Consider the following 56,684-nt stretch of genomic DNA (forward strand, 5'->3'; position numbering starts at 1 on the left):
GCGCGGTCGAAACCGCCGTGGCGCACGAGGCGACGTACCCGTCGCGGCGTGATGAGTACGGCCCGGGCCTGTCGGGGTTGATCGACCTGGGCCTGTCGCAGAGCGCCACCGACTACCAGAAGCTGCTGCTGCGCCGCGCCGATTTCACGGGCCGCGTGCGCGCGTTCTTCGAGCCGATCGACCTGCTGCTGATTCCGGCCATTCCCTTCGCGGCGCCGACGCTCGAACGCGCGGGCCAACTCGGCGTGGACCCGGAGCTGCTGGCCGGCATGCTGCGCTACACCTGCCCGTTCGACCTCACGGGCAGCCCCACGCTCACCTTGCCGGGCGGCGCCACCGAGGCGGGCGTGCCGGTGGCCTTCCAGTTCGTGGCGCCGCACTTCGGCGAAGACCTGCTGGTGCGCGCGGGCTGGGCGTTCCAGCGCGCGACCGACTGGCATCGCCGGCACCCGGGCGTGTGAGTCACCGCAGCATCCGCAGCGCGGCTTCGTTCAGAACAGGAAGTACCGCTGCGCCATCGGCAGCACCTTCGCCGGCTCGCAGGTGAGCAGGTGGCCGTCGGCGCGCACCGCGTAGGTCTGCGCGTCGATCTCCATCTTCGGCGTGTAGCCGTTGTGGATCAGGTCCTGCTTGCGCACGTTGCGGATGTTCTTCACCGCGCTCAGGTGCTTGGCTAAACCGTAGCGCTCCTTGACGCCCGCGGCCAGCCCGGCCTGCGAGACGAAGGTCAGCGAGCTCTTCGCGAGCGAGCCGCCGTAGGCGCCGAACATCGGCCGGAAGTGCACCGGCTGCGGCGTGGGAATCGACGCACTGGGGTCGCCCATCGCGGCCATCGCGATGGTGCCGCCCTTGATGATGGTGAAGGGCTTCACGCCGAAGAAGGCCGGCTTCCAGACCACGAGGTCGGCCCATTTGCCGACTTCGATGGAGCCCACCTCGTGCGCGATGCCGTGCGCGAGGGCCGGGTTGATCGTGTACTTGGCCACGTAGCGGCGCGCGCGGAAGTTGTCGTTGCGCTCGCTGTCTTCGGGCAGCGCGCCGCGCTGCTGCTTCATCTTGTGCGCGGTCTGCCAGGTGCGGATGACCACCTCGCCGACACGCCCCATCGCCTGGCTGTCGGAGCTGAACATGCTGATCGCGCCCAGGTCATGCAGCACGTCTTCGGCGGCGATGGTTTCCTTGCGGATGCGCGACTCGGCAAAGGCCAGGTCCTCGGCGATGCCGGCGTCGAGGTGGTGGCACACCATGAGCATGTCGACGTGCTCGTCGAGCGTGTTCACGGTGTAGGGCATCGTCGGGTTGGTCGACGAGGGCAAAAAGTTCGCCTCGCCCACCACGCGCAGGATGTCGGGCGCATGGCCGCCGCCCGCGCCCTCGGTGTGGAAGGCGCAGATGGCGCGCCCGCCCACGGCCGCGATGGTGTTCTCGACGAAGCCCGACTCGTTGAGCGTGTCGCTGTGGATCGCCACCTGCGTGTCGGTGGCGTCGGCCACGTCCAGGCAGTTGCTGATGGCCGCGGGCGTGGTGCCCCAGTCTTCGTGCAGCTTCAGGCCGATGACGCCGGCTTCGATCTGCTCGTGCAGCGCATCCGGCAGGCTCGCGTTGCCCTTGCCGAGGAAGCCCAGGTTCATCGGGAACGCGTCGGCCGCCTGCAGCATGCGTTCGATGTGCCAGGGGCCGGGCGTGGCGGTGGTCGCGAAGGTGCCGGTGGCCGGGCCGGTGCCGCCGCCGAGCATGGTCGTCACGCCCGAGGCCAGCGCCTCTTCGATCTGCTGCGGGCAGATGAAGTGGATGTGGCTGTCGATGCCGCCCGCGGTAACGATGGTGCCTTCGCAGCTGATGATCTCGGTGCCCGGGCCGATGACGATGTCCACGCCCGGCTGCACATCGGGGTTGCCGGCCTTGCCGATGGCGGCGATGCGGCCGTCCTTCAGGCCGATGTCGGCCTTCACGATGCCCCAGTGGTCGAGGATCAGCGCGTTGGTCATCACGGTGTCGACCGCCCCTTGCGTGCGTGTGCGCTGCGACTGGGCCATGCCGTCGCGAATCGTCTTGCCGCCGCCGAACTTCACCTCTTCGCCGTAGCCGCCGGCGCGCAGCGTGTAGTCGGCTTCCACCTCGATCAGCAGGTCGGTGTCCGCCAGGCGAACCCGGTCGCCCACGGTGGGGCCGAAGATTTCCGCATAGGCGCGTCGCCCGATGGTGGCCATGGTCAGAGCTTTCCTTGAACGAGGCCGCGAAAGCCGTAGACGATGCGATCGCCCGAGAAGTCGACCAGCTCGACCGTGCGTTGCTGGCCGGGCTCGAAGCGCACGGCGGCGCCCGAGGCGATGTTCAGGCGCATGCCGCGCGCGGCGGCGCGGTCGAAGTCGAGCGCGCCGTTGGTCTCGGCGAAGTGGTAGTGCGAGCCGACCTGGATCGGCCGGTCGGCCGTGTTGCGCACGACCAGCGTGAGCGCGCGGCGGCCGGGATTGAGCGTGTGCTCGCTGTCGCCAATGAGGAGTTCGCCGGGTGTCATGGGCGCCTCAGACGGCCTGGGCCAGCAGCGTGGCGCCCAGCGCGACCACGGCGGCGCCGGCGACGCGCGATAGCCAAGTGCCCCAGACGTTGGCATGGCGCAGCGCCCAGCCCAGCGCGATGCCCACCGCGTGCAGCAGCAGCGTGGCGCTGACCATGCCGGCCAGCGTGAGGGCCGCGCCGTGTTCGCCCGCCAGTTCGTGGCCGTGCGCCACGCCGTGGAAGACGGCGAACAGGCCCACGACGGCCACGGCGACGCCGGCCGGCAGGTGCACGCGCGTGGCGACCAGCGGGCCCAGAACCAGCAGCGAGGCGGCGATCATCGGTTCGACCGCCGGCAGCTGCACGCCGGCCAGCCCGGCCAGCGCACCCGCGAGCAGCATGCCCGCGAAGGCCAGCGGCGCCCACAGCAGGTCGGGCCAGGCGCGGCGCGCGACGAGGGCGCTCCACAGGCCCACCGCGACCATCGCCGCGAGGTGGTCGGCGCCCGTGAGCGGGTGCATGAAGCCGGTGGTGAAGCCGTGGTGCACGCCGCCGTCGACGCCGGTGTGGGCGCTGGCGGCCAGCGGCAGCAGGAGGGTGACGAGCAGGGCAGAAGTTTTTGCGAAGCGCATGGCGGGTTCTTTCTTCTTGTGGCGGAGGTTCAGACGATCGGCTGGTGGACGGTCACGAGCTTGGTGCCGTCGGGAAAGCTGGCTTCGACCTGGATGTCGGGAATCATCTCGGCGATGCCGTCCATCACGTCGGCGCGGGTGAGCACGCTGCGGCCCTCGCTCATCAGCTCGGCGACGCTCTTGCCGTCGCGGGCGCCTTCCATCACGGCGGCGGTGATCAGCGCGATGGCTTCCGGGTAGTTCAGCTTGAGCCCCCGCGCCTTGCGGCGTTCAGCCAGCAGGGCGGCCGTGAAGATCAGCAGCTTGTCTTTTTCGCGCGGGGTCAGTTCCATGGCGGCGGCTTCGTCGGGTGGCGGTCGGTGATTATGGGCAAGCCGGTCTCTTTGCAACAGTCGTGCCCTGTTCGCCAAATGCCGTACCCGGTGGCACGGAAGCTGCACCGAAAGGGTGTGAATTCCGCCGACCTACCTCTCCTGACCGACGACGCACCCCAGCGCATCGTCAAGGTGCGGCGCGACTACAACAGCTGGGTCGCGAGCGAAACGCTGGAGGACTACGCGCTGCGCTATACGCCGCAGCGCTTTCGCAAATGGTCCGAATGGCGGGTGGCCAACACGGCGTTCGGGGCGGCCTCGTTCCTGGTGCTGGAAGCGGTCGGCGCCACGCTGCTGGTGCAATACGGCTTTGCCAACGCCTTCTGGGCGATCCTCGTCACGGGGCTCATCATCTTCGGGGCGGGGGTGCCGATCAGCGTGTACGCGGCGCGCTACGGCGTCGACATGGACCTGCTCACGCGCGGCGCGGGCTTCGGCTACATCGGCTCCACGCTCACCTCGCTGATCTACGCGAGCTTCACCTTCATCTTCTTCGCGCTCGAGGCGGCCGTGATGGCCTACGCGCTCGAGCTGGCGCTGGGCATTCCGCCGGTGTGGGGCTACCTGGTGTGCGCGCTGGTGGTGATTCCGCTGGTCACGCACGGGGTGTCCGTGATCAGCCGGCTGCAGCTGTGGACACAGCCGCTGTGGCTGCTGATGCTGGTGGTGCCTTTTGTCTTCGTGCTCGTGCGCGATCCTGGTGCGTTCGCGGGCATCACGCACTACAGCGGGGCGAAGTCGGGCGCACAAGGATTCAATTTGCACCTGTTCGGTGCTGCGCTGACGGTCGGCATCGCGCTCATCACGCAGATGGGCGAGCAGGCCGACTACCTGCGCTTCATGCCGGCGCGCACGGCGGGCTCGGCGCGCCGCTGGTGGGCCGGCGTGCTGGCGGGCGGGCCGGGCTGGGTGGTGCTGGGCGTGGTCAAAATGCTGGGCGGGGCGCTGCTGGCCTACCTGGCGATCACGCACATGGTGCCGGTCGAGCGCGCCGTCGATCCGAACCAGATGTACCTGGCGGCCTACGAGTACGTGTTCCCGAACTACGGCTGGGCGGTGGCGGCCACGGCGCTGTTCGTGGTGGTCTCGCAGCTGAAGATCAACGTGACGAATGCGTACGCGGGCTCGCTGGCCTGGAGCAATTTCTTCTCGCGCGTGGCGCACAGCCATCCGGGGCGCGTGGTGTGGGTGGTGTTCAACGCGCTCATCGCCTTCATGCTGATGGAGATGAACGTGTTCGAGGCGCTGGGCGACGTGCTGGGCCTCTTCGCCAACATCGCCATCGCCTGGATGATGGCCGTGGTGGCCGACCTGGTCATCAACAAGCCACTGGGGCTGTCGCCGCCGGGCATCGAGTTCAAGCGCGCGCACCTGTGGGACATCAACCCGGTGGGCGTGGGCGCGATGGCGCTGGCGTCGGTGCTGTCGATCACCGCGCACCTGGGTGTGTTCGGGCCGCTGGCGCAGGCCTTCTCGGCGCTGATCGCGCTGGGCACGGCGTTGGTTGCGTCGCCGCTGCTGGCGTGGGTCACGGGTGGCAAGTACTACCTCGCGCGCACCTCCGATGCCGGCGGCTCCGTGCTGTTCGCGCCGGCGGAGGGCGGGCGCGACGTGCGCTGGGCGCGGGTCGAATCGTCTGGCAGCTACCAGCGCCTGAAGGTGCAGCACTGCGTGATCTGCGAGCGCGAATACGAAGGCCCCGACATGGCGCACTGCCCGGCCTACCAGGGCGCGATCTGCTCGCTGTGCTGCACGCTCGACGCGCGCTGCGGAGACCTGTGCAAGCCGCATGCGAGCCTGTCGGCGCAGTGGTCCGCCGTGCTGCGCTGGCTGCTGCCGCGCCGCAGCTGGCGTTATCTCGACACGGGGCTCGGGCACTTCCTGCTGCTGATGCTGGTCATCGTGCCGCTGCTGGCCGTGGTGTTCGGCGTGCTCTACCAGCAGGAGCTGCGGGCCCTGAGCGAGGGTGCGCTCGCGCTGGCGGCGCAGGCCGACGTGGCCGGGGCGCTGGCCGCCGTGCAGCAGGCTTCATTGCGCTCGGGCTTTCTCAAGGCCTACATGGCGCTGCTGGTCATCGCGGGCATCGTCGCGTGGTGGCTGGTGCTGGCGCACCAGAGCCGCAAGGTGGCGCAGGAAGAGTCGAACCGGCAGACCCACCTGCTGGTGCGCGAGATTGCCCTGCACCGCGAGACCGACCGCGCACTGCAGGACGCCAAGCAGAGCGCCGAAGAAGCCCGCGAGATCGCCGAGCACGCCAAGCGCGCGGCCGACCAGGCGCGGCGCGCGGCGGACCTCGCCAACCAGGCCAAGAGCCGCTACATCAGCGCCATCAGCCACGAGCTGCGCACGCCGCTCAACAGCATCCTGGGCTACGCGCAGCTGATGGGCGAAGACCATTCGGTGCCGCCGCACCGCCAGCAGGCGGTGGCCGTCATCAAGCGCGGCGGCGAGCACCTGCTGTCGCTCATCGAGGGCACGCTGGCCATCGCCCACATCGAGGCCGGCAAGCTCACACTCGATGCGAGGCCCATGCGCTTTGCCGACGCGATGCGCGAGCTGGCCGACATGTTCGAGCTGCAGGCGGCCGAGAAGGGCCTGCGCTTTCGCTTCGAGGCGGCCGGCACGCTGCCGGACGTGGTGCGCGCCGACGAAAAACGCGTGAGCCAGATCCTCATCAACCTGCTGGGCAACGCGATCAAGTTCACGGCAGCGGGGCAGGTGACCTTGCGCATTTCGTACGCGCGGGAGTTCGCCGCCATCGAGATCGAGGACACCGGGCCGGGCATGACGGACGCTGACATCGAGCGCATCTTCGAGCCCTTTGCGCGCGGCCACGCGGCGGTGTCGTCGGCGCCGGGCGCGGGCCTGGGCCTGACCATCGCGAAGATGCTGACCGACCTGATGGGCGGCGAGATGAAGGTGCGCAGCACGCCGGGCGAGGGCTCGCTGTTCTGCGTGCGGCTGTTCCTGCCACGCCTGCACGAGGCGGTGGCGGGCAGTGCGCGCATTGCGCCGGTGCCGCGCGCGCGGCGCGGCTACGAGGGCGCGCGCCGGCGGCTGCTGGTGGTCGACAACGAGGAGGCCGACCGCGAACTGCTGGGCCATGTGCTCGCGCCGCTGGGCTTCGAGCTGCGCAGCGCGGCCAGCGGGCACGACGCGCTGGATCTCATCGCCGCGGGCTACCGGCCTGACGCCATGTTCGTCGACCTCGCAATGCCCGGCATCGACGGCTGGGAGACCATCCGCCGCGCGCGCAAGCTGGGGCTGGCCGACGCGTCGGTGGCCATCGTGTCGGCCAATGCCTTCGACAAGGGCCTGGACAACGACGTGGGCATTGCGCCCGAGGACTTCTTCGTCAAGCCCGTGCGCCACAGCGAACTGCTCGACTGGCTGGAGCGCCGGCTCGCCTTGACATGGACCGACTCCGCCGCGCGGCCCGCGCCCGCCGTGGCCGCGACGCGCGCGATGCAGCCGCCATCGCTGGCGCGCCTGCGTGCGCTCGACGAGGCCGTGGGCCTGGGCTACTTTCGCGGCATCATGAACCAGCTCGACGACATCGACGCCGCGCAGCCCGAGTGCGCCGCGTGGACCGAGGCCCAGCGCGCGCTGGCCCGCCAGTTCCAGTTCGAAGCCATGGGCCGCGCGCTGGCTGAAGCCGCCGAGGGCGCCGCATGACCCTTCTGTCACCACCGACCCTGCTGACTTCGCCGCTCGCCCGCACGCTGCGTGAGCAGCAGGGCGTCCACGGCGACCTCGTGCTGATCGTCGACGACGTGCCCGACAACCTCGCCGTGCTGCACGACGCGCTCGACGAATCGGGCTACACCGTGCTCATCGCCACGAACGGCGAGCAGGCGCTGCAGCGCGCCGCGCAGGCGCGCCCCGACATCGTGCTGCTCGACGCGATGATGCCGGGCATCGACGGCTTCGAGGTCGCGCGCCGGCTCAAGGCCGATGCGGCCACCGCGCATATTCCCATCGTGTTCATGACCGGCCTCACCGAGACCGAGCACCTCGTGGCCGCACTAGAGGCGGGCGGGGTCGACTACGTCACCAAGCCGATCAAGCCGAAGGAGGTGCTGGCGCGCATGAACGTGCATCTGCAGGGCGCCCGCCGCGCGCGGCAGGAGGCGCACCAGGCCGGGCAGGCGCGCAACGCGCTCGACGCTTTCGGCTACGCGAGCATCACGGTGCGGCTGCCCGAGGGGCGGCTGATCTGGCAGACGGCGCTGGCGCGCGACCTGCTGGCGCGCTACTGCGAAACGCAGGCGCCCGAGACGCCGCCGGCCGTGCTCGACTGGTTGCGCCAGCACGCGCCCGAGGCCCGCGCACGCGGCATCGAGCCGCCCGCGCTGACCATCGCGCAGGGTGCGCGCAGCCTGAGCCTGCGGCTGCACCGCCAGACCGGCGAGGACGACGACGGCGACGAATGGATGATCGTCATGCGCGAGGTGTCGGACACCGCCGTGATCGAGGCCATGAGCCTGAGCCTGAAGCTCACGGCGCGCGAGGCCGAGGTGCTGTACTGGGTCGTCAAGGGCAAGACGAACAAGGACATCGGCGAGATCCTCGGCAGCAGCCCGGCCACGGCCAAGAAACACCTGGAGCGCGTGTACGTGAAGCTGGGCGTCGAGACGCGCACGGCAGCGGCCGGCGTGGCGATCAAGCGCATCCGCGAACTGCAGCCGCAGTTCGAGTTCTGAGTGACGTGCGGGCGGCGTCGCGTCATGGCGCGGACTTTCCGGCTTCCTAGAATGAGCCAGGGCTCTTCGAGAGACGCACGAGATGAAGAACAACAATCGCGCCGCACGCCTGCTCTTCGCCGCATGTGCGGCGCTGCCGGGCCTCGGCGCGCAAGCCGCCGGCCACTTCGATGTCGACGATGCCGGCACGCTCGATCCGGGCCAGTGCCAGTACGAAACCTGGTGGGGCCGCAGCGGCGCCGAGCCGGTCGCGACGGGCTTTCATGTCGGGCCGGCCTGCCGGGTCGGACCGGTCGAGCTGGGGCTGAACGCCGACCGGCTCTCGGCGCAGGGCGTTCATGCGGTCACGGGCGGCCCGCAACTCAAATGGGCCTTTGCCGGCACGGCCGCCGATGCGCCTTTCAGCGCCGCCGTGTCGATGGGCGCGGTGGCCGATGTGCGGCGCGGCGGTCGCTGGGGCGGCCAACTGGTCGTGCCGCTCACCTGGCGGCCCACGGAGAGCCTGCAATTTCACGCCAACGTCGGTGCCGACTGGGCGCTGGGCACCGGCGCGCGCACGCCGCGCGGCGGCCTGGCGGTGGCGTGGGCACTGAACGACGCGGTGTCGCTGATCGCGGAGCGCCATCGCGCCGGGGGCGTGTGGACGTCGCGCGTGGGCGGCCGCGTCAGCCTGACGCCGCTGATCAGCCTCGACATCGGCACCTCGCGCACCGGCCCGCAGGGAGCGCGCGGCGTGGTGATCGGGCTGAACCACGAATTCACATGGAGATAAGCGAAGAGAAACTCAAATCCGCTGCAAGGGGATGAATTCCCGTATCGGTGTTTTGATTGATTTTGAATAAGATTCCGTCACATTTATTAACGAGTCAACGATCCGTGACCCCATCGCCCGTTCTGGACTTCAAGTTCACCGCACCGCCGGAGAGCCCCGCGCAGACCTTCCTGCCCGGCCGGCCGGCCGGGGTGCTCGGCCGCTCGTTCACACCGGAGCGCAATCCGCGCTTGCAGGGTTTGCAGTGCCTGCGCTGTGACACGCTGTACCCGGTCACCCTCGCCAACGACGGCTGCCCGGCCTGCCGGCAGGCCGGCTTTCATGTCGGACTGCGCGCGAGCTACCGGCCTGGCGGTTCGGACGTGGTGCCGATGCCGTATGTGCAGGGCTTTTCGCTCGGCGAGGGGAACACGCCGCAGCACGACATGCCCGCGCTGGCGCAGCAGTTCGGCGTGGCGCGCCTGAGCATCAAGGACGAATCGCGCAACCCGACCGGCTCGCCGAAGGACCGCCTGACCGCGATGGGCGTGGCGCAGGCGCTGGACGCCGGCGCCCACACGCTGGTGCTCGCATCGTCGGGCAATACGGCGGTGTCGGCGGCACATTACGCGTGGGCTGCGGGGCTTGGCTGCGAGGTGGCCACCTACGAGACGATGCCCGCGACCTATGCGCGCCAGCTCGATGCGCTGGGCGCACGCCGTTATGTGTTCGCAGACAACACCGGCCGCTGGGGCTTCGTGCGCGAGCGCTCGCAGTACCCGGGGTATTTCGCGCTGACCAACTACCGCCTGCCGGCGCTCGGCAACGCGCCGCTGGGCGTGGAGGGCTACAAGGCCATCGCCGAAGAATGCCTGCAGGACGGCGGCCTGCCCGACCACGTCGTGGTGCCGACAGGGCGGGGCGACATGGCCTGGGGCATCTACGCCGGCTTTTGCGAGTTGCTGGCGGCGGGGCGCATCGCGCGCCTGCCGCGGATGTGGCTGGTCGAGCCCTTCCCGCGGCTGTCGCGCGTGCTCGAGGGCGGCGCGCTCAACGGCAGCTATCCCGGTCGCACGGCGCAGTTGTCGAGCGCGGGCGCGACGGTCACTTACCTCCAATGGCAGGCCGCCACGGCCAGCGGCGGTGGCGCGGTGGTGGTGGGCGACGACGAAGCCCGCGCGGCGCGGCGGCTGCTCACCGCGGCCGGCGTGAGCGCCGAACTGGCGGCGGCGGCGGGACTGGGGGCGGTGCGGCAACTGCGCGAGGCCGAGACCATCGCGGCCGATGCGCACGTCATGCTGGTGCTGACCTCGGACGCATCGAGCGATCCGAGCTGGCCCGATCGCGCCGTGGTCGCTTGAAGCGGTGTGCGGTCCCGGGGCTCAGCGCCCCGTGTACACCTTGATGCGGATCGTCGCGACGTCCCAGCCCCGGTTCTTCAGGCGCGTGACCAGCATCGGCGACAGCTGGCGCAGCTTGGCCGCCGCGGCGCTGCCCTTGACCAGCAGGCACCACACATCGCCCTCGGCCGGCCCTGGCTGGATGGCCGCGCGCATGGCCGGCGGAATCAACCCTTCGATGGCTTTGAGCCGCTCTGCGGTGTCCCGCGCGCGCGCCATCAGGCTCCCCAGGGTCGGGGCGCCTGCCGCAGCTTCGTGCAGTGAAATGGCGGGGGGGAGACGGCGATACATGGGTAATCCAGGGGTTAGAAACAAGACAGCTAAAATGCCCGGTTTGCCGACGCTTGCGTCGGCGTTTGTTCCGGAACGGGGCCATCCGACTTCGAGACTTGCCAAGCTTGCATTCGAAGAAGGTGCGCCCAACTGCTTTCACCATATCTTAGGGAATCCGGTCGCAGTGCCTGTCGTGTCAGGTGCCCGCCCCTCTCCACGCCCATGGCAACCAACTTCCTGACCCAGATCTTCGGCAGTCGCAACGACCGGCTCCTCAAGCAGTATCGCAAGACGGTGACGCGCATCAATGCGCTCGAACCCGAGTTCGAAAAGCTCAGCGACGACGCGCTGCGCGCCAAGACGCAGGAATTCAAGGACCGCATCGCCAAGGGCGAGACGCTCGACGACCTGCTGCCCGAAGCCTTCGCCACCGTGCGCGAAGGCTCCAAGCGCGTCATGAAGATGCGCCACTTCGACGTCCAGTTGCTCGGCGGCATGGCGCTGCACAACGGCAAGATCTCCGAAATGCGCACGGGCGAAGGCAAGACGCTGACCGCCACGCTGCCCGTGTACCTGAACGCGCTGTCCGGCAAGGGCGTGCACGTGGTCACGGTGAACGACTACCTGGCCAACCGCGACGCGACCTGGATGGGCCGCCTGTACAACTTCCTGGGCCTGTCGGTCGGCATCAACCTGCCGCAGATGCCGCGCGAGGAAAAGCAGGCCGCCTACGGCAGCGACATCACGTACGGCACGAACAACGAGTACGGCTTCGACTACCTGCGCGACAACATGGTCTACGAGCCCGGCGACCGGGTGCAGCGCGGCCTGAACTACGCGATCGTCGACGAGGTGGACTCCATCCTGATCGACGAGGCCCGCACGCCGCTGATCATCAGCGGCCAGGCCGAAGACCACACCGACCTGTACCTGGCGATCAACAAGGTGGTTCCGCTGCTCAAGAAGCAGGAAGGCGAAGCCGATCCGCGCACGGGCGAGGGCGTCACGGTGCCCGGCGACTTCACGGTCGACGAAAAAACCCACCAGGTGTTCCTGACCGAAGACGGCCACGAGAACGCCGAGCGCATCCTGGGCGAACTGAAGCTGATTCCCGAAGGCGCGTCGCTGTACGACCCAGCCAACATCACGCTGATGCATCACCTGAATGCTGCGCTGCGTGCCCGCCACCTGTACCACCGCGACCAGCACTACGTGGTGCAGCAGGGCGAAGTGGTCATCGTCGACGAATTCACCGGCCGCCTCATGAGCGGTCGTCGCTGGAGCGACGGCCTGCACCAGGCCGTCGAAGCCAAGGAGGGCGTCGAGATCCAGGCCGAGAACCAGACGCTGGCCTCGATCACCTTCCAGAACTACTTCCGCCTGTACGGCAAGCTGGCCGGCATGACCGGCACGGCCGACACCGAGGCCTACGAGTTCCAGGAAATCTACGGTCTGGAGACCACGATCATTCCGCCGAACCGCATCAGCAAGCGCGACGACCAGCTCGACCGCGTCTACAAGACCACGCGCGAGAAGTACGAGGCGGCCATCCAGGACATCCGCGAGTGCTACGAGCGCGGCCAGCCGGTGCTGGTGGGCACCTCGTCGATCGAGAACTCCGAAATCATCGATGCCCTGCTGGAGAAGGCGGGTCTGCCGCACCAGGTGCTGAACGCCAAGCAGCACGCCCGCGAAGCCGACATCGTCGCGCAGGCCGGCCGCACGAAGATGATCACCATCGCGACCAACATGGCTGGCCGCGGTACCGACATCGTGCTGGGTGGCAACATCGAGAAGATGATCGAGGCGATCGAGGCCGACGAAGGCCGCGACGAGGCCACCAAGCAGGCCGACATCGCGCACGTGCGTGCCGAGTGGACCAAGGACCACGAGTTCGTGAAGTCGCTGGGCGGCCTGCGCATCATCGCCACCGAACGCCATGAATCGCGCCGCATCGACAACCAGCTGCGCGGCCGTTCGGGCCGCCAGGGCGACCCGGGTTCGTCGCGCTTCTACCTGAGCCTGGACGATCCGCTGATGCGCATCTTCGCGGGCGACCGCGTGAAGGCGATCATGGACCGCCTTAAGATGCCCGACGGCGAAGCCATCGAGGCCGGCATCGTCACGCGCAGCATCGAGAGCGCGCAGCGCAAGGTCGAGGCGCGCAACTTCGACATCCGCAAGCAGCTGCTCGAGTACGACGACGTGTCGAACGACCAGCGCAAGGTGATCTACCAGCAGCGCAACGACATCCTCGATGCGGCCGACCTCACGGCGCAGATCGCTGCGCTGCGCGAAGGCTGCTTCACCGACCTCGCGCGCCAGTACGTGCCGCGCGAATCGGTCGAAGAGCAGTGGGACCTCGACGGCCTCGAGAAGAGCCTCTTCAACGAGTGGGGCATCGACATGCCGCTCAAGAAGATGGTCGAGGCCTCGGAAGCCATCTCCGACGAGGAAGTGGTCGAGAAGATCGTGGCCTACGCCAACGAGAGCTTCGAGGCCAAGGTCGCGCTGATCGGCCAGGAGAACTTCACCCAGTTCGAGCGCATGGTGCTGCTGCAGAGCATCGACACCCACTGGCGCGAACACCTGGCTTCGCTTGACTACCTGCGCCAGGGCATCCACCTGCGCGGCTATGCGCAAAAGCAACCCAAGCAGGAATACAAGCGCGAGGCCTTCGAGCTTTTCGGCCAGCTGCTCGACTCGGTGAAGAACGAAGTCACGCGCCAGCTCATGACGGTGCGCGTGCAGTCGGGCGAACAGCTCGAGCAGGCGGCCGAGGAAATGGAAAGCCGCGGCGAGAACGTCTCGAACATCACCTACACCGCGCCCACCGAGAGCGGGGAGGTCGAGGTGCGCGTCGACGACGAAAACCAGCGTCGCCTCGCGGCCGTCGGCACCGGTGCCTTGAGTGCCGAAGCCGCCGCCTTTGCGCGCGTCGGCCGCAACGACCCCTGCCCCTGCGGCAGCGGCAAGAAGTACAAGCAGTGCCACGGCAAGCTCAGCTGAAGCCCCGCACTTTTCATTGAGAGAAATCCCATGCCCGTGAACCTGTCCGCTCCCGATCCCGCCGCCTTGTTCGCGGTGCCCGGCGTCCGCATCGGCGTGGCCGAAGCCGGCGTGCGCAAGGCCAACCGCAAGGACCTGACCGTCGTGCTGATCGACGAAGGTTCGGCGGTCGGCGGCGTGTTCACGCAGAACCGTTTCTGCGCCGCGCCGGTGCAGGTCTGCCGCGACCACCTGGCGGTCAACTACGGCATCCGCGCGATGGTCATCAATACCGGCAATGCCAACGCCGGCACCGGCGAAGACGGCCTGATGCGCACGCGCTCCACCTGCATTGCGCTGGCACGCCACCTGGAGCTGGCTCCCGAGCAGATCCTGCCGTTCTCGACCGGCGTGATCATGGAGCCGCTGCCCGTGGACCGCATCGAAGCCGGCCTGCCGGCCGCGCTGGCCGATGCGTCGGAAAGCAACTGGGGTCGTGCCGCCGAAGGCATCATGACCACCGACACGATCCCCAAGGCGTTCAGCCGGCAGGTGAAGATCGGAGGCGCCACGGTGACCATCACCGGCATCAGCAAGGGTGCCGGCATGATCCGCCCGAACATGGCGACCATGCTGGGCTTCATGGCGACCGACGCGAAGATCGACCCGTCGCTGATCCAGCCGCTGGCCAAACAGCTGGCCGATGCTTCGTTCAATCGCGTGACCATCGACGGCGACACCTCGACCAACGACTCGTTCGTGGTCATCGCCACGCAGAAGGCCGCGCACGCGACCATCACCTCGCTCGACTCGGCCGACGGCCAGGCGCTCGTGGCGGCGATGCGCGACGTGGCCCGCCTGCTGGCGCAGGCCATCGTGCGCGACGGCGAAGGCGCGACCAAGTTCATCACCATCCAGGTCGATGGCGGCAAGGACACGGCCGAGTGCCGCCAGGTGGCCTATGCCGTGGCGCATTCGCCCCTGGTCAAGACCGCGTTCTTTGCCAGCGACCCGAACCTGGGCCGCATCCTGGCGGCTGTCGGCTACGCCGGCATTGCCGACCTCGACCAGACCGGCATCGACCTGTTCCTGGACGACGTGCATGTGGCGGTGAAGGGCGGGCGCAATCCGTCGTACCGCGAGGTAGACGGCCAGCGCGTGATGAAGCAGAGCGAAATCACCGTGCGCATCGGCCTGGGCCGCGGCACCGCCACCGAAACCGTGTGGACCTGCGACTTCAGCCACGAGTACGTGACCATCAACGCCGACTACCGGTCATGAACGAGCAGTTCCAGAAGCTCATCGAACGCGCCGAGCAGCTCATCGGCCGCATCGAATCGATCCTGCCTCAGCCGCTGGCCGCGCCGACCGATTGGAGCGCTTCCATCGCCTGGCGCTACCGCCGCCGCAGCTCGGGCCATGGCGTGCTGGAGCCCGTGAAGCACGTGGCCACAATGGCGCTCGATTCGTTGAAGGAAATCGACGTCCAGAAGGAAAAGATCGAGCGCAACACACGCCAGTTCGTCGAAGGCAAGCCGGCCAACAACGTGCTGCTGACCGGCGCGCGCGGCACGGGCAAGTCGTCGCTGATCCGCGCCTGCCTGCAGGCCTATGCGCCACAGGGCCTGCGCCTGATCGAGGTCGACAAGGCCGAGCTGACCGACCTGCCCGACATCGTCGAGGTGGTGTCGCAGCGCCCCGAGAAGTTCATCGTCTTCAGCGACGACCTGAGCTTCGACGAGGGTGAGCCGGGCTACAAGGCGCTCAAGTCGATCCTCGACGGATCGATTGCCGCATCGACGCCCAACGTGCTGATCTACGCGACCAGCAACCGGCGCCACCTGCTGCCCGAGTACATGAAGGACAACCTCTCGTACACCCACACCGAGGACGGCGAAGTCCATCCGGGCGAGGTGATCGAAGAGAAGATCTCGCTGTCGGAGCGCTTTGGCCTCTGGGTGAGCTTCTACCCTTTCACCCAGAGCGAATACCTGACGATCGTGGGCCAGTGGCTCTCGTCGTTCGGTGTCGATGAGGCCGCCATCGCGGCGGCACGGCCCGAGGCGCTCGTGTGGGCGCTGGAGCGCGGCTCGCGCAGCGGCCGCGTGGCCTACCAGTTCGCGCGCGACTACGCAGGGCGGGCCGGCGCGTGAGCGAGGCTGCGCAATCGGCGCGCAAGCACACCGAAGTGGCCGTCGGCGTGCTGATCCGTCTGGCTGACGATGCGCTGCTGCTCACCACCCGGCCCGAAGGCAAGGCCTACGCGGGCTACTGGGAGTTTCCGGGCGGCAAGATCGAGGCCGGCGAAACGGTCGAGGAAGCCCTGCGTCGCGAGCTGCAGGAAGAACTGGGCATCACCATCGGTGGCGCCGAGGTCTGGAAGGTCACGGAGCACGACTATCCGCACGCGCTGGTGCGCCTGCACTGGTGCAAGGTGACCGACTGGACCGGCGAATTCGAAATGCGTGAAAGCCAGGCCATGGCCTGGCAGCAATTGCCGCTCGACGTGGCGCCGGTGTTGCCGGGCGCGCTGCCGGTGCTGGCGTGGCTGGTCGAGGAACGCGGGCTGCCCGCGTCGGCTGCCGAGGCGGTGTCGACCGTCGCCTGACGACGCACGGCACGACCGTGGTCGAGAACTGAGAGATATGCATCCCAAGTACCGCGCCGACATCGACGGCCTGCGCGCCGTGGCCGTGGCCTCGGTGGTCATCTTCCACGCGTTTCCGAAACTGCTGCCCGGCGGGTTCATCGGCGTCGACATCTTCTTCGTGATCTCGGGCTTCCTGATCACGACGATCATCATGCAGAGCCACGCGGCCGGCGACTTCAGCTACCGCGATTTCTATGCGCGTCGCATCCGCCGGATCTTTCCCGCGCTGATGCTGGTGCTGGCGGGCGTGCTCGCCTTCGGCTGGTACGTGCTGCTGAACAAGGAGTTCGTCGAGCTGGGCAAGCAGGCGCTGGGCGGTGTGGGCTTCGTGGCCAACTTCGTCTTCTGGAGCGAGGCCGGTTACTTCGACACGGCCGCCGAGACCAAGCCGCTGCTGCACCTGTGGTCGCTGGGCATCGAGGAGCAGTTCTACATTTTCTGGCCGCTGCTGCTCGGGCTGGCCTGGCGCCGGCGCTGGCCGATCGTGCGGGTGCTGTGGGTGCTCGCGGTGGTGTCGTTCCTCATCAACGTGACGACGATCCATCCGTTCCGCACGGCGGCGTTCTATTCGCCGGCTTCGCGTTTCTGGGAGCTGATGGTGGGCGGCATCCTCGCCTGCATGCGGCTGAAGCCTGCGGTGCCGAACGTCTGGCGCAGCCATGTGCAGTCGGTGCTGGGCGTGGGCCTGATCGTGCTGGGCCTCGTGATGATCCGCAGCGACAAGGCCTTCCCCGGCTGGTGGGCGCTGCTGCCGACGCTGGGCGCCGTGAGCTGCATCGCGGCCGGCCCGACGGGTGTGCTGAACAAGTACTTCCTGTCGAACCGCGCGATGGTGTGGATCGGCCTGATCAGCTATCCGCTGTACCTGTGGCACTGGCCGCTGCTGGTGTATGCGCGCATCGTCAAGGGCGTCGGCATCGAGCCATCGGTGGGCACGCGCGTGACGATGGTGGTGTCGAGCGTGCTGCTGGCCTGGCTGACCTACCGCTTCATCGAGCGCTTCACGCGCGCCCGCGTCGGCGTGGGCATGCTGCGCACGCTGGTGGGAACGGGCGCGTTCGTGGCCGTGGCCGGCGTGGCCGTGATGAATGGTTTGCCGGCGCGCCACAACAGCGAGCTGCTGCAGAAGGTGACCGACGCGACGGTGGACGGCGACTACTACAGTGGCTTCTCCTCGGAAAACTTCGGTCCCTACGCGGTGAACCGCGTCGGCAACGGCGCCCGAAAGGTGCTGCTGATCGGCGACAGCCACGTCATCGAATACGGCCCGCGCGCCGCAGAGATGGCGCGCATCGCACCCGAGCGCATGGCGACCACGTACTTCTTCACTTATGGCGCGTGCCCGGCCATTCCGAACGTCTTTGCCGAGCAGAACCCCGGCTGCGGCCCGGCCCGCGACCAGTGGATGGCAATGGCGCGCGATCCGCAGATCGACACGGTGCTGATCGGCAGCTGCTGGAACTGCTACTTCACGGGCGAGTTCCCGCTGGACTACGTCTATCGCGAGAACGGCGCTTCGTTGTCCCTGACCCGCGGCGACCGCGCAGGCATCGAGCCCTCGCTGCAGGCGCTTCAGGCGTGGGTGACCGAGCTGGTCAAGCAGAAGAAAAAGGTCTATCTGCTGCTGGACAACGCGCTGGGCGACGACTTTGAACCCCGCCGCATGATCGAGGGCAGCCGCCTGCGCACGCTGTCGGTGGTGGGCAACTCACCGACCGCGCCGGTGCTCGCCGACCAGGTGAAGCTCAACCAGCGGTTGTTGCAGATCGCCGCCGCCAGCGGCGCGGAGGCGATCGACGTGCTGGGCGCCCTGTGCAAGGACGGCCAGTGCCCGCGCACGATGCCCGACGGTGCGCCGGCCTACAAGGACCACGGCCACCTGCGGCCCGCGTTCACGCGGCAGTTCGCGACCTACCTGGACAAGGTGTTCCTGGAAGAGGGCGGGCAACCCGCGACGGCCAACTGACCGCGACCTGCAGCCTCGCGCTGCGGTGCCGGGAACCGGAGCTACTGGGTCAGTTTCGGATCGCCGAAAGGCTCTTCGTCGGGCGGTGCTTCTGCTGGCATCCTGAATTCTTCGCTGGCCCAGGCGCCGAAGTCGATGCCCTTGCAGCGTGCGCTGCAGAACGGCCGGAACGGGTTGCGCTCGGCGTAGATGCTGTCGCCGCCGCAGCTCGGGCAGCGGACGACGCGCTCGTCTTCTTTCTTCTTGCTCACACCGGACCTCATGCGCAAAGCGTCAGTTCGAAGGGGGTGTCTTGCGTGCTCGCGTGCAGGCGGTCGTCGGCTTCATGTCGCATGAGCCGCACGGAGACCATCAGGCGGTTGCCACTGATTTCCGGGACCAGGCCCAGCTTGGGATCGATGCGCAGGCGCAGCAGCTGGAAGCTGCGTCCCTGCGGCAGGTTCTGCTGGAACTGCCCGTGGGTGGCGATCACCTTGTAGGGCACGTCGGCGTCGCGCAGCAGCTTGAGCAGCAGGTAGATCGACGAGGCCAGCGGCGACAGCGTGTTCGACCAGCGCTCCAGGTCGGCGCGGCGGCTGGCCGGCGCGCGGTGCTGCCACGCGTAGTAGGCGGGCAGGTCGAACTCGCAGGTGCCACCCGGAATGCCGGCGCGGCTGCGGATGCTCATGAGCCACTCGTTCTCGGTGAGTGCCTGTCCCGCCTTGCCGGCCACGCCGTTGAGCGCGCTGAAGTTGCGTTCGAGCTGGTCGACCACCTGGTTCAGCACCGTCTCGGCGATGGCCGGATTGCCCCGGTAGCTGTTGAAGACGTTCTTGTGCTTGTCGAGGTCGCGCAGCACGTCGGCCTTGAGGTCGGCGCGCGCCGCCACATCCATGATCTCGAAAATGGTGACCAGGGCGTAGTGGTGCGAAAGCGGCGATTCGGAGGGCACCAGTTCCCCGAGGCGGCGGAACAGATGCTCCAGCCTCAGGTACGTGCGGATGCGCTCGTTGAAGGGGTACTCGTAGAGGATCACGCGTATTTGTCGGTTTCCTGTCGCGGAATCATAACTTCAGGGCGATTTGGAAGGGGGTGTGGGCATCACTTCGCGCACGGCGGCCAGCATGCGCTCGCCGAGTGCGAGCTGTCCGTGCATGGACATGTGCGTGTCGTTCGAGAAGTAGAAGTCGCGGATCTGCGTGTGCTTTTCGCGGGTGAAGGCGTAAAGGTCGGGGCCGAGCTTCGCGTCGCGCATGCCGTTCTCGAAGTCCTTCGAGAAGTCGGGCTTGATGTAGACCGTGGTCTTGTTGGGCACCACCATCCACATGATCGGGATGGTGCTGTGCGCACCGGTGAAGTTCTTCATTCGCGCCAGCGTGTCGAGGGTCAACGGGCCATTGTCCTCGTCTTCTTGGAAGAAGGGCATCCGGTCGCACTGGCGATGCGAGAAGAATTTGCAACCGTCGGGGACTTTCCTTACCCAGGTGTCACGATCGAAATAGGTGTCTACCGGCGAGCTCTTGGCCTTCCACGTGTGGTAGTAGGTCACGACACCGGTCATGTACTGCACTTCCCAGTTGGGCGAGAAGGTCGGCACGGTCTCGTCGGGCTCGATGAGGGGCTCGGCCTTGGCGCTGTAGGGGAAGATGGTCTTGCCGTCCTTGCAGCGCTCGCTGTAGCGCATGCGCATGTCCAGCAGGCGCTCCACGCTTTCGAGAATGACCAGCTTGCCCTTGAAGCCGGAGTCGTGGACCCACTGGCTGAAGTCGCCGCACAGCGACTCGCCGTACTGGCCCCAGTACGAGGTCGAGACCCGGTAGCCGGCCTTGGCGAGCACGGACTGCCAGCGGTGCGTCATGGAGAAGCTGTCGCCGACGACCATCACGTCCGCCTGTTCGATCGGCGTGCTGGCAAGGTAGACCGGGTCGACCTTGGGCGGCGGGTCGCGCCAGCCGAACTCGCGTTCGGACAGGCGTCCGATGCGCGTGAGGTCGCCGTAGGGGACCGGGCTGGTGAGCGAAATGATCCACAGGGCCATCAGGACGAAGTAGCCGATGAGGAAGAAGCGCAGCCAGACTTTCGCGGGCGTCGTCGTCATGTCGAATCAGAATTGGAAATAGAGGAAGGGGCTGTAGCCGCCCAGCTTCGAAACACACCACGCGAACAGTGCGAAGGTGCCGATGGCGAGCACCACGGTCGACAGGCGCGCCATCACCGGACGGCCGGCCATCGACTTCGGATGGGGGATCCAGCGCTCCAGCGTGATGGTCGGCGGCAGCGTCAGGCAGATGACGATCGCCACCAGCATGAGCTGGAAGAACTCGGGCTTGCGGAACGGCACCTTGCCGAACTCGCTGAACGCCGACGCCGGCGCGCCGTGCATGCCCAGCATGCCCTTGTAGATGGACATGGCCGTGTTCATGCCGTCGGCACGGAAGACGATCCAGGCCACCACCACGCACAGGAAGGTCAGCAGCCAGCCCAGCACGCGCGCGATACGGCCTGGGGTCGCGTTGCGGCGGATCTTGGCGTTCCAGAGGTGGTTGATCATCAGGAACACGCCGTGCATCGCACCCCAGACCACATAGGTCCAGGCCGCGCCGTGCCACAGGCCGCCCAGCAGCATCGTGAGGAACAGGTTCAGATAGCGCCGCGCCGGGCCCTTGCGGTTGCCGCCCAGCGGCACGTAGAGGTAGTCGCGCAGGAAGGTCGACAGCGAGATGTGCCAGCGGCGCCAGAACTCGATGATGTTGGTCGACTTGTAGGGTGAGCGGAAGTTGAGCGGCAGCTGCACGCCCAGGCACATCGAGAGACCCACGGCCATGTCAGAGTAGCCCGAGAAGTCGAAGTAGATCTGCAGCGTGTAGGCCAGCGCACCGAACCATGCCGTGTACAGCGTGGGCTCGATGCCCTTGTGAACGCCGTTGAACATCAGGTCGGCATACTGCCCCATCGGGTCGGCGATCAGCAGTTTCTTGGCCAGGCCGAAGACGAAGATCGCGATGCCGATGGCGACCTTGTTCGTGTCCACGCGGTAGGTCGCGGGGTTCGCGAACTGCGGCATCATCTGCGCGTGGTGCAGCACCGGGCCCGCGATCAGGTGCGGGAAGTAGGTGACGAACAGCATGTAGTGGATGAAGCTGCGTTCGTGCACCTTGCCCTGCCAGCAGTCGACCAGGAAGGCGATCTGCGTGAAGGTATAGAACGAGATGCCGATCGGCAGCACGATGTGCACCAGCTCGATCGGCGTGAAGCCCGCCGCGACCAACCCGGCATCGACGTTTTCGAGGAAGAAGTTGGTGTACTTGAAGACGGCGAGCACGCCCAGGTTGATCACCAGCGCGGTGATCAGCAGCGTCTTGCGCTTGCGGTCGTTGCGGCCCGGCGCGGGTGTCAGCTGCAGGCCGAACCAGTAGTTGACGCAGATGGAACCCAGCAGCAGCGGCAGGGCCTGCACGCTCCACCAGCCATAGAAGAACAGCGAGGCCAGTCCGAGAAAGCCGGCGGCGGCGCGGGTGTTGCGCTTGCCGATCAGGAAGAACCCGATCAGGACCAGCGGGAAATAGACAAAAATGAAGGGATACGAGTTGAAAAGCATCTCGGGGAGGGCACTGCAATGGCGAGCGCCTTTTTGTCGTAATCGTTATAGAGCCGCCGGGGCGGCTGGCCTCGGATTATCGCGTGGTGGCCGTGGCCCACAGCTTCCAGAGACCCCGCACCTCGGTGCCTAGTTCCGCGAGCGTCAACGACTCGTTGTAAATCACGGCGTCGGCGGCGGCCCGGCGTGCCTTGCGCGAGGCCTGCTGGGCGATCACGGCACGCACGGCTTCAGGTGTCCAGCCCGAGCGCGCGACCACACGCTGCAGCTGAGTTTCTTCGCGGGCATCGACCACCAGCACGCGGTCGACGAGGGCGCGCCAGCGACCGGATTCGACCAGCAGGGGCACGTCGAACACGACGATGGCATCCTCGCCGGCCGCGGCGGCCTGGCGTTGGGTCTCGGCGCCGATCAGCGGATGCAGGATGGCTTCGAGGCGAGCCTTGGCGCCCGCATCGGCGAACACCAGCTGGCGCATGGCGGCCCGGTCGAGGCTGCCATCGGTCGCAATGACCGTGGGACCGAACGCGGCTTCGAGGGCCGGCATCGCAACACCGCCGGCCTGCGCGATGCTGCGTGCAATGGCGTCGGTGTCGACCAGCACCGCCCCTTCGGCCATCAGCAGCGACGCGACCGTGCTCTTGCCGCTGCCGATGCCGCCGGTCAGGCCGATGCGCTTCACCGCCATGCTGTTGTCGTTGTCAGAGGGCCAAGGCCCCGAAAGGGAAGGCGAAGGGAATCCACTGCTTCACGACGGCAGGACCGGCCACGAGGCAGATCAGGCCGGCACCGGCCAGAAAAGGGCCGAAGGCGATGGGGATGTCCTTGTGGGCCAGCTTGCCGGCAAAGCGCAGCGCGAGGCCGATCACGGCGCCCACCACCGAAGACACGAGGATGATCGCGATGAGGTAGTCGGCGCCGAGCCAGGCGCCCAATGCCGCGAGCAGTTTGAAGTCCCCATGTCCCATGCCTTCCTTGCCTGTGGCCAGGCGGTAGCCATGGTACACAAGCCACAGGCTGAGATAGCCGAACACAGCGCCCCAGACGGCAGCGTTCAGGGCGATGCCCGTCCAGCCCATGGCCGCGCCGACGAGGCCCAGCCAGAGCAGCGGGTAGTTCAGCGAATCGGGCAGAAACTGCGTGTCGAAGTCGATGAGGAACTGGCAGATCAGCACCGCGCCGAAGGCCGCCCAGAGCGCGCCTGCCGGGGTGATGCCGAAGCGATGCGCGCACAGGGCGAACAGCCCGCCGGTGATCAACTCGACGAGGGGATAGCGCGGGCTGATCGAGGTCCTGCAGCTGGCGCATCGGCCACGCAGCAGCAGGTAGCTCAGCACGGGGATGTTCTGGTACCAGCGGATCTGGTGGCCACAGGCGCCGCAGCGCGAAGCAGGGCGCGAAAGATCGAACGGCGGCAGCTTCCCGAGGGCTTCGGCCGCCTTGTCGGCGGCCGCTTCGAGGCCTGCGGGCGGCACCGACTTCGGGCCGAAGACCAGCGACCACAGCGAAGGCATGTCCTTCGACGACATGAGATTGGCGACCGCATCGCTCAGCCAGCCCCGGTACATCATGACCGGCGTGCGGTAGATCACCACGTTGAGGAAGCTGCCGACCAACAGCCCCAACACACCGGCCAATGCGGTGTCGAACCCCTGCGACACCAGCATCAGACGACCTGGCCGAGCTTGAAGATGGGCAGGTACATCGACACCACGATGCCACCGATGATGACGCCGAGGAACACGATGATGATCGGCTCCATCAGGCTGGAGAGTCCGGCGACCATGTCGTCGACTTCGGATTCGTAGAAGTCCGCGGCCTTGCCCAGCATGTGATCGATGGAGCCCGATTCCTCGCCGATGGCGGTCATCTGGATCACCATCGAGGGGAACAGATTGACGTTGGTCATGGCCGTCGTCAGGCTGGTGCCGGTCGAGACTTCCTGCTGGATCTTGGCAGTGGCATCGCCGTAGACCGAATTTCCCGATGCACCGCCCACGGAGTCGAGCGCTTCGACCAGTGGCACGCCGGCAGCAAACATGGTGGCGAGCGTGCGGGTCCAGCGGGCCACGCAGGATTTTTCGATCAGCGTGCCGAAGATGGGAAGGCGCAGCAGCAGGCGGTCCATGACCTTCTGGACGCGCTCGTTGCGCTTCCAGGCCTGGAGGAAGAAGTAGATGCCGCCACCGAGCACGCCGAAGATCAGCCACCAGTAAGACACGAAGAATTCACTGATCGCCATCACGATCAGCGTCGGCGCAGGCAGGTCGGCGCCGAACGAGCTGAACACCTGCTTGAACGCGGGGATCACGAAGATCATGATGATCGCCACCACGATGAAGGCCACGACGACCACCGAAGTCGGGTACATCAGCGCCGACTTGATCTTCGACTTGATCGCCTCGGTCTTCTCCATGTAGGTGGCCAGGCGGTCGAGCAGGTCTTCCAGAATACCGGCCGCCTCACCGGCTTCCACGAGGTTGCAATACAGGTTGTCGAAGTACTTCGGAAACTTGCGAAAGGCCGCCGACAACGAGGTGCCGGTTTCGACGTCGCTGCGGATGTCGTTCAGCAGCTTGGCCACGCTGGGGTTGGCATTGCCGCGGCCGACGATGTCGAAGGACTGAAGCAGCGGTACGCCTGCCTTCATCATGGTCGCGAGCTGGCGCGTGAAGATCGCGATGTCCTTGGGCTTGATCGACTTGCCCGAGCGCATGCGGCGCTTCTTGATCTTGGACGCCAGCACGCCCTGCCGGCGCAGCGCCGCCTGCACCTGGTTCTCCCCGGCGGCCCGGAGTTCGCCGCGCACCAGCTTGCCGTTGCGGTCCTTGCCTTCCCATTCGAAGACGAATTCCTTGTGCGTGACCTGGGAGCGGGAGGATGCCACTGTTGCCATTCGATCTCCGGTTCAGTGTGTTCGTTATAGGTTGGTGCAGGCCACGACTTCTTCGAGCGAAGTGAGACCCTGCATGACTTTGCGAAGGCCCGACTGGCGCAGCGAGCGCACGCCTTCGGCTTCGGATTGGTTCGCGATGTCCAGCGCACTGCCATCGCGCAGGATGATTTCCTGGATGGCTTCGGAAATCGGCATCACCTGATAGATGCCGACCCGGCCCTTGTAGCCGCCGCTGCAGGCGGCGCAGCCGACCGGGCGATAGGGTTTCCAGGTGCCGTTGATGTCTTCCTCTTTGAAGCCGGCCTCGAGCAAGGCGTCGCGTGGAATGTCGATCGGCGCTCGGCACAGCATGCACAGCCGACGCGCAAGGCGTTGCGCGGTGATCAGGATCACGCTCGACGCGATGTTGAACGGCGCGATGCCCATGTTGCGCATGCGTGTCAGCGTGGTCGGCGCGTCGTTGGTGTGCAGCGTCGACAGCACCAGGTGACCGGTCTGTGCCGCCTTGATCGAGATGTCGGCAGTTTCGAGGTCGCGGATTTCGCCGACCATGATGATGTCGGGATCCTGCCGCAGGAACGCGCGCAGCGCGGCCGCGAACGTGAGGCCCGCTTTCTCGTTGACATTGACCTGGTTGACGCCGGGCAGGTTGATTTCCGACGGGTCTTCCGCCGTCGCGATGTTGACGCCCGGCTGGTTGAGCAGGTTCAGGCAGGTGTACAGCGACACGGTCTTGCCCGAGCCCGTGGGGCCGGTCACCAGCACCATGCCGTAGGGGCGGCCAATGGCGTGCAGGAGGCGTTCTTTCTCGTCGGCGTCGTAGCCCAGGGCGTCGATGCCCATGCGGGCGCTGCTCGGGTCCAGGATACGCACGACGATTTTTTCGCCGAACAGCGTGGGCAGCGTGCTCACGCGGAAGTCGATCACGCGGTCGGGGCCGATCTTGAGCTTCATGCGGCCGTCCTGAGGCACGCGCTTTTCCGAGATGTCGAGCCGGGAAATGACCTTGATGCGCGAGGCCAGCTTGTCCTTGATGACCGTGGGCGGGCTGGCGATTTCGCGCAGTTCGCCGTCGACCCGGAAACGCACCCGGTAATGGTGTTCGTAGGGCTCGAAGTGAATGTCCGAGGCCCGCATGCTCACCGCGTCGAGCAGCATCTTGTGCAGGAAGCGCACCACGGGGGCGTCTTCGACTTCGGCGATGGCCTGCTCGTTGGCGTCGCCCGAGGTGTCAGCCGTGACATCGTCGAACTCGAATTCGGTGCCGACGATGCTGTTGATCGTTTCAGCCGCACTCGCCGCGGCAGCCTCGATCATGCGCGAGAGCTTGTCGTACTCCGCGATGACCCAGTCCACGCCCATTTGCGACGCGAACTTGATCTTCTCTGCAGCCTGCTGGTCCGAGGGGTCGGCCGTGGCGACGATCAGGCGGTTGTTGCGCTTGCTGAGAACGACGATGCGATATGCATGGCAGAGCTTTGGGTCGAGCAGGTCCTTGGGCAGGCGCTGGTGATCGATGGCATCGAGGTCGAGCAACGGGGCGCCGAAGGCGCTTGACAGGGTATGGGCGAGGTCTGCAGCCGAGACGGCGCCCGTACCGGTCAGTTCGGCGATGAAACTGGTGCGCCCGCTCAGCGACTTCTGGTAGATCTCTTCGGCGGATTTCGCCGCAAGCTTGCCGGCGGACACCAGGGCGCGCGCCAAGCCGGGAAGGGCGATCTGCGTAGTTTCTTTAACGGGAATTTCGGCAGCGGCCATTCAGCGAATGCAAAAGATGTGAAAAAGTGCTTCACGATCATCGCTGAACACGCCTGTGCTGTAAATCGTTACACAGCAACAGGAGCTGACATTGAATGGACCAGTCGAGAAAAACTGGTCGGGGTGAGAGGATTCGAACCTCCGGCCTCTACGTCCCGAACGTAGCGCTCTACCAGGCTAAGCTACACCCCGATTGGTTGCAAAAATGAAATCGTCCTAGAGGCCAACTCTGGTGAGGTGTTCAGGCACGTCGCTCAAGCAACTGAGCCGCTAATTGTAGCAAACCTGAAGCGTGCAAATTCGACGGAAGGTCGCGCAATGCATGAATTGCGCGTTCAGCCTCTGCGGCGGCGGCTGCGCGCGAGGCTTCCAGGGCGCCGGTTTCGCGAACGATCTCGACGATTTTCCCCAGCTGTGTGGTGTCGCCGGCCTCGATGGCGGCGCGCACCAAGGCGCTCTGCTCGGGCGTGCCGCGCTGCATGGCGAAGATCAGCGGCAGGGTGGTCTTGCCTTCGCGCAGGTCGTCACCGACGTTCTTCCCGGTTTCCTGAGCGTCGCCTGCGTAATCGAGCACGTCGTCGATCACCTGGAAGGCGGTGCCTAGCGCCTGTCCGTAGGTGGCGCAGGCTTCTTCGACTTCGGGTGTGGTGCCGGCCAGCACCGCTGCCAGCCGGGTGCTTGCCTCGAAGAGCTTGGCGGTCTTGGAGCGGATCACGCGCAGGTATGCCGCTTCGTCCAGCGAGGCGTCGTGCATGTTCATCAGCTGCAGCACTTCGCCTTCCGCGATCACGTTGGTCGCTTCGGCCAGGATCTGCATGATGCGCATGTTGTTTGCATCCAACATCATCTGGAAGGCGCGCGAATACAGGAAATCGCCCACGAGCACGCTGGCGGGGTTGCCGAAGGATTCGTTGGCGGTGGCGCGGCCGCGGCGCAGGGTCGATTCGTCGACCACGTCGTCGTGCAGCAAAGTGGCCGTGTGGATGAACTCCACCACGGCCGCCAGGTTGAAGCGCTGTTCGCCCGTGTAGCCGAGCGCGCCTGCCATGAGCAGCAACAGCGCCGGCCGCAGTCGCTTGCCGCCGGCCGAGATGATGTATTGCGAAACCTGGCTGACCAGCGGCACGCCGGTGTTCAGGCGCAGGGCGATCACACGGTCGACTTCGACCATGTCGCCGGCAATCAGGTCCAGCACGGTGGCGGTGGGGGAGGTGTCGGCGGCGGGAACTGGCAAAGCGAAGGCGCGGGGCGCTGCGAAGATGAGGGCGGCCGTAGAGGCCGGAACGCCGGAATTATAGGGAAGCCATGCACGAATCCCGGGCGCGCCTCGGAGGCTGGGTGGTGAGCGATCGCGAACCGCGCTATAATCTTGGGCTCTGCGGAATTCGCTGCGGGGACTCATTTCTAAGAGGTTTACATGTACGCGGTCATAAAAACCGGCGGCAAGCAATATCGCGTTGCTTCCGGCGAAAAAATTAAAGTAGAACAGATTGCTGCGGACGTAGGCCAGGAAATCGTGATCGACCAGGTTCTGGCTGTCGGAAACGGCGCTGAAATCAAGGTTGGCACGCCCCTGGTGTCCGGCGCAACGGTGACAGTCACGGTGCTGTCGCACGGCAAGCACGACAAGGTCGGCATCTTCAAGATGCGCCGTCGCAAGCACTATCAAAAACGTCAAGGCCATCGCCAGCAGTTCACCGAACTGCAAATCGGCGCGATCGCCGGCTAAGGAGCACATTCCATGGCACAGAAAAAAGGCGGCGGCTCAACGCGAAACGGGCGCGATTCCAAGCCCAAGATGCTCGGTGTGAAGGCCTTCGGCGGCGAACTGATCAGCGCAGGCTCGATCATCGTGCGCCAGCGTGGCACCCAGTTCCACCCCGGCGTGAACGTCGGCGTGGGCAAGGACCACACGCTCTTCGCCCTGGTCGACGGCCACGTGTCGTTCGGTCACAAGGGTGCGCTGAACAAACACATGGTCAACGTGACGCCCGCGGCCTAAGCCCCGCAGTCACTTCGATCTTTCCGAGGCCCCGCATTGCCGGGGCTTCTTCATTTGTAAACTGGACATCCCATGAAGTTCGTCGACGAAGCCTTCATCGACATCGCCGCGGGCGATGGCGGCAACGGCTGCGTGTCGTTCCGACATGAGAAGTACAAAGAGTTCGGGGGGCCCAACGGCGGGGACGGCGGCCGTGGCGGCCACGTGTTCGCGGTGGCTGACTCGAACCTCAACACCCTGGTCGATTTCCGCTACTCGCGCCGGCACGAGGCCAAGCGCGGCGAGCACGGCATGGGCTCCGACATGTTCGGCGCCGCGGGCGACGACATCGTCCTCAAGATGCCCGTTGGCACGATCATCACCGACGCCGAAACGGGTGAGGTGCTCTACGAGCTGCTCAAGGACGGCGAGGTCATCACCATCGCCAAGGGCGGCGACGGCGGCTTCGGCAACATGCGCTTCAAGAGCGCGATCAACCGCGCCCCTCGGCAGAAGACGCCCGGCTGGCCTGGCGAGAAGAAGAGCCTCAAGCTCGAGCTCAAGGTGCTGGCCGACGTTGGCCTCCTGGGCATGCCGAATGCGGGCAAGTCGACGCTGATCAGTGCCATTTCGAATGCCCGCCCACGCATTGCCGACTACCCCTTCACCACGCTGCACCCGAACCTCGGTGTCGTGCGCGTCGGCCCCGAGCAAAGCTTCGTGGTGGCCGACCTGCCCGGCCTGATCGAGGGCGCGTCGGAAGGTGCCGGCCTCGGCCATCTCTTCCTGCGCCATCTGCAGCGCACCCGCCTGCTGCTGCACGTGGTCGACATGGCGCCGTTCGACGACACCGTCGATCCGGTCGCGCAGGCCAAGGCCCTCGTGGCCGAGCTCAAGAAGTACGACGCTGCGTTGCACGAAAAACCGCGTTGGCTGGTATTGAACAAGCTGGACATGGTGCCGGAGGACGAGCGCGCCGCGCGCGTCAAGGACTTCGTTAAGCGCCTGCGTTTCAAGGGCCCGGTCTTCGAGATCTCGGCGCTCACGCGCGAAGGTTGCGAGCACCTGATCAAGGCGGTGTACCAGCAGGTCAAGGCGCAGCAAGTGGCCGAGCACGAAACCGTCGTGGTCGATCCGCGCTTCGTTCCACTGCCGCCCGAAGGAAACTGAGGGCGTCGCGGCACCTTCGGTGCTGCAAAATGGATAGCAAGCAGCGCAGGCTGCATCCCTGAAACACGCCTTCTTCCTTCATGACCTCGAATTCCGGTTCCACTGCCTTGCGGGATGCCCGCCGTATCGTCGTCAAGGTGGGCTCCAGCCTCGTGACCAACGAGGGGCGCGGCCTCGACGAAGCCGCCATCGGTGAGTGGTGCCGGCAACTGGCGCAACTGGTGCGCGACGGGCGCGAAGTGGTCATGGTGTCGAGCGGCGCCATCGCCGAGGGCATGAAGCGCCTCGGCTGGAAGAGCCGGCCGCACGAAGTGCATGAGCTGCAGGCCGCGGCGGCCGTCGGGCAGATGGGCCTGGCCCAGATGTACGAGACCAAGCTGCGCGAGAACCAGATCGGCAGCGCGCAGGTGCTGCTGACGCACGCCGATCTCGCAGACCGCGAGCGCTACCTGAACGCGCGCTCGACCCTCGTCACCTTGCTGCGCCTGGGCGTGGTGCCGGTGGTCAACGAGAACGACACCGTGGTCAACGACGAGATCAAGTTCGGCGACAACGACACGCTCGGCGCGCTGGTTGCCAACCTGATCGAGGCCGATGCCCTCATCATCCTGACCGACCAGAAGGGCCTGTACACGGCCGACCCGCGCAAGGACCCCGAGGCGAAATTCGTGCACGAGGCCGTTGCTGGCGACCCGGCGCTCGAAGCCATGGCGGGTGGTGCCGGCTCGAGCATCGGGCGCGGCGGCATGATCACCAAGATCCTCGCGGCCAAGCGCGCGGCGGGGTCCGGCGCTTCCACGGTCATCGCCTGGGGCCGCGAAGCCGATGCGCTGTTGAGGCTCACGCGCGGCGAATCGATCGGCACGCTGCTGGTGGCGCAGACTGCCAAACACCAGGCGCGCAAGCGCTGGATGGCCGATCACCTGCAGCTGCGTGGTGCCGTCATCGTCGATGCAGGCGCGGCCGCCAAGGTGCGCGGCGAAGGCAAGAGCTTGCTGCCGATCGGCATGACAGGTGTGTCGGGTGAATTCTCGCGCGGCGACGTGATCGCGGTGCGCGACGTCGATGGCGTCGAGCTGGCCCGTGGGCTGGCCAACTATTCGAGCGTGGAGGCCCGGCTGCTGTGCCGCAAGCCGTCAGCCGAATTCGAGCGCCTGCTGGGTTACACGGCCGAGCCGGAGATGGTGCACCGCGACAACATGGTGCTGATGCCCGGTTGATCTTCAGGGCGGGGCGCCGTGCCCCGCCGCTGCTTCAGGGCAGTTCGCGCAGCGGGTTGCGGATGTTCTGCACCATCTCGTTGACCGAGCTGCGCGGCGCGTTGCCGCGGCACAGGCCCTGCGACGCCAGCGCCGGCACGTAGCTGGAATTCATGTCCTTCACGCGCTTCCACTCGGGCGACTTCGTTTCCTGCCAGGCGCCGTTGTTGTAGCGGGCATAGCTCTTCATCTCTGCGGTCGAGCAGCGCACGCCTTCGTAGAACGCATTGACGGCGCCACCGGCCCGGTTCTGCGCCACCACCACGTAACGCACGATGCCGTCCTTCGTGATGGTGATGGTGTTCGGATCGACGCCGAACTTCAGCGTCATGTAAGGCGGCATGGCGATCGGCAGCAGACGCGCATCGCTGAAGGCAGGCGGCGGCGGCACCGCGGTTTCTTCCCACTCCTTGTCCTGCTCCGTGCTCTTGGGCGCGGGCGGCATGCCGGCTTGGGCCCAGTCGGGGTTGTCGGTGTCGTACCCGCGCGAGGCGCAGGCCGCGAGCAGGCCGACGCAGGCGATGACGAGCGCACGCTCAGCGTGGCGTCGGGAAAGAAGAAGGCGCGCTGTTCTTGGGAGGAGGTTCATCGCTCGCAGAAGGAATGTCGGGATGCGGATCGAAGCTGCCGCCGGGCGGCAGGTCGAGACCCGCGGGGGCTCCATGGTCCAGCGTCTGGCGCTCGAATTCTCGAGCGCGCACGTTGCTGCGCAGGAAGCGGTTGCGGAAATCCTGCCGAGGCAGGTAGCGAGCAAGCTCGGTAAGCGCCATCTCGTAGACGCCGCGCTTGAACTCGACGACCACATCGAGCGGGACCCAGTAGTCATGCCAGCGCCAGGCGTCGAATTCGGGATGGTCGGTGGCACGCAGGTTGAGATCCCAGTCGTGGCCGACAAGTTGCAGCAGATACCAGATCTGCTTTTGGCCTTTGTAGTGGCCCCGTGCGTCACGGCGGATGAACCGATCCGGCACCTCGTAGCGCAACCAGTCGCGGGTACGGGCCACGATGCGCACATGCTCCGGATGGAGCCCGACTTCCTCGTGCAGTTCCCGGAACATGGCTTGCTCGGGACTTTCGCCACGGTCGATGCCGCCTTGCGGAAACTGCCAGGAATGCGTGCGTATGCGCTTGCCCCAGAAAACCTGGTTTCTCTGGTTGAGCAGGATGATGCCGACGTTGGGCCTGAAGCCGTCCCGGTCGAGCATAATCAAACCCCAATTTTTGAACTGAGTCGATTATGCATGCCGGGTTGCACTCGGCAAGCGACCGGTTCCGGGCTCTCAGGGTCTATCCGGGGTGCCTGTCTCCCTCCTCACTTCGAACCCACCTGCGCGATCCCGATGAAAGCTTCCCGTTTTTTTGTCTCCACCCTGAAGGAAGCGCCCGCTGACGCCGAGGTCGCGAGCCACCGCCTCATGATGCGGGCCGGCATGATCAAGAAGCTCGGCACGGGCATCTACACGTACATGCCCATGGGCCTGCGCGTGATCCGCAAGGTCGAGGCCATCGTGCGCGAGGAAATGAACCGCGCCGGCGCCGTCGAGCTCACGATGCCCGTGGTGCAGCCGGCCGAGTTCTGGCAGGAGACCGGCCGCTTCGACAAGATGGGCCCCGAGCTGCTGCGCATCAAGGACCGGCACGACCGCGACTTCGTGATCCAGCCGACCAGCGAAGAGGTGGTGACCGACATCGCCCGCCAGGAAATCCGCAGCTACAAGCAGCTGCCGAAGAATTTCTACCAGATCCAGACCAAGTTCCGCGACGAGCGCCGTCCGCGCTTCGGCCTGATGCGTGGGCGCGAGTTCATCATGAAGGACGCCTACAGCTTCGACCGCGACCTCGACGCGGCCAAGGCCAGCTACCAGACCATGGCCGAGGCCTATCGCCGCATCTTCGACCGCTTCGGCTTGCGCTACCGCGCCGTGGCGGCCGACAGCGGTGCCATCGGCGGCGACCTGAGCGAAGAGTTCCAGGTGATCGCCGCCACCGGCGAAGACGCCATCGTCTACTGCCCCGACAGCACCTACGCGGCCAACATGGAAAAGGCCGAGGCGCAGGCCCCGGCCGGCCCGCGTCCCGCCCCCGCCAACGCGCTCGAGAAGACGCCCACGCCCGGCAAGGCCACCTGCGCCGACGTGGCCGAGTTGCTCGGCGTGCCGCTGGCCACCACGGTCAAGTCGCTGGTGCTGGCCATCGACGTCCTCGACGCGGCCGGCAACATCAAAGGCGCACAGGTCTGGCTGCTGCTGCTGCGCGGCGACCACGACATGAACGAGATCAAGGTCAGCAAGCTGCCCGGCCTGGACAAGGGCTTTCGCTTTGCCACCACCGCCGAGATTGACGAGCACTTCGGCTGCAAGCCGGGCTACCTTGGCCCGCTGAACCTCAAGAAACCCGTCAAGCTCGTGGCCGACCGCGAAGTCGCCGTGCTGGCCGACTGGATCACCGGCGCCAACGAGGTCGACTTCCACATGACCGGCGTCAACTGGGGCCGCGACCTGCCCGAGCCCGACCTGGTCGCCGACCTGCGCAACGTGGTGGCCGGCGACGCCTCGCCCGACGGCAAGGGCGTGCTCGCCATCGAGCGCGGCATCGAGGTGGGCCACGTCTTCGTGCTCGGCACCAAGTACAGCAAGGACATGAACGCCACCTACCTCGACGAAGGCGGCAAGCCGCAGTTCCTCGAAATGGGCTGCTACGGCATCGGCATCACGCGCCTGCCGGCCGCCGCCATCGAACAGAACCACGACGAGCGCGGCATCATCTGGCCCGACGCGCTGGCACCGTTCACCGTGGTGGTCTGCCCGATCGGCATGGACCGCAGCCCCGAGGTCAAGGTCGCGGCCGAAGCGCTCTACGAAGAGCTGCTGGCCAAGGGCGTCGACGTGCTGCTCGACGACCGCGGCGAGCGCCCCGGCGCAATGTTCGCCGACTGGGAACTGATCGGCGTGCCGCACCGCGTGGTGATCTCCGACCGTGGCCTCAAGGAAGGCCAGCTCGAGTACCAGGGCCGGCGCGACACCGCAGCCACCAAGGTGCCTGCGGCCGGCATCGCCGACTTCATCGCCGGCAAGCTCGCGGCATGAGCGTGGCGGGCGGCTTGTCGCGACGCAGCTGCCTGCTGGGCAGCGCTGCGGCAGGCGCCCTGACGGTACTCTCGTTGCCGCAACCGGCCTGGGCCGGTGCGCAGATCGAAGAGCCGCTGATCGACTCGGTGCGCACCGCGCTGAGTTCGGCTGTCCACAACAAGGCGCCGCCGGTGCCGCAGTTTGCCGACACCGAGGCCCGCCTCGCGTACCTGCGGTGGCTCGGCGAGATGAGCGAGCGCCTGCGCAAGAAGGTCGCCGACCCGGCCACGCGCATCGAGTTCCTGCAGACCGTCTGGTACGAGGCCAAGCGCTCGGGGCTCGATGTGAGCCTGGTGCTGGGCCTGATCCAGGTCGAGAGCAATTTCCGCAAGTTCGCGGTCTCCAGCGCCGGCGCGCGCGGCTACATGCAGGTAATGCCGTTCTGGACCCGCGTGATCGGCGACAGCGACCCGGCCAAGCTGTTCCACATGCAGACCAACCTGCGCTTCGGCTGCGTGATCCTGCGCCACTACCTCGACCGTGAGAAGGGCGACCTGTTCATGACGCTGGGCCGCTACAACGGCAGCCGGGGCCGCGCGCCGTACCCGAACGCGGTGTTCGCGAACCAGCGGCTGTGGGCATACGTCGACAGGGACCGCTCGGCCGCCTGAAGGCCTTCGCTCAACCGGCGACCACGGCCTTCGCGGTGGCCGAGCCCCGGGTCACCATCACCTGGTCGATGCGGTAGCTGTCGACGTCCATCACCTCGAAGGTGTAGCCGCCCCAGGTCACGCTGTCCGTGCGCTTGGGCACGCGGCGCAGCATCACCATCAGGAAGCCCGCCAGCGTTTCGTACTCCTCGGCGTGCGGCAGTTCGTCGATGTGCAGCGCGCGCTGCACGTCCTGGATCGGCGCGATGCCGTCGATCAGCCACGAGTTCTCGTCGCGCTTCACGATCTGTTCTTCTTCGGGCGTCGAGGTCGACACCAGGTCGCCCATCACCGTGCTCATCACGTCGTTGAGCGTGATCACGCCGACCACCAGGCTGTACTCGTTGACGATGATCGCGAAATCTTCACGCGCCTGCTGGAACTGCTCGAGCACCTCGGTGAGCGAGAGGCGGTCGGGAATCACCAGCGCCTTGTGCAGCGTGAGGCCCTGGTCGAAGGCCAGCGGCTGGCCGCTGAGCACGCGCTGGAACATGTCCTTGGCGTCCACGTAGCCCAGCACGTGGTCGATGTCGCCGTCGCACACCGGGTAGGCCGAGAAGGGCTCGGCCACGATGCGCGCGCGCAGCACCGACTCGGGGTCGTCATGCAGGAACCAGGTGATGTTGTCGCGCGCCGTCATCACGCTGCTGACGAGGCGCGTGTCCAGCTCGAACACGTTGGCGATCACCTGCTGCTCGCGCGCCGCCAGCACGCCGGCCTGCGCTCCCGCCTCGGTCATGGCCAGGATGTCGGCCGAGGTGATCTTGTCGTCGCGCGCCATCGGCATGCCCAGCACCTTGAACAGCAGGTCGGTGGCGCGCGTGAAGAACCACACCAGCGGCTTGAAGGCGGTGATCAGCAGCAGCATCGGCCCGACGATGCGCACGGCAAGCCGTTCGGGCGCGCTCATGCCCAGGCGCTTGGGGAACAGGTCGGCGAACACCAGGAACACCGCGATCACGGTCACGAAGGAGCACAGGAAGGCGATGTTGGCCGCGACCTCCACGCTGAGCCAGTTCTCGAAGAAGCGGGCGAAATACGGGCTCAGCGAGCCTTCGCCGACCACGCCGCCGAGGATCGCCACGGCGTTCAGGCCGATCTGCACCACGGTGAAGTAGTGGCCCGGCTGCTCCTGCACGCGCAGCACCTTTTCCGCGCGCGGATCGCCCTCGTCGGCCATCTGGCGCAGGCGCAGGCGGCGCGAGGCGGCCAGGCAGATTTCGGCGAGGGAGAAGAAGGCGCTCATCGCGATCAGCAGCGCGATGATGAGCAGGCTTTGGGTGAGAGTCATGGCGGCACGTTGTAGGCCGCCATGGTGCCATGACTGGCACCGGGTCCGGGCGCGCGGCGCGGCGCCCGTCAAACAAAGAGCGAAAGGCTCAGGCCGACGCGCCGCCGCCGATCACCTGCTGCAGTTCGCCCGACTCGTACATCTCCATCATGATGTCCGAGCCGCCCACGAATTCGCCCTTCACGTAGAGCTGGGGGATGGTGGGCCAGTTGCTGTATTCCTTGATGCCCTGGCGGATGCCGTCGTCTTCGAGCACGTTGACGGTCTTGAGCGCCTTGGTGTCGACGCCTACGGCCTTGAGGATCTGGATGGCGCGGCCCGAGAAACCGCACATCGGGAAGCTGGCGTTGCCCTTCATGAAGAGCACGAGTTCGTTGGACTTGACGAGGTCGTCGATGCGTTGTTGAGCGTCGGACATGGGGACTCCTGAAGAAAAGTGGGCTGGGGGGATTATTTCACCGTGCGCCAGATGCCGCCGGAGCAGCGCGCGATGCCGGCGAGGTCGTCGCGGCTTTGCACTTCGGCAAAGCCACGCTGGGCCAGCAACTGGCGCACCGCCGCGGCCTGGTCGTGGCCGTGTTCCAGCAGCAGCCAGCCGCCGTCGGCGAGGTGGGCGGGCGCGTCGCGCACGATCTGGCGGATGTCGTCGAGGCCGTCGGCGCCCGCCACCAGGGCGCGGGTTGGCTCATGGCGCAGCGCGGGCAGGTGTGGATCGCCGGCGGCGATGTACGGCGGGTTGCTGGCAATGACCGCGTAGCCGTCGGCGGCGCCGTCGAGCCAGCTCGATTCGGTGAAACGCACCGGCAGGCCCAGGCGCTGCGCGTTGGCCCGGGCCACCGCGAGCGCGTCGGCGCTGGCATCGACCGCATCGACCTGTGCATCGGGCCGCGCATGCTGCAATGCCAGCGCGATCGCGCCGCTGCCTGTGCCGAGGTCGAGCACGCGCGGGGCTGGACGGCCCTCAAGGCAAGTGAGAGCCCACTCGACCAGCGTCTCGGTGTCGGGGCGCGGCACCAGCACGCGGGCATCGACCTGCAGCTGCAGGCCATGGAATTCCTTCTCGCCCAGCAGGTAGGCGACCGGCTCGCCGGCCGTGCGCCGCGACAGCTGACGCGCGAAGGCGGGCCACGCCTCGCCGGGGAAGGCGTCCGTGTCGTGCGCGAGCAGCCAGGCGCGGTCGTTCACGGGGCGGCCCAGCGCGTGCAACAGCAGCAGCTGGGCGTCGAGGCGATCAACGCCCAGGGCCACGGCCGCGGCCAGCGCCTGCGCCACGGTGGACGGTGCGGCGGTGTCGGTCATCACGCGGGCAGGCTCGATTCCAGCTCGGCCAGTTGCTCGGCCTCGCGTGCGGCGCGCAGCGCGTCGAGCACGTCGCCCAGGTCGCCTTCCATGATGGCGAGCAGCTTGTAGAGCGTGAGGTTGATGCGGTGGTCGGTGAGCCGGCCCTGCGGGAAGTTGTAGGTGCGGATGCGGTCCGAACGGTCGCCGCTGCCGATCAGGCCCTTGCGCATGGCGGCGTCCTTGGCGGCGCGCTCGCTGCGTTCCTTTTCCTGGATGCGCGCCGACAGCACCTGCAGTGCCTTGGCCTTGTTGCGGTGCTGGCTGCGGTCGTCCTGGCATTCGGCCACGATGCCGGTCGGGATGTGCGTGATGCGCACGGCCGAGTCGGTCTTGTTGATGTGCTGTCCGCCCGCACCGCTGGCGCGGTAGGTGTCGATGCGCAGGTCGGCCGGATTGATCTGCACCGCCACGGTCTCGTCGGGCTCGGCCAGCACGGCGACCGTGCAGGCGCTGGTGTGGATGCGGCCTTGGGTCTCGGTCGCCGGCACGCGCTGCACGCGGTGGCCGCCCGATTCGAAGCGCAGGTGGCCGAACACCTCGTCGCCCACGATGCGGATCACCACTTCCTTGTAGCCGCCGAGCTCGCTCTCGCTTTCGCTCACCACTTCGCAGCGCCAGCCGGCGCGCTCGCAGTAGCGCGTGTACATGCGCAGCAGGTCGCCCGCGAACAGCGCCGACTCGTCGCCGCCCGTGCCGGCGCGGATTTCCATGAAGGCGTTGCGCGCGTCGTCGGGGTCCTTGGGCAGCAGCAGGCGCTGCAGTTCGTCTTCGAGTTGCACCAGCTCGGCCTCGGCACCGGTGATTTCTTCCCTGGCCATCTCCGCCATGTCGGGGTCGTCGAGCATTCCCTTCGCGCCCGCGATGTCCGCTTCGCGCTGCTTGAAGCGCTCGTAGCGGCCGGCGATCTGCGTGACCTCGGCGTGCTCGCGCGAGATGGTGCGGTACTGCGCCATGTCGCTCATGATGTCTTCGCGCGAGAGCAGGAAGTCGAGCTCGCCCAGGCGTTGGACATAGCGTTCGAGTTGGTGGCGCAGAAAGGATTTCACGACGGAAGGGGCTCAAAAAAAGGGGGGAGGCCGCAGTGCAGCGGCAGGGCGCGGGGAAAGCGCGGCCCGCGCGGCGAGCGGGCCATCGACGGGCGTCGTCGCTAACGCTCTTTACGCAGGAACAGGCGCGAGAGCGTCTGCGCCGTCTGCTCGCGCGACGTGGCATCGCCCGCGTGCAGCTCGGCCATCGCGCCGTGCATCATCTTCTGCGTGAGCCCGCGCGACATGGCTTCGAGCACGGCCTCGACCGATTCGCCCTTGGCGAGCAGCTTGCGTGCACGCGCCATTTCGGTGGCGCGCCATTGGTCGGCCTGCGCGTTGAGCTGCTGGATCAGCGGCACGGTGCCGCGCTGGCCCAGCCAGTGCATGAAGCTCTGCACGCCGGCGTCGATGATGACCTCGGCCTGCGCCACGGCGGCCTGGCGGTTGGCCTGACCCTGCTGCACGACCTGGGCGAGGTCGTCCACGGTGTACAGGTAGATGTCTTCGAGGGCCTTCACCTCGGGCTCGATGTCGCGCGGCACGGCCAGGTCGACCATGAACATCGGGCGGTGCTTGCGCGCCTTGAGCGCGCGCTCCACGGCGCCCAGGCCGATGATCGGCAGCGTGCTCGCGGTGCAGCTGATGACGATGTCGAACTCGGCCAGCCGCGCCGGCAGGTCGGCCAGCCGCATGGCTTCGCCGCCGAAGCGCGAGGCCAGCTTTTCGCCGCGCTCCAGCGTGCGGTTGGCGATGGCGATGGCCTTCGGTTCCTTGGCTGCGAAGTGCGTGGCCGCGAGGTCGATCATTTCGCCCGCGCCGACGAACAGCACGCGCGTGGTACGCAGGTCCTCGAACAGCTGCCCGGCCAGGCGCACGGCGGCGGCGGCCATGCTGATCGAGTGGGCGCCGATCTCGGTGGCGGTGCGCACTTCTTTCGCGACGGCGAACGAGCGCTGGAACAGCTGGTTGAGCGTGCTGCCGAGCGCGCCGGCGGTTTCGGCCGCGCGCACGGCGTCTTTCATCTGGCCGAGGATCTGGGCCTCACCCAGCACCATGGAGTCGAGCCCGCTGGCCACGCGAAAGGCATGGCGCGCGGCTTCGTCGTCGTGCAGGGTGTAGGCGTGCGAACGCAGCAGGGCAGGGGCGACGCCGCCGCTCTGGGCCAGCCAGCCGAAGGTGTGGTCGAGCGCGATGTGCTCGCAGGCGCAGTAGATTTCGGTGCGGTTGCAGGTCGAGATGATCGCGGCTTCGACCTGCGGGTGGCTGTTGCCGGCGAAAGAGCTGCGCAAACTGTGCAGCGTCGGGGCGATCTGATCGAGCGCGAACGCGAAACGACCGCGCAGATCGAGCGGCGCGGTCGTGTGGTTCAAGCCGAGAGCCCAGACTGACATGTCCATGATTATAAAATCAGCAGCCGGGCGAGGTTTGCCGAGGGGCAAATGGCTTTCCCTATGACCGCCATACGCTTCGCTACATGGCCTCGAGCCTACTCGTGGCCCCCTCATGGACCTTCTGGATCTCTTCAACCACCTGCTTAATTTCGCGGCACCGGCGGCCTTCATCGCCTTGGTGCTGGTGGCGGTCGGGCGCTTTCTCGGCGGCCCGCGCACCGGCATTCCGCACTGGTGGATGCAATGGGCGATCACCTTCGGGGCCGGCCTGCTGACCTCGCTGGCCGGGCTGATCCTCACGGGCCGCGACGGCTCGATGGCCACCTACGCCGCGCTGGCGGGGGTCTGCGGCACGGTGCAGTGGATCGTGATGCGCGGCTGGGGCCGCTGAGCGGACGTCAGTCCAGCCGGCGGGCCATGTAGACCGAGTGCCCGGGGTAGGTCGCCAGCCGGGCCTGCTGTGCGTCATCGGCCGGCACCGTGGCCGCATAGCCCTGGCGTTCCCAGAACCCGACCGAAGCCTGCACCGACACCAGCGTCGAATGCCGCCAGCCTGCGCGCAGCGCGTGGGCCCAGGCGTGGCGCACGAGGCACGGCCCCAGGCGCAGCCCCGAGGCCTCGGGGTGCACGGCCAGGTCGTGCAGGTAGAGCGCGTCGGCGTCGGGCGCCACCTCGAAGTCGCCGTGCAGCGGCGTGAGCTTGCCGCGCTGCGAGGGGTAGGCCGCCAGGTAGGCCCGCACGGCGCCGCCGTGCTCGGCCACCCAGCCGGTGTGCGGCGAGGCCGCCAGCCGCCGCGCGATGAGCACGCCGTCCTCCACGAACCCTGCGCCGTAACAGGCGAGCTGGATCGCCAGCACCGCCGCGAGGTCGTCCCCGCGCATGTCGCGCACGAGGAGAGGGGAAGGCGTCGCGCCCATCAGGCCAGCAGCAGCTTGTCGTCGTCCAGCTTCTCGCCGCGGGTCTGCTCGAACATGCGCAGCAGGTCGGGCACGTCCAGGCCCGCGCGTTGGTCGCCGGCCACGTCGAGGATCACCTGGCCTTCGTGCAGCATCACGGTGCGCGAACCGTAGTCCAGCGCCTGGCGCATGCTGTGCGTGACCATCATCGCGGTGAGCTGGCTGCCTTCGACGATCTTGGCGGTGAGCTCCAGCACGAAGGCCGCGGTCTTCGGGTCGAGCGCGGCCGTGTGCTCGTCGAGCAGCAGGATGCGCGAGGGCCGCAGCGAGGCCATCAGCAGGCTCACGGCCTGGCGCTGGCCGCCCGAGAGCAGGCCGATGCGGTCGGCCAGGCGGTTTTCCAGGCCCAGCTTCAGGATCGACAGCTTCTCGCGGAACAGCTCGCGCAGGTTGCGGTTGAGCGAGAAGCCGAAGCCCCTGCGCTCGCCACGCTTCCACGCCAGCGCCATGTTCGCCTCGATGGTCAGCGCCTCGCAGGTGCCGGCCATCGGGTCCTGGAACACGCGGGCCACCATGCCCGAGCGCTGCCAGGCGTTCAGGCGCGTCACGTCCTTGCCGTCGATTTCGAGGCGGCCCTTGTCGACCATGAGGTCGCCGCTGATCGCGTTCAGAAAGGTCGACTTGCCCGCGCCGTTCGAGCCGATCACGGTGACGAACTGGCCGGTCGGAATGTCCAGGCTCAGGCCGCGCAGCACGCGGTTCTCGATTGGCGTGCCCGGGTTGAAGGTGATTTCGAGTTGTTGCGCGCGCAGCATCAGTTCTTCCCCTTGAAGAGTCCGCCCAGCTTGCGCTTGTAGGCGGGCACCAGCAGCGCGAACGCCACGAGCACGGCGGTGACCAGGTTCAGGTCCTGCGCCTGCAGGCCCATGAAGTCGGTGTTCAGCGCCATCGCGATGAAGAAACGGTAGAGCAGCGCACCGAGCACGCAGGCCAGCGTGGTGATGATCATGCTGCGCGCGGGCAACAGGGTCTCGCCGATGATCACGGCGGCCAGGCCGATCACGATCGTGCCCACGCCCATCGAGATGTCGGCCGTGCCCTGGCTCTGCGCGAACAGCGCACCGGCCAGCGCCACCAGCGCGTTGGAAAGTGCAAGGCCTGCCATCGTCTGGAAGTCGGTCGAGATGCCCTGGGCCCGCGCCATGCGCGCGTTGCCGCCGGTGGCACGCATCGCCAGGCCGGCCTCGGAGGCGAAGAACAGGTCGACGACGATCTTCGCGGCGATCACGATGATCAACAGCAGCAGCGGCTTGGCCCACTGCTCGGGCATCCCGCCGAAGCTGACCATGCTGAACACCGTGGGTTCGGTGATGAGCGCCACGTTGGGCTTGCCCATCACGCGCAGGTTGATCGAGTACAGCGCGATCATCACCAGGATGCTCGCCAGCAGCTGCATGATCTTCAGCTTGACGTTGAGCCAGGCCGTGAGCCAGCCCGAGGCGGCACCGGCCACGCAGGCCACGGCCGTGGCGGCGGCGGGGTTCCAGCCCGCGACGATGAGCGTCGCGGCCACGGCGGCGCCCAGCGGAAAGCTGCCGTCCACCGTGAGGTCGGGAAAGTTGATGATGCGAAACGACATGAAGACGCCCAGCGCGACCAGTCCGAAAATCAGACCGATCTCGATGGCGCCCAGCGAAGCAATGAGGGACATGAGGGCTTCCGGGGAGCGCAGTCGGCGGGCCCCGGCGCCCGGCCTGCGCCGGGAGCAGAAGGCCCGCCGGGGCGGCGTTTACTTGGTGCTGACGACCTTCGCCGACTTCAGCAGCGCGTCCGACAGGGTCACGCCCTGCAGCTTGGCCGCGCCGGGGTTCACCACCAGCTCGAAGTTGGTGCTGGTCTGCGAGGCGATGGTGCCGGGCTTCTCGCCCTTGAGGATGCGCACCACGATCTTGCCGGTCTGGCGGCCGATGTCGGTGTAGTTCAGGCCCAGCGCGGCCACGGCGCCGCGCTCGACGGTGGCAGTGTCGGCGGCCACCACAGGCAGCTTGGCCTGCTGCGCCACCTTCACGATGCCCTCGAAGGCCGAGACCACGTTGTTGTCGGTGGGCGTGTAGATCACGTCGGCCTTGCCGACCAGGCTCTGGGCAGCGGTCGGCACGTCGACGGTGCGCGCGGCGGCGGCTTCGACCACCGTCATGCCGGCGGCCGAGGCGGCCTTCTTGAGCGACTCGACGATGGCCACCGAGTTGGCTTCGCCGGGGCTGTAGATCACGCCGATGCGCTTGGCGTTCGGCACGACCTTCTTGATCAGGTCGATGTGCTTCTCCAGCGGCGACAGGTCGGACACGCCCGTCACGTTGGTGCCCGAGGGCTCCCAGTTCTTCACCAGCTTGGCGGCCACCGGGTCGGTGATGGCCGAGTACACGACGGGAATCGTCTTGGTGGCGGCCACGGTCGCCTGCGCCGACGGCGTGGCGATGGCGACGATCACGTCGGGCGCATCGCCCACGTACTTGCGGGCGATCTGGGCGGCAGTGCCCACGTTGCCCTGGGCGCTCTGGTAGCTGAACTTGAGGTTCTTGCCCGCTTCATAGCCGGCGGCCTTCAGCTCTTCCTTCACGCCGTCGCGCACGGCGTCCAGCGCCGGGTGCTCGACGATGGCGGTCACGGCGACCGACTTGTCGGCGGCCAGCGCCGGTGCGGCGGCGAGCACGCCAAGGGCCAGGGCCACGGCGCTGAAGGGGGTGCGAAGCAAAGCGTTTTTCACGTAAGGGTCTCCGGGTCGGGAAAGGGGTGTGGGTGCATTCGAAGCGGCCGGCAAGGCACCGGCAAAGCACCAGGGCGCGCAATTCAGCGGCCCGGCGTGGCGCAACGCCGTCCGGGCGCGTCGAAGTCTAGATCGTACTTTGCACAATTAAGGTGCATGAGCGCCTCGGGCTTTCCCCGCTTTGAGAAACATAATTGCATCATTGATGCACATGGGGAGACAAAATTGCAGATCATCGAACTCGACCGGACCGACCGACGGATTCTGGACCACCTCCAGGCGCACGGCCGCGCGTCCAACCTGGACCTGGCCGAGGTGGCTCAGCTCTCGCCCGCGCAGTGCCTGCGGCGCCACCGGCGGCTCGAGGAGCTGGGGCTGATCAGTGGCTACGCCGCGCGGCTGAATGCACGCCATATCGGGCTGGGCGTGATCGCCTTCATCCACGTCACGATGGCACGCGGCCACGTCGACGAGCTGCCCAAGTTCCAGGACCTGATCGCGGACATGCGCCAGATCCTGGAGTGCTACTCGGTGACCGGTGACTTCGACTATGTGCTCAAGGTGGTCGCGCGCGACCTGGAGGCGCTGTCGCAGTTCTTGATGCACACGCTGATGCACATGCCGGGCGTGTCGGCCGTGCGCTCCAGCGTGTGCCTGAACGAGATCAAGTGCACGGGGGCGCTGCCGCTCGAATAGAGCAAAGGGTGCGCCGTTCGCTCAGGTGCTGGTGGTGCCCGGCAAAGGCGAGGCGGGTGTGGCCGGCGCCGGCGAGGGTTCGGCGGGCAGCACCGGCGCGGCCGCCGCCATCACGAGCGTTGTTGGCGTGGCCAGCGGCAGGTCGGCCTGCTTGAGCGCATCGAGGATCGTGAACAGCAGGTCGCTGCGCACGCCACCTGCCAGCCGGGGGCTCGGCACGTAGGCAATGGCCTGGAAGATCAGCAGCCCGTTCTCGATGCCTTCGAGCGTGAGCGAGGGCGCCGGCGTTTCCAGCACGCCCTCGTGCGCGCGGCAGGCCTCCAGGATCAGCTCGCGCACGCGCTGCGCGTCGGTGGTCAGCGGCATCGGCAGGCGGATCAGCACGCGGCCCTCGGCGTTGGCCAGCGTCATGTTGCGCACGGTCTTGGTGATGAACTCCGAGTTCGGCACGATCAGCGTCGAGCGGTCGCCCAGCTGGATTTCCGTGGCACGCACGTTGATGCGCCGCACGTCGCCCTCGGTGGTGCCCAGCACCACCCAGTCGCCCACCTTCACCGGCTGCTCGGCCAGCAGGATCAGTCCCGAGATGAAGTTCTGCACGATGGCCTGCAGTCCAAAACCGATGCCCACCGACAGGGCGCTGGCCACCCACGCGATGCGCTCGATGCCGATGCCCAGCGCCGACAGCGAGAACGCCACCACCAGGATGCCGCCCACGTAGCCCAGCAGCGTGGTGATCGAGCTCTGCATGCCTGGCTCGAACTGCGTGCTCGGCAGGTAGCTGCGCGACAGCCAGCGCTTGAACACCCGCAGCACGATGAAGCCGATCACCGCCACCGCCACGGCGCTGAGGATCGCGCCCGGTACCAGCTCGAATTCGCCCACCTTCACGCCGGTGCCGAGCTTGCCGCCTCGCTGGAACACCTCGCCCGGGCCCGTGCCCAGCGGCGCGGCCAGCGCCACCAGCATGTAGAAGAACAGGGCCACGCGGCTCAGGCCCGAGAGCACCGTGGCCGCCTGGTCGAGCGTCTGCGGCGCGAGGCTGAAACTCTTCTGCAGGCGCTGGCCGGAGGCGCTGCGCGAGGACACCGTGGACATGAACACGTCGTCGGCGAACTTGAACAGCACGTAGAACGCCGCCGCGACGATGCCGCTCCAGGTCAGCTGCGAGGCCAGGAAGCTCGCCAGCGCCACGTAGCCGAAAGCCACCAGCACCCAGATCGCGATCACGAGCACCACGATCAGCGCCACCAGCACCCCGACCCACATCGGCCGCTCCGGCAGGCCGGCGTCGGGTGCGTCGGCGCGCAGCGCCTTCAGGCGGTACACGACGGTGCCGACCAGCGCGGTGAGCAGCAGCGCCGTCGCCACGTGCGTGGCGACCACAGCGGCAAAGCTGGCGTCGATGAGCGCGTTGATCTCGGCGGGCGTCCACGCCAGTGCGGCCACCAGCGCCACCAGCCACGGCAGCGCCGACAGGCGCTGGGCCGTGAGGTCGGGAATGGCCGGCAGGCGCCACGACGGCCGTCCCGTGGCCAGCAGCCCGCGTCCCAGGCCGATGATGAAGGCCATGAAGGTCAGCGTCTGCGCCGTCGATTGCAGCGCCTTGCGCGCCTGCGCGTCCCACATCGCGTGGGCCTTGAGCACTTCGACGACGCCATGCGCCGCCACGGCGACCAGCAGCACGTGCGTGGCGACGATGGCGATCACCAGCAGCGAGCGGCGCAGCCGCCCGGCCGGCAGCACGCGCGTGGCCAGTCGTGTCAGCCCGCGCTCGGCGGCCCAGACGCCCAGCCATGCGAGCAGCAGCGCGCCGATGAAGGCGGCGATGACCGGCGTGCGGCTTTCGGGCTGCAGCGCCTGATCGAAACCTTCGCCGAGCGCCGATCCAATGGCCTGCAGCCGGGCCAGGTCGTCGGGCCAGGCCTCGCGCAGGTCGTCCCAGAACTCGCCACCGAGCGGCGAGGCGGCACGGCTGGTGAGTTCGGCCTCGAACTGCTGGCGCCGCTGCGACACCACGTCGGTGCCGCGCTGGCGCACGTCGATCGCCAGCAGCCGGGCCAGGCGGATGTCCGCATCGAGCGCATTGCGCTCCTTGGTCAGCTGCGCGCGCTGGCGCGTGATGTTGGGGTCTTCGGTGGCGCCGGCGGCGGGCGGGTTGCCGAGTTCGCCGAGCCGCGCGTTCAGGTCGGCCAGTTCGCTGGTGCGGGCGGCGACGAACTTGTCGGCCTGCACGCCGATCTCGTTGATCTGCGCGAGCTGCTTGCGGGCATCGTCTTCGGCGCCCGGAACGACGCTGGCATTGGCCTTGCCCGTGGGCGCGATGCGGGCGAACTGCGCGCGCAGCTCCGCGATGGTGGGCGGCGGGGCTGCGGCAGCCGCAGCGGTGTTGGCGCTGTTGTTGGGGTTGCCGTTGCCGGCGTTCATGCTGGCGTCGGGCTGCGCGAGGGCGACACCGCACGTCAGCAGGGCCCACACGGTCAACACGGCCAGGAGGGCGGGAAGGCGCGGGCCCGCCAGGCGAGAGGTCCGATTCATGGCCGCATCATAGAAGCCGCCATGACGTAAGAACGGGTAAGAAATGCAGCGTCAGCCCGCGGGGCTGAACAGGTCGACCCGGTCGGTGATGATGCCGTCGGTGCCCAGGTCGATGAGCCGCTGCGCGGCCCAGTCGTCGTTCACCGTGTAGCTCAGCGAGCGCAGGCCTGCGTCGTGCACCTGCGCCACCGTGGCGGCGTCCCACAGCGCGTGGTTGCAGACGATGGCCTGACAACCCAGGCTCAATGCCGTGTCGAGCCAGCCGTTCCAGAGCGTGTCGAGCAGCAGGCCGCGCGGCAGCTCGGGCTGTACCGCCTGCGCGCCCTTCAGCGCGTCGATCTGGAACGAGGTGAGCAGCGGCGGCACGGCCGCACCTTGCCAGAGGCGCGCGGCTTCGCGTGCCACCACTTCGCCGGTCTCGCGTTCGGTGCCGGGCGTGGGCTTGATCTCGATGTTCAGCAGCAGGTCGTTGGCCAGGCAGAAGCGCGCCAGGTTCTCCAGCGTGGGCAGCGGCTCGCCCGCGAAGGCGCGCGAATGCCAGCCGCCGGCGTCGAGCTGCGACAGCGCGCCCCACGCCTGCTGGCCGCCAATGCCGTGGCCGTTGGTGGTGCGATCGAGCGTGGCGTCGTGCATCAGGAACACCACGCCGTCGGCGCTGAGCTTGGCGTCGCACTCGAACATGCGGTAGCCGTGCGACGCGCCGAAGCGGAAGGCTGCGAGCGTGTTTTCAGGGGCCAGCTTGCCGGCGCCGCGGTGCGCGACCCAGCGGGGGTAGGGCCAGGGGCTGCGTTCGGCCATCGCTCAGTCGGCGCGCTTGCCGGAGCCGGCGTCGAACCAATGGAGCTTGTCTTCGCGCGCGGCGATCTTCACCGTGTCGCCGGCCACCGGCGGGTGGTCGCCTTCGTCGGTGCGCATGATGATCTGCTCCTCGCCAATGCGCCCGTACACCAGGCGCTCGGCGCCCAGCAGTTCGACCTGCTCGACCTGTACGGTCCAGCCGCTTTCGTCGAGCTTCATGTGCTCGGGGCGGATGCCCAGGATCTGGCCCGGGCGCACGCCCGGCGCGTGCTTGAGCAGGTTCATCGGCGGCGAGCCGATGAAGCTCGCCACGAAAGTGGTGGCGGGCCTGGAATACACCTCTTCGGGCGTGGCGAACTGGTCCATCACGCCGCCGTTCATCACGATGATGCGTTGCGCCAGCGTCATGGCCTCGACCTGGTCGTGCGTGACGAACAGCGAGGTGATGCCGAGCTCGCGGTGCAGCTTCTGGATTTCGAGGCGGGTCTGCGCGCGCAGCTTGGCGTCGAGGTTCGACAGCGGTTCGTCGAACAGGAACACGCGCGGCTGGCGCACGATGGCGCGGCCCATGGCCACGCGCTGGCGCTGGCCGCCCGAGAGTTCGCGCGGCTTGCGCTCGAGCAGGTGGCCCAGTTCGAGGATCTTGGCCGCCTTGTCGACGCGCACCTTGATCTCGGCCGTCGGCACCTTGGCGATCTTCAGGCCGTAGGCCATGTTCGCGAACACGCTCATGTGCGGGTACAGCGCGTAGTTCTGGAACACCATGGCGATGTCGCGCTCGGAGGGTTCGAGCTGGTTCACCACCTTGCCGCCGATGGCGATCTCGCCGGCCGAGATTTCCTCGAGGCCGGCCACCATGCGCAGCAGCGTCGATTTGCCGCAGCCCGAAGGGCCGACGATGACGATGAATTCATGGTCGGCGATCTCGGCGCTCACGCCGTGGATGACCTGGTTGGCTTTCGGCCCGTGGCCGTAGCGCTTGATGACGTTGCGTAGAGAGAGAGCAGCCATAGTTATTTTTCAGTGTCCACGAGGCCCTTGACGAACCACTTTTGCATCAGGATCACCACCAGCGCGGGCGGCAGCATCGCCAGGATGGCGGTGGCCATCACGACGTTCCATTCGTTCTGTCCGTCGCCGCCGGCAATCATCCGCTTGATGCCAACCACCACGGGGTACATGTCTTCGCTCGTGGTCGCGAGCAGCGGCCACAGGTACTGGTTCCAGCCGTAGATGAACTGGATCACGAACAGCGCCGCGATCGAGGTCTTCGACAGTGGCAGCAGCACGTCAAAGAAAAAGCGCATGGGGCTCGCGCCGTCCATGCGCGACGCCTCGGTGAGTTCGTCGGGCACCGTGAGGAAGAACTGGCGAAACAGGAAGGTCGCCGTGGCCGACGCGATCAGCGGCACCGTCAGGCCCGCGTAGGTGTTCAGCATGTTCAGGTCGGACAGCACCTTGTAGGTGGGCAGGATGCGCACCTCCACCGGCAGCATCAGCGTCACGAAGATGGCCCAGAAGCAGATCTTCTTGAACGGGAAGCGGAAGTACACGATGGCGAAGGCCGACAGCAGCGAGATGGCGATCTTGCCGATGGCGATGACCATGGCCGTCACGAAGCTCACCCACATCATGTGCGCCACGGGGGCGTTGGAGCCCGCGCTGCTCTCGCGCCCGAACAGCGCGCCCTTGTAGCTGTCGACGATGTTCGAGCCCGGCGTGAGGGGCATCGGCGCCTGCACGATCTCCTGGGCCGTGTGCGTGGACGCCACGAACGCCAGGTAGAGCGGGAAGGCGACGATGAACACGCCCAGGATCATGATGACGTGGGCCAGGATGCCCTGCGTGCCGCGTTTCTCAACCATGCTGCGCCCCGCCGAATTCGATTTGTTCTTGTTGCTTCATCAGTACTGCACTTTCTTCTCGACGTAGCGGAACTGGATGACCGTCAGCGCCACCACGATCACCATCAGCACCACCGACTGCGCGGCCGAGCCGCCCAGGTCCAGGCCCTTGAAACCGTCGTGGTAGACCTTGTAGACCAGGATGGTCGTGTCCTTGCCCGGGCCGCCCTGCGTGGCCGCATCGACGATCGCGAAGGTGTCGAAGAAGGCGTAGACCACGTTGATCACCAGCAGGAAGAAGGTGGTGGGCGACAGCAGCGGGAACTGCACGGTCCAGAAGCGGCGCCACGGGCGCGCACCGTCGATGGCCGCGGCCTCGATCAGCGATTTCGGAATCGATTGCAGGCCGGCCAGGAAGAACAGGAAGTTGTACGAGATCTGCTTCCACACCGAGGCCATCACGATCAGCGTCATGGCGTGGCCCGAGTCGAGCAGGTGGTTCCAGTTGATGCCGATCTTGCCCAGCGCATAGGCCACCACGCCCAGCGAGGGCGAGAACATGAAGACCCACAGCACGGCCGCCACGGCGGGCGCCACGGCGTACGGCAGGATCAGCATGGTCTTGTAGAACATGCCGCCGCGGGTGATGCGGTCGGCGAACACGGCCAGCATCAGCGACAGGCTGATGCCGATGCCGGCCACCAGCACCGAGAACAGGGCGGTGGTCTTGAACGACTCGGCATAGGCCGGATCGTCGAAGAGCTGGCGGAAGTTGTCGAGCCCGACGAACTCGACCGACGTGCCGAACGCGTCCTGCTGCTGCAGTGACTGAAGCAGCGCCTGGCCGGCCGGCCAGAAGAAAAACACGAGGATCACCGCCATCTGCGGTGTCAGCAGCAGCCAGGGCAACCAGCCCGAGCGAAAGAAAACGCGTTTTTCCATGAAGCCCCTACATAAAAAATCCCGCCCGGCGCGCCCTGAAGAAAGGACGTGCGGGGGCGGGCGATATTAGCCGGACACGGGGTCCGGGTTTTCAATCGTTAGCTTTTGTTCGCCTTTTGGAAGCGTTCCAGCTGTTCGTTGCCACGGGTCACGATCGAATCGAGGGCTTCCTTGGCGGTCTTCTTGCCACCCCAGACCTGTTCGAGCTCTTCGTCCTCGATGGCGCGGATCTGCACGTAGTTGCCCAGGCGGATGCCGCGGCTCTTGTCGGTGACCTTGCGGATCATCTGCGTCACGGCCACGTCGGTGCCGGGATTCTGCTTGTAGAAGCCCGAGTCTTCGGTGAGCTTGTACGAAGCCGTGGTCACCGGCAGGTAGCCGGTGCGCTTGTGGCTTGCGGACTGCACTTCAGGCGTCGAGATGAAGCTGAAGAACTTGGCCACGCCCTTGTACTCGGCGGCCTTCTTGCCCGACATGACCCACAGGCTGGCGCCGCCGATCACGGTGTTCTGCGGCGCGCCCGGCACGTCCGGGTAGTAGGGCAGGGGCGCCAGGCCGTAGGCGAACTTGGCGTTCTTGGCCACGTTGCCGTAGAAGCCCGACGACGTGTTGATCATGGCGCACTCGCCCGACACGAACGAGGCCTCGGGCACGTTGCCGCGGCCCTTGTAGATGAACAGGCCCTGCTTGGACATGCTGGCCAGGTTCTCGATGTGGCGCTGGTGCAACGGCGAATTCACCTTCAGGCGCGCGTCCAGGCCCTGCAGGCCGTTGGCCTTGCTGGCGAACTCGACGTTGTGCCAGGCCGAGAAGCTCTCGACCTGCGTCCAGTTCTGCCAGGCCGTGGTGAACGGGCACTTGTGGCCGCTGGCCTTGAGCTTGGCGGCGGCGGCCACCACTTCGGGCCAGGTGGCGGGCGCCTTGTCGGTGGGCAGGCCGGCGGCCTTGAAGGCGTCCTTGTTGAAATAGAAGATCGTGGTCGAGCTGTTGAACGGGAAGCTCAGCATCTGGCCGTTGGGGGCGGTGTAGTAACCGGCCACGGCGGGGATGTAGGCGGCCGGATCGAACTTCTCGCCTGCGTCCTTCATGACCTGGCCGACCGGGATGATCGCGCCCTTGCTGGCCATCATGGTGGCGGTGCCCACTTCGAACACCTGCAGGATGTGCGGCGCGTTGCCGGCGCGGAAGGCCGCGATGGACGCCGTCATGGATTCGTCGTACGTGCCCTTGAAGGTCGGGACGACCTTGTAGTCCTTCTGGCTTTCGTTGAACTGCTTGGCCAGGTCGTTGACCCACTCGTTGTTGACGGCGGTCATGGAATGCCACCACTGGATTTCGGTCTGGGCCTGGGCTGCATTGAACAGTGTGGCGGCCAGCGCCGATGCCAACGCGAGCGTCTTGAATCGCATGAAGTCTCCTCGGGGAAAAAATGGAAAGCGCGAATGCTATGGCATGTGCGTGACACAGCCGCGTCACATTGGGGCACGGACCCGGGGGCTATTCCAATCGGGGGAAACCCCTTTCGCGTCAAGCCCGGCGCGGGTTGCGGGGCGGTTGCTGCGCTGCACCATGCTAGCATCGTCCTCCCCTTTTTCTGGCCTAGCCTGTCGCCATGGCCGGGGTCTTCCTGAGTACGCCATGAGCAGCAAAACCTCCCTCGACAAAAGCAGGATCAAGTTCCTTTTGCTCGAAGGCATCCACCCCTCGGCCGTGGAGGTGCTGCGCGCCGCCGGCTACACCCACATCGAGTCGCTGCCGGGGGCGCTGCCCGACGCTGAGCTCAAGGCCAAGATCGCCGACGTCCACTTCGTGGGCATCCGCTCGCGCACCCAGCTGACGGCCGAGGTGTTCGCTGCCGCGCACAAGCTGGTGGCGGCCGGGTGCTTCTGCATCGGCACCAACCAGGTCGATCTCGAAGCCGCCCGCGAGCATGGCGTGGCCGTGTTCAACGCCCCGTACTCCAACACCCGCTCGGTGGCCGAACTGGTGCTGGCCGAAGCGATCCTGCTCTTGCGCGGCGTGCCCGAGAAAAGCGCCGTGGCGCACCGCGGCGGCTGGCTCAAGTCGGCCGAGAACGCTTTCGAAATCCGCGGCAAGACGCTGGGCATCGTGGGCTACGGCTCCATCGGCGCGCAGCTGTCGGTGCTGGCCGAGGCGCTGGGCATGCACGTGGCCTTCTACGACGTGGTCACCAAGCTGCCGCTGGGCAACGCGCGCCAGGTGCGCGAGCTGCACCAACTGCTGGCGCAGAGCGACATCGTGACGCTGCACGTCCCCGAGACGCAGGCCACCCAGTGGATGATCGGCGCGGCCGAGATCGCCGCCATGAAGCCGGGGTCGATCCTGATCAACGCCTCGCGCGGCACGGTGGTCGAGATCGAACCGCTGGCCGAGGCCCTGAAGAGCAAGAAGCTGCTGGGCGCCGCCATCGACGTGTTCCCGGTCGAGCCGCGCACCAACAAGGACGAGTTCCAGTCGCCGCTGCGCGGCCTGGACAACGTGATCCTCACGCCGCACATCGGCGGCTCGACCATGGAGGCGCAGGCCAACATCGGGCTCGAAGTGGCCGAGAAGCTGGTCAAGTACAGCGACAACGGCACCTCGACCTCGTCGGTCAACTTTCCCGAGGTGGCGCTGCCGGCGCACCCGGGCAAGCACCGCCTGCTGCACATCCACCGCAACGTGCCCGGTGTGCTGTCCGAGATCAACAAGATCTTCTCGGACAACAACATCAACATCTCGTCCCAGTTCCTGCAGACCAACGAGAAGATCGGCTACGTCGTGATGGACATCGACGCCGCCTCGTCCGACCTGGCGCTGGAAAAGCTGGCGAAGGTCGGGGGAACGATTCGCAGCCGGGTGCTGTTCTGAGCCTGCCGGGGGCCCCGCGGGCCCGCGATAGGGAATAGCGGCAGGGCAAGGCAAATCGCCCAAGGCCTGCCCTAAAATCGACCCCCCGGCTACATGGGCGCGCAGCGCCTGGCCAAGGGCCCCACCCGATGAATGCTCCGACTGCGTTGAATACGCTGTTGTCACAGGCCGCAGAGCCTGTACGACTGCGTGAGATCCCCTACAACTACACCAGCTTCTCCGACCGGGAGATCGTGATTCGCCTGCTGGGCGAACGCGGCTGGGACCTGCTGCAGACCCTGCGCGCCGAGCGCCGCACCGGCCGATCGGCACGCATGCTCTACGAGGTGCTGGGCGACATCTGGGTGGTGCAGCGCAACCCCTACCTCGTCGACGACCTGCTCGACAACCCGCGCCGCCGTGGCCAGCTGGTCGATGCCCTGCGCCACCGCCTGGGCGAAGTGCAGAAGCGCCGCACCCCCGACAGCGACCTGCCGCGCGACCAATTGGTGGGCGAACTCACCGGCCTCGTCAGCCAGGCGGTCGCCGCCTTCGACGACACCTTCCGCGACGTCACCGCCCTGCGCCGCAAGGCGACGCGCGTGCTGCGCCGGCTCACGGCCAAGGACAACATCAAGTTCGACGGCCTCTCGCGCGTGTCGCACGTGACCGACGCCACCGACTGGCGCGTCGAGTACCCGTTCGTCGTGCTGTGCCCCGACACCGAGGCCGAGATGGCGCTGCTGGTCAAGGGCTGCATCGAGCTGGGCCTGACCATCATCCCGCGCGGGGGCGGCACCGGCTACACCGGCGGCGCCATTCCGCTCACGTGGAAGAGCGTGGTCATCAACACCGAGAAGCTCGAGGCCATGACCGAGGTCGAGCACGTCGCGCTGCCCGGCCTGGCCGCGCCCGTGCCCACCATCTGGACCGAGGCCGGCGTGGTCACGCAGCGCGTGGCCGACGCGGCCGAGCGCGCGGGCTTCGTGTTCGCGGTCGACCCGACCTCTGCCGAGGCCTCTTGCGTCGGCGGCAACGTCGCCATGAACGCCGGCGGCAAGAAGGCCGTGCTCTGGGGTACGGCGCTGGACAATCTCGCCTCCTGGCGCATGGTCACGCCGCAGGCCGAATGGCTCGAAGTCACGCGCGTCGGCCATAACCTAGGCAAGATCCACGACGCTGAAAGCGCCGTGTTCGAGCTGCAGTACTACGCAGCCGACGGCAAGACCCCGCTGCGTACCGAGCGCCTCGACATTCCCGGCAAGACCTTCCGCAAGGAAGGCCTGGGCAAGGACGTGACCGACAAGTTCCTCTCGGGCCTGCCGGGCATCCAGAAAGAGGGCTGCGACGGTCTCATCACCAGCTGCCGCTGGGTGGTGCACAAGATGCCCTCGCACACGCGCACGGTGTGCCTCGAATTCTTCGGCAACGCCAAGGACGCGGTGCCCAGCATCGTCGAGATCAAGGACTTCATGTTCGCCGAGCAGAAGCGCTCGGGCGTGCTGCTGGCGGGCCTGGAGCACCTGGACGACCGCTACCTCAAGGCGGTGGGCTACGCCACCAAGTCGAAGAAGCACGGCGGCCTGCCGAAGATGGTGCTGTTCGGCGACATCGCGGGCGACGACGCCGACGCGGTGGCGCGCGTCACGTCCGAAGTGGTGCGCATCGCCAACTCGCGCAGCGGCGAAGGTTTCATTGCCATCAGCCCCGAGGCGCGCAAGAAATTCTGGCTCGATCGCAAGCGCACGGCCGCCATCAGCAAGCACACCAACGCCTTCAAGATCAACGAAGACGTGGTGATTCCGCTGCCGCGCATGGCCGAGTACAGCGACGGCATCGAGCGCATCAACATCGAGCTGTCGCTGCAGAACAAGCTGGCCCTCACCGACGCACTCGAAGCGTTCCTCACGCGCGGGAACCTGCCACTGGGCAAGACCGACGACGCGCACGAGATTCCCGCGGCCGAGCTGCTCGAAGACCGCGTGGCACAGGCCGTGGCGCTGGTGCACGACGTGCGTGCGCTGTGGGCCGGCTGGCTGCAGAACGTCGACGCGCTGTTCCCGCAGCTGCAGGACCACACCCTGCGCGCAAGCTGGAAGACCCAGTTGCGCCAGCCGCTGCAAGAGATCTTTTCGGGCGCCGAGTTCGGGCCGATCCTGGCCGAGTGCACCGCCATCCACCAGCAGGTGCTCAAGGGCCGCGTGTGGGTCGCCCTGCACATGCACGCGGGCGACGGCAACGTGCACACCAACTTGCCCGTGAACAGCGACAACTACGAGATGCTGCAGACCGCGCATGCCGCGGTGGTGCGCATCATGGCGCTGGCCCGCAGCCTGGACGGCGTGATCTCGGGCGAGCACGGCATCGGCATCACGAAGCTCGAGTTCCTCAGCGACGAAGAGCTGCGTCCCTTCACCGAATACAAGGCCCGCGTCGACCCCGAAGGCCGCTTCAACAAGGGCAAGCTGCTGCGCGCGCCCGCGGGGCAGGCGCAGACCCTGCACGCCGACCTGACCAACGCCTACACGCCGAGCTTCGGCCTCATGGGGCACGAGTCGCTGATCATGCAGCAGAGCGACATCGGCGCCATTGCCGACAGCGTGAAGGACTGCCTGCGCTGCGGCAAGTGCAAGCCGGTGTGCGCCACGCACGTGCCGCGCGCCAACCTGCTGTACAGCCCGCGCAACAAGATCCTTGCGACTTCGCTGCTGGTGGAGGCCTTCCTCTACGAAGAGCAAACGCGCCGCGGCATCAGCATCAAGCACTGGGAAGAATTCGAGGACGTGGCCGACCACTGCACCGTGTGCCACAAGTGCCTCACGCCGTGCCCCGTGAAGATCGACTTCGGCGACGTGTCGATGAACATGCGCAACCTGCTGCGCAAGATGGGCCAGAAGAGCTTCCGTCCCGGCAACGCGGCCGCGATGTTCTTCCTCAACGCGACCAACCCGCAGACCATCAAGACGGTTCGCGCGGGCATGGTGGGCATCGGCTTCAAGGCGCAGCGCCTGGCCAACGACCTGCTGCGCGGTCTGGCCAAGAAGCAGACGGCGCTCCCTCCGGCCACGCTGGGGCCTGCACCGATCAAGGAGCAGGTGATCCACTTCATCAACAAGAAGATGCCGGGCAACCTGCCGAAGAAGACGGCGCGCGCGCTGCTCGACATCGAGGACGCCGACTACGTGCCGATCATCCGCGACCCGAAGACGACCACCTCGGAAACCGAGGCGGTCTTCTACTTCCCGGGCTGCGGGTCGGAGCGCTTGTTCTCGCAGGTGGGCCTGGCCACGCAGGCGATGCTCTGGCACGCGGGCGTGCAGACGGTGCTGCCGCCGGGCTACCTGTGCTGCGGCTATCCGCAGCGCGGCAGCGGCCAGTTCGACAAGGCCGAGAAGATGATCACGGACAACCGCGTGCTCTTCCACCGCGTCGCCAACACGCTCAATTACCTCGACATCAAGACCGTGGTGGTGAGCTGCGGCACCTGCTACGACCAGCTGCAGGGCTACCAGTTCGACAAGATCTTCCCGGGCTGCCGGATCATCGACATCCACGAGTACCTGCTCGAAAAGGGCATCACGCTGGCCGATGCGGGCGGCGGCGGCTACCTGTACCACGACCCCTGCCATTCGCCGATGAAGCAGCAG

The 56,684-nt window shown here is 67.0% G+C and carries 51 protein-coding genes and 1 tRNA gene (2 of these 52 running past the window's edge); 20 read left to right on the forward strand and 32 right to left on the reverse strand.

What is annotated here, in order from left to right:
- On the forward strand, nt 1-461 hold the 3' portion of the coding sequence (locus tag ASD34_RS13485; protein WP_056578193.1) for an amidase. The gene continues 940 nt to the left of window position 1, outside the view; the window shows 461 of its 1,401 coding nt (coding positions 941-1,401); its start codon lies beyond the left edge, outside the window; it ends in the stop codon at nt 459-461.
- Nucleotides 462-491: 30 nt separating this feature from the next.
- On the opposite strand, the gene ureC is transcribed toward ASD34_RS13485, so the two are convergent.
- The 4 genes from ureC to ASD34_RS13505 are packed head-to-tail and all read right to left on the reverse strand — an operon-like array spanning nt 492 to nt 3,463.
- Nucleotides 492-2,210, reverse strand: coding sequence for an urease subunit alpha (ureC, locus tag ASD34_RS13490; RefSeq protein WP_056578195.1), 1,719 nt, complete (start codon nt 2,208-2,210; stop codon nt 492-494).
- A 2-nt stretch (nt 2,211-2,212) separates the two neighbouring features.
- Nucleotides 2,213-2,518 carry an urease subunit beta gene (locus ASD34_RS13495; protein ID WP_056578197.1) on the reverse strand — a complete coding sequence of 102 codons (306 nt, stop codon included), beginning with the start codon at nt 2,516-2,518 and terminating at the stop codon, nt 2,213-2,215.
- A 7-nt stretch (nt 2,519-2,525) separates the two neighbouring features.
- A complete protein-coding gene (locus tag ASD34_RS13500; RefSeq protein ID WP_056578199.1) occupies nt 2,526-3,131 on the reverse strand; it encodes a HupE/UreJ family protein in 606 nt (201 codons plus the stop codon).
- Between the two features lie 29 nt (nt 3,132-3,160).
- On the reverse strand, nt 3,161-3,463 hold the full coding sequence (locus ASD34_RS13505) for an urease subunit gamma (protein WP_056578201.1): 303 nt from the start codon (nt 3,461-3,463) through the stop codon (nt 3,161-3,163).
- A gap of 102 nt (nt 3,464-3,565) precedes the next feature.
- Here ASD34_RS13505 and ASD34_RS13510 point away from each other — a divergent pair, with 102 nt between their 5' ends.
- The 4 genes from ASD34_RS13510 (at nt 3,566) to ASD34_RS13525 (ending at nt 10,320) form a co-directional block, all read left to right on the forward strand.
- Nucleotides 3,566-7,180, forward strand: coding sequence for an ATP-binding protein (locus tag ASD34_RS13510; RefSeq protein ID WP_056582315.1), 3,615 nt, complete (start codon nt 3,566-3,568; stop codon nt 7,178-7,180).
- Complete coding sequence (locus ASD34_RS13515) at nt 7,177-8,208, forward strand: response regulator transcription factor (protein WP_235510064.1); 1,032 nt, start codon at nt 7,177-7,179, stop codon at nt 8,206-8,208. The genes ASD34_RS13510 and ASD34_RS13515 overlap by 4 nt, the downstream gene beginning before the upstream one ends.
- An 82-nt stretch (nt 8,209-8,290) precedes the next feature.
- A complete protein-coding gene (locus ASD34_RS13520; RefSeq protein ID WP_235510065.1) occupies nt 8,291-8,980 on the forward strand; it encodes a hypothetical protein in 690 nt (229 codons plus the stop codon).
- A 104-nt stretch (nt 8,981-9,084) separates the two neighbouring features.
- Nucleotides 9,085-10,320, forward strand: coding sequence for a pyridoxal-phosphate dependent enzyme (locus ASD34_RS13525; RefSeq protein WP_056578202.1), 1,236 nt, complete (start codon nt 9,085-9,087; stop codon nt 10,318-10,320).
- A 21-nt stretch (nt 10,321-10,341) separates the two neighbouring features.
- On the opposite strand, the gene ASD34_RS13530 is transcribed toward ASD34_RS13525, so the two are convergent.
- The gene (locus ASD34_RS13530; protein ID WP_056578205.1) at nt 10,342-10,650 is read right to left on the reverse strand and encodes a DciA family protein; all 309 of its coding nucleotides are present in this window, start codon (nt 10,648-10,650) and stop codon (nt 10,342-10,344) included.
- Nucleotides 10,651-10,854: 204 nt separating this feature from the next.
- Here ASD34_RS13530 and secA point away from each other — a divergent pair, with 204 nt between their 5' ends.
- From secA to ASD34_RS13555, 5 genes are read left to right on the forward strand one after another with little or no spacing between them, the layout of a single operon-like run.
- Nucleotides 10,855-13,641, forward strand: a complete 2,787-nt coding sequence (gene secA / locus ASD34_RS13535; protein WP_056578207.1) for a preprotein translocase subunit SecA — start codon at nt 10,855-10,857, stop codon at nt 13,639-13,641.
- 30 nt (nt 13,642-13,671) lie between these two features.
- The gene (gene argJ / locus ASD34_RS13540; protein WP_056578209.1) at nt 13,672-14,901 is read left to right on the forward strand and encodes a bifunctional glutamate N-acetyltransferase/amino-acid acetyltransferase ArgJ; all 1,230 of its coding nucleotides are present in this window, start codon (nt 13,672-13,674) and stop codon (nt 14,899-14,901) included.
- Entirely contained in the window at nt 14,898-15,773 is an 876-nt protein-coding gene (locus ASD34_RS13545; protein WP_056578211.1) for an ATP-binding protein, read from the forward strand. Before argJ ends, ASD34_RS13545 begins: the two co-directional genes overlap by 4 nt.
- Nucleotides 15,770-16,228, forward strand: a complete 459-nt coding sequence (locus tag ASD34_RS13550; RefSeq protein ID WP_056578212.1) for an NUDIX domain-containing protein — start codon at nt 15,770-15,772, stop codon at nt 16,226-16,228. The genes ASD34_RS13545 and ASD34_RS13550 overlap by 4 nt, the downstream gene beginning before the upstream one ends.
- A gap of 37 nt (nt 16,229-16,265) precedes the next feature.
- Complete coding sequence (locus ASD34_RS13555; RefSeq protein ID WP_056578214.1) at nt 16,266-18,236, forward strand: acyltransferase family protein; 1,971 nt, start codon at nt 16,266-16,268, stop codon at nt 18,234-18,236.
- Between the two features lie 41 nt (nt 18,237-18,277).
- Here ASD34_RS13555 and ASD34_RS13560 read toward each other — a convergent pair whose 3' ends face one another.
- The 10 genes from ASD34_RS13560 to ASD34_RS13605 all read right to left on the reverse strand — a co-directional run bounded on the left by ASD34_RS13560 (nt 18,278) and on the right by ASD34_RS13605 (nt 27,701).
- A complete protein-coding gene (locus ASD34_RS13560) occupies nt 18,278-18,487 on the reverse strand; it encodes a DNA gyrase inhibitor YacG (protein WP_414929875.1) in 210 nt (69 codons plus the stop codon).
- An 8-nt stretch (nt 18,488-18,495) separates the two neighbouring features.
- Entirely contained in the window at nt 18,496-19,251 is a 756-nt protein-coding gene (gene zapD, locus ASD34_RS13565) for a cell division protein ZapD (RefSeq protein WP_056578218.1), read from the reverse strand.
- 36 nt (nt 19,252-19,287) lie between these two features.
- Nucleotides 19,288-20,313, reverse strand: a complete 1,026-nt coding sequence (locus ASD34_RS13570; RefSeq protein WP_056578220.1) for a hypothetical protein — start codon at nt 20,311-20,313, stop codon at nt 19,288-19,290.
- Between the two features lie 6 nt (nt 20,314-20,319).
- Nucleotides 20,320-21,813 (reverse strand): MBOAT family O-acyltransferase, encoded by a 1,494-nt coding sequence (locus ASD34_RS13575; RefSeq protein ID WP_056578222.1) that lies wholly within the window; start codon nt 21,811-21,813, stop codon nt 20,320-20,322.
- Nucleotides 21,814-21,889: 76 nt separating this feature from the next.
- Nucleotides 21,890-22,501, reverse strand: a complete 612-nt coding sequence (coaE, locus tag ASD34_RS13580) for a dephospho-CoA kinase (protein ID WP_056578224.1) — start codon at nt 22,499-22,501, stop codon at nt 21,890-21,892.
- A gap of 13 nt (nt 22,502-22,514) precedes the next feature.
- Entirely contained in the window at nt 22,515-23,480 is a 966-nt protein-coding gene (locus ASD34_RS13585) for a prepilin peptidase (protein ID WP_056578226.1), read from the reverse strand.
- Complete coding sequence (locus tag ASD34_RS13590) at nt 23,480-24,709, reverse strand: type II secretion system F family protein (RefSeq protein WP_056578228.1); 1,230 nt, start codon at nt 24,707-24,709, stop codon at nt 23,480-23,482. The genes ASD34_RS13585 and ASD34_RS13590 overlap by 1 nt, the downstream gene beginning before the upstream one ends.
- A gap of 24 nt (nt 24,710-24,733) precedes the next feature.
- Nucleotides 24,734-26,467, reverse strand: a complete 1,734-nt coding sequence (gene pilB, locus ASD34_RS13595; RefSeq protein WP_056578230.1) for a type IV-A pilus assembly ATPase PilB — start codon at nt 26,465-26,467, stop codon at nt 24,734-24,736.
- A 115-nt stretch (nt 26,468-26,582) separates the two neighbouring features.
- Nucleotides 26,583-26,659 (reverse strand) — tRNA-Pro (locus tag ASD34_RS13600).
- Between the two features lie 49 nt (nt 26,660-26,708).
- On the reverse strand, nt 26,709-27,701 hold the full coding sequence (locus tag ASD34_RS13605) for a polyprenyl synthetase family protein (protein ID WP_056578232.1): 993 nt from the start codon (nt 27,699-27,701) through the stop codon (nt 26,709-26,711).
- Nucleotides 27,702-27,884: 183 nt separating this feature from the next.
- Here ASD34_RS13605 and rplU point away from each other — a divergent pair, with 183 nt between their 5' ends.
- The 4 genes from rplU (at nt 27,885) to proB (ending at nt 30,838) form a co-directional block, all read left to right on the forward strand.
- Nucleotides 27,885-28,196 (forward strand): 50S ribosomal protein L21, encoded by a 312-nt coding sequence (gene rplU / locus ASD34_RS13610; RefSeq protein ID WP_042578903.1) that lies wholly within the window; start codon nt 27,885-27,887, stop codon nt 28,194-28,196.
- 12 nt (nt 28,197-28,208) lie between these two features.
- The gene (gene rpmA / locus ASD34_RS13615) at nt 28,209-28,469 is read left to right on the forward strand and encodes a 50S ribosomal protein L27 (RefSeq protein WP_013543198.1); all 261 of its coding nucleotides are present in this window, start codon (nt 28,209-28,211) and stop codon (nt 28,467-28,469) included.
- A 72-nt stretch (nt 28,470-28,541) separates the two neighbouring features.
- The gene (gene cgtA / locus ASD34_RS13620) at nt 28,542-29,618 is read left to right on the forward strand and encodes an Obg family GTPase CgtA (RefSeq protein WP_056578234.1); all 1,077 of its coding nucleotides are present in this window, start codon (nt 28,542-28,544) and stop codon (nt 29,616-29,618) included.
- 80 nt (nt 29,619-29,698) lie between these two features.
- Complete coding sequence (gene proB / locus ASD34_RS13625; protein WP_056578235.1) at nt 29,699-30,838, forward strand: glutamate 5-kinase; 1,140 nt, start codon at nt 29,699-29,701, stop codon at nt 30,836-30,838.
- Between the two features lie 34 nt (nt 30,839-30,872).
- On the opposite strand, the gene ASD34_RS13630 is transcribed toward proB, so the two are convergent.
- Together ASD34_RS13630 and ASD34_RS13635 are read right to left on the reverse strand one after the other, a co-directional pair.
- Nucleotides 30,873-31,466 carry a CNP1-like family protein gene (locus ASD34_RS13630; RefSeq protein ID WP_082548666.1) on the reverse strand — a complete coding sequence of 198 codons (594 nt, stop codon included), beginning with the start codon at nt 31,464-31,466 and terminating at the stop codon, nt 30,873-30,875.
- The gene (locus ASD34_RS13635; RefSeq protein ID WP_056578238.1) at nt 31,414-32,082 is read right to left on the reverse strand and encodes an RNA pyrophosphohydrolase; all 669 of its coding nucleotides are present in this window, start codon (nt 32,080-32,082) and stop codon (nt 31,414-31,416) included. Before ASD34_RS13635 ends, ASD34_RS13630 begins: the two co-directional genes overlap by 53 nt.
- A 135-nt stretch (nt 32,083-32,217) precedes the next feature.
- Here ASD34_RS13635 and ASD34_RS13640 point away from each other — a divergent pair, with 135 nt between their 5' ends.
- Entirely contained in the window at nt 32,218-33,963 is a 1,746-nt protein-coding gene (locus ASD34_RS13640; protein ID WP_056578240.1) for a proline--tRNA ligase, read from the forward strand.
- Nucleotides 33,960-34,616 carry a lytic transglycosylase domain-containing protein gene (locus tag ASD34_RS13645; RefSeq protein ID WP_056578242.1) on the forward strand — a complete coding sequence of 219 codons (657 nt, stop codon included), beginning with the start codon at nt 33,960-33,962 and terminating at the stop codon, nt 34,614-34,616. The genes ASD34_RS13640 and ASD34_RS13645 overlap by 4 nt, the downstream gene beginning before the upstream one ends.
- 10 nt (nt 34,617-34,626) lie before the next feature.
- Here the strand turns inward: ASD34_RS13645 and ASD34_RS13650 are convergent, their stop codons facing one another.
- From ASD34_RS13650 to hemA, 5 genes are all read right to left on the reverse strand, one after another.
- The gene (locus tag ASD34_RS13650; protein WP_056578244.1) at nt 34,627-35,946 is read right to left on the reverse strand and encodes a hemolysin family protein; all 1,320 of its coding nucleotides are present in this window, start codon (nt 35,944-35,946) and stop codon (nt 34,627-34,629) included.
- A gap of 88 nt (nt 35,947-36,034) precedes the next feature.
- Complete coding sequence (gene grxD / locus ASD34_RS13655) at nt 36,035-36,364, reverse strand: Grx4 family monothiol glutaredoxin (protein WP_056578246.1); 330 nt, start codon at nt 36,362-36,364, stop codon at nt 36,035-36,037.
- 32 nt (nt 36,365-36,396) lie between these two features.
- Nucleotides 36,397-37,245: a peptide chain release factor N(5)-glutamine methyltransferase gene (gene prmC / locus ASD34_RS13660; protein ID WP_056578248.1), complete on the reverse strand. Its 849-nt coding sequence runs from the start codon at nt 37,243-37,245 to the stop codon at nt 36,397-36,399.
- Entirely contained in the window at nt 37,245-38,333 is a 1,089-nt protein-coding gene (gene prfA / locus ASD34_RS13665) for a peptide chain release factor 1 (protein WP_056578250.1), read from the reverse strand. Before prfA ends, prmC begins: the two co-directional genes overlap by 1 nt.
- Before the next feature lie 101 nt (nt 38,334-38,434).
- Nucleotides 38,435-39,706: a glutamyl-tRNA reductase gene (gene hemA / locus ASD34_RS13670; RefSeq protein WP_056582323.1), complete on the reverse strand. Its 1,272-nt coding sequence runs from the start codon at nt 39,704-39,706 to the stop codon at nt 38,435-38,437.
- 112 nt (nt 39,707-39,818) lie between these two features.
- On the opposite strand from hemA, the gene ASD34_RS13675 reads away from it, so the two are divergent.
- On the forward strand, nt 39,819-40,097 hold the full coding sequence (locus ASD34_RS13675) for a hypothetical protein (RefSeq protein WP_056578252.1): 279 nt from the start codon (nt 39,819-39,821) through the stop codon (nt 40,095-40,097).
- Nucleotides 40,098-40,104: 7 nt separating this feature from the next.
- Here the strand turns inward: ASD34_RS13675 and ASD34_RS13680 are convergent, their stop codons facing one another.
- From ASD34_RS13680 to ASD34_RS13695, 4 genes are all read right to left on the reverse strand, one after another.
- Nucleotides 40,105-40,623, reverse strand: a complete 519-nt coding sequence (locus tag ASD34_RS13680; RefSeq protein ID WP_056578254.1) for a GNAT family N-acetyltransferase — start codon at nt 40,621-40,623, stop codon at nt 40,105-40,107.
- On the reverse strand, nt 40,623-41,417 hold the full coding sequence (locus tag ASD34_RS13685; RefSeq protein ID WP_056578256.1) for an ABC transporter ATP-binding protein: 795 nt from the start codon (nt 41,415-41,417) through the stop codon (nt 40,623-40,625). The genes ASD34_RS13680 and ASD34_RS13685 overlap by 1 nt, the downstream gene beginning before the upstream one ends.
- Nucleotides 41,417-42,313, reverse strand: coding sequence for an ABC transporter permease (locus tag ASD34_RS13690; RefSeq protein WP_056578258.1), 897 nt, complete (start codon nt 42,311-42,313; stop codon nt 41,417-41,419). The genes ASD34_RS13685 and ASD34_RS13690 overlap by 1 nt, the downstream gene beginning before the upstream one ends.
- Nucleotides 42,314-42,391: 78 nt before the next feature.
- Nucleotides 42,392-43,369: an ABC transporter substrate-binding protein gene (locus ASD34_RS13695; protein WP_200937588.1), complete on the reverse strand. Its 978-nt coding sequence runs from the start codon at nt 43,367-43,369 to the stop codon at nt 42,392-42,394.
- 225 nt (nt 43,370-43,594) lie between these two features.
- On the opposite strand from ASD34_RS13695, the gene ASD34_RS13700 reads away from it, so the two are divergent.
- Nucleotides 43,595-44,065: an Lrp/AsnC family transcriptional regulator gene (locus ASD34_RS13700; protein WP_056578260.1), complete on the forward strand. Its 471-nt coding sequence runs from the start codon at nt 43,595-43,597 to the stop codon at nt 44,063-44,065.
- Nucleotides 44,066-44,086: 21 nt separating this feature from the next.
- Here ASD34_RS13700 and ASD34_RS13705 read toward each other — a convergent pair whose 3' ends face one another.
- From ASD34_RS13705 to ugpB, 6 genes are all read right to left on the reverse strand, one after another.
- Nucleotides 44,087-46,603, reverse strand: coding sequence for a DUF3772 domain-containing protein (locus tag ASD34_RS13705; RefSeq protein WP_056578262.1), 2,517 nt, complete (start codon nt 46,601-46,603; stop codon nt 44,087-44,089).
- Between the two features lie 51 nt (nt 46,604-46,654).
- Nucleotides 46,655-47,401, reverse strand: a complete 747-nt coding sequence (gene ugpQ / locus ASD34_RS13710) for a glycerophosphodiester phosphodiesterase (RefSeq protein ID WP_056578264.1) — start codon at nt 47,399-47,401, stop codon at nt 46,655-46,657.
- Nucleotides 47,402-47,404: 3 nt separating this feature from the next.
- A complete protein-coding gene (gene ugpC, locus ASD34_RS13715; RefSeq protein ID WP_056578265.1) occupies nt 47,405-48,412 on the reverse strand; it encodes a sn-glycerol-3-phosphate ABC transporter ATP-binding protein UgpC in 1,008 nt (335 codons plus the stop codon).
- Nucleotides 48,413-48,414: 2 nt separating this feature from the next.
- Complete coding sequence (gene ugpE / locus ASD34_RS13720) at nt 48,415-49,266, reverse strand: sn-glycerol-3-phosphate ABC transporter permease UgpE (RefSeq protein WP_056578267.1); 852 nt, start codon at nt 49,264-49,266, stop codon at nt 48,415-48,417.
- A 39-nt stretch (nt 49,267-49,305) separates the two neighbouring features.
- A complete protein-coding gene (ugpA, locus tag ASD34_RS13725) occupies nt 49,306-50,187 on the reverse strand; it encodes a sn-glycerol-3-phosphate ABC transporter permease UgpA (RefSeq protein ID WP_056578269.1) in 882 nt (293 codons plus the stop codon).
- A 98-nt stretch (nt 50,188-50,285) separates the two neighbouring features.
- On the reverse strand, nt 50,286-51,596 hold the full coding sequence (gene ugpB / locus ASD34_RS13730) for a sn-glycerol-3-phosphate ABC transporter substrate-binding protein UgpB (RefSeq protein ID WP_056578272.1): 1,311 nt from the start codon (nt 51,594-51,596) through the stop codon (nt 50,286-50,288).
- 229 nt (nt 51,597-51,825) lie between these two features.
- On the opposite strand from ugpB, the gene serA reads away from it, so the two are divergent.
- A complete protein-coding gene (gene serA, locus ASD34_RS13735) occupies nt 51,826-53,058 on the forward strand; it encodes a phosphoglycerate dehydrogenase (RefSeq protein WP_056578274.1) in 1,233 nt (410 codons plus the stop codon).
- A 128-nt stretch (nt 53,059-53,186) separates the two neighbouring features.
- A protein-coding gene (locus ASD34_RS13740; RefSeq protein ID WP_056578276.1) for a DUF3683 domain-containing protein crosses the window boundary here: on the forward strand, nt 53,187-56,684 show its 5' portion. 381 nt of this gene lie beyond the right edge of the window; 3,498 of the gene's 3,879 nt are visible here — the first part of the coding sequence; the start codon lies at nt 53,187-53,189; its stop codon lies off the right edge, out of view.

Origin of the sequence: Variovorax sp. Root473 (assembly GCF_001426505.1) — a bacterium.
Classification (GTDB): Bacteria; Pseudomonadota; Gammaproteobacteria; order Burkholderiales; family Burkholderiaceae_C; genus Variovorax.

Excerpts from the sequence above, each read along its gene's own strand:
- ureC (WP_056578195.1), bottom strand. The coding sequence starts at position 2,210 with ATGGCCACCATCGGGCGACGCGCCTATGCGGAAATCTTCGGCCCCACC.
- ASD34_RS13495 (WP_056578197.1), bottom strand. The coding sequence starts at position 2,518 with ATGACACCCGGCGAACTCCTCATTGGCGACAGCGAGCACACGCTCAAT.
- ASD34_RS13500 (WP_056578199.1), bottom strand. The coding sequence starts at position 3,131 with ATGCGCTTCGCAAAAACTTCTGCCCTGCTCGTCACCCTCCTGCTGCCG.
- ASD34_RS13505 (WP_056578201.1), bottom strand. The coding sequence starts at position 3,463 with ATGGAACTGACCCCGCGCGAAAAAGACAAGCTGCTGATCTTCACGGCC.
- ASD34_RS13515 (WP_235510064.1), top strand. The coding sequence starts at position 7,177 with ATGACCCTTCTGTCACCACCGACCCTGCTGACTTCGCCGCTCGCCCGC.
- ASD34_RS13520 (WP_235510065.1), top strand. The coding sequence starts at position 8,291 with ATGAAGAACAACAATCGCGCCGCACGCCTGCTCTTCGCCGCATGTGCG.
- ASD34_RS13530 (WP_056578205.1), bottom strand. The coding sequence starts at position 10,650 with ATGTATCGCCGTCTCCCCCCCGCCATTTCACTGCACGAAGCTGCGGCA.
- secA (WP_056578207.1), top strand. The coding sequence starts at position 10,855 with ATGGCAACCAACTTCCTGACCCAGATCTTCGGCAGTCGCAACGACCGG.
- argJ (WP_056578209.1), top strand. The coding sequence starts at position 13,672 with ATGCCCGTGAACCTGTCCGCTCCCGATCCCGCCGCCTTGTTCGCGGTG.
- ASD34_RS13545 (WP_056578211.1), top strand. The coding sequence starts at position 14,898 with ATGAACGAGCAGTTCCAGAAGCTCATCGAACGCGCCGAGCAGCTCATC.
- ASD34_RS13555 (WP_056578214.1), top strand. The coding sequence starts at position 16,266 with ATGCATCCCAAGTACCGCGCCGACATCGACGGCCTGCGCGCCGTGGCC.
- ASD34_RS13570 (WP_056578220.1), bottom strand. The coding sequence starts at position 20,313 with ATGACGACGACGCCCGCGAAAGTCTGGCTGCGCTTCTTCCTCATCGGC.
- ASD34_RS13575 (WP_056578222.1), bottom strand. The coding sequence starts at position 21,813 with ATGCTTTTCAACTCGTATCCCTTCATTTTTGTCTATTTCCCGCTGGTC.
- coaE (WP_056578224.1), bottom strand. The coding sequence starts at position 22,501 with ATGGCGGTGAAGCGCATCGGCCTGACCGGCGGCATCGGCAGCGGCAAG.
- ASD34_RS13585 (WP_056578226.1), bottom strand. The coding sequence starts at position 23,480 with ATGCTGGTGTCGCAGGGGTTCGACACCGCATTGGCCGGTGTGTTGGGG.
- ASD34_RS13590 (WP_056578228.1), bottom strand. The coding sequence starts at position 24,709 with ATGGCAACAGTGGCATCCTCCCGCTCCCAGGTCACGCACAAGGAATTC.
- pilB (WP_056578230.1), bottom strand. The coding sequence starts at position 26,467 with ATGGCCGCTGCCGAAATTCCCGTTAAAGAAACTACGCAGATCGCCCTT.
- rplU (WP_042578903.1), top strand. The coding sequence starts at position 27,885 with ATGTACGCGGTCATAAAAACCGGCGGCAAGCAATATCGCGTTGCTTCC.
- rpmA (WP_013543198.1), top strand. The coding sequence starts at position 28,209 with ATGGCACAGAAAAAAGGCGGCGGCTCAACGCGAAACGGGCGCGATTCC.
- cgtA (WP_056578234.1), top strand. The coding sequence starts at position 28,542 with ATGAAGTTCGTCGACGAAGCCTTCATCGACATCGCCGCGGGCGATGGC.
- proB (WP_056578235.1), top strand. The coding sequence starts at position 29,699 with ATGACCTCGAATTCCGGTTCCACTGCCTTGCGGGATGCCCGCCGTATC.
- ASD34_RS13630 (WP_082548666.1), bottom strand. The coding sequence starts at position 31,466 with ATGAACCTCCTCCCAAGAACAGCGCGCCTTCTTCTTTCCCGACGCCAC.
- ASD34_RS13635 (WP_056578238.1), bottom strand. The coding sequence starts at position 32,082 with ATGCTCGACCGGGACGGCTTCAGGCCCAACGTCGGCATCATCCTGCTC.
- ASD34_RS13640 (WP_056578240.1), top strand. The coding sequence starts at position 32,218 with ATGAAAGCTTCCCGTTTTTTTGTCTCCACCCTGAAGGAAGCGCCCGCT.
- ASD34_RS13645 (WP_056578242.1), top strand. The coding sequence starts at position 33,960 with ATGAGCGTGGCGGGCGGCTTGTCGCGACGCAGCTGCCTGCTGGGCAGC.
- ASD34_RS13650 (WP_056578244.1), bottom strand. The coding sequence starts at position 35,946 with ATGACTCTCACCCAAAGCCTGCTCATCATCGCGCTGCTGATCGCGATG.
- grxD (WP_056578246.1), bottom strand. The coding sequence starts at position 36,364 with ATGTCCGACGCTCAACAACGCATCGACGACCTCGTCAAGTCCAACGAA.
- prmC (WP_056578248.1), bottom strand. The coding sequence starts at position 37,245 with ATGACCGACACCGCCGCACCGTCCACCGTGGCGCAGGCGCTGGCCGCG.
- hemA (WP_056582323.1), bottom strand. The coding sequence starts at position 39,706 with ATGTCAGTCTGGGCTCTCGGCTTGAACCACACGACCGCGCCGCTCGAT.
- ASD34_RS13675 (WP_056578252.1), top strand. The coding sequence starts at position 39,819 with ATGGACCTTCTGGATCTCTTCAACCACCTGCTTAATTTCGCGGCACCG.
- ASD34_RS13680 (WP_056578254.1), bottom strand. The coding sequence starts at position 40,623 with ATGGGCGCGACGCCTTCCCCTCTCCTCGTGCGCGACATGCGCGGGGAC.
- ASD34_RS13685 (WP_056578256.1), bottom strand. The coding sequence starts at position 41,417 with ATGCTGCGCGCGCAACAACTCGAAATCACCTTCAACCCGGGCACGCCA.
- ASD34_RS13690 (WP_056578258.1), bottom strand. The coding sequence starts at position 42,313 with ATGTCCCTCATTGCTTCGCTGGGCGCCATCGAGATCGGTCTGATTTTC.
- ASD34_RS13705 (WP_056578262.1), bottom strand. The coding sequence starts at position 46,603 with ATGAATCGGACCTCTCGCCTGGCGGGCCCGCGCCTTCCCGCCCTCCTG.
- ugpQ (WP_056578264.1), bottom strand. The coding sequence starts at position 47,401 with ATGGCCGAACGCAGCCCCTGGCCCTACCCCCGCTGGGTCGCGCACCGC.
- ugpC (WP_056578265.1), bottom strand. The coding sequence starts at position 48,412 with ATGGCTGCTCTCTCTCTACGCAACGTCATCAAGCGCTACGGCCACGGG.
- ugpE (WP_056578267.1), bottom strand. The coding sequence starts at position 49,266 with ATGGTTGAGAAACGCGGCACGCAGGGCATCCTGGCCCACGTCATCATG.
- ugpA (WP_056578269.1), bottom strand. The coding sequence starts at position 50,187 with ATGGAAAAACGCGTTTTCTTTCGCTCGGGCTGGTTGCCCTGGCTGCTG.
- ugpB (WP_056578272.1), bottom strand. The coding sequence starts at position 51,596 with ATGCGATTCAAGACGCTCGCGTTGGCATCGGCGCTGGCCGCCACACTG.
- serA (WP_056578274.1), top strand. The coding sequence starts at position 51,826 with ATGAGCAGCAAAACCTCCCTCGACAAAAGCAGGATCAAGTTCCTTTTG.